Here is a 56569-nt window from a genome sequence, read left to right as displayed (position 1 = left end):
GGCGCTCCGGTTGTCGCGACGAAAGTCAGCGATGGTCTTGTAGTCTGGCCGAAGCCCACGCAGCAGCCAGATCAGCTCGAGGTTGCGTGCCGCCTCGGCTTCCAGCCGTCGGCTCGACCGCACCCGGTTGAGATAGCCGTACAGGTACAGCTTGAGCATGTCGCCCGGGTCATAGCCTGGCCGCCCCGTCGCCTTCGGCCGCGACCGATGAAAACCGGCCTCGCCCAGATCGAGGTCATCAACGAACGCGTCGATGAACCGAACCGGACTATCCGCTGCCACATAATCCTCTACCGATGCCGGCAGCAGCAGCGCCTGGTCGCGCGCATGACCCTGGATGTATGCCATGGCCACAGCATACGCCCGTCAGCAACCTTGTGGAATCACCCAGCGAGTTTTCGCACGGTCTGTTATTGTGCATTGCAGCGCAGTTTTCAGGAGAAAGGTCGTGCCGTCACAGAGGAACAGGCCGCAGGCCGCAGTCGCGCCCTGCCACTGACGCCGGCACGTTCAGGCCGGCATACATTCGTCGCTGCATGTCAGTGCAGAAGATTCACCCGTGATGAACAACCCACACATCCGCTATGGAGAGCAGTCTGCTTCGGTTCGGAAATGTCATTTCGCGCCTACATGTCCATGCCGAAGTCACGCGACCGCTCCCGCCCGCCCGAGGGTCCGTCGAGCGACAGATTCTTCTCCGGCACCTGCTTGGCCACGTCGAGCGCCGACGTCTTGGCGCCGGGATTGCGTACCACCGCACGCTCGAGGTTACGCCCGCTGTCGACGATCAGCGTCGCCTGATCGGCGATCCGCGTCATCGCGACTAGCAGCGTCTTGGCCGATGCCAGCTTTGGTTCGCCGGCGCTCATCATGACGATCCCGTGCGGGGTGGTGATGCCCTGCGCGATATGCGCGTTGAGCGCATAGGCAATGTCGAACCGCTCCAGCATCCGGTCGCCCCGCGGCAGTTCGTGGACACTGCCGTCGGCGAGCGACGACACCGTCACTACCCCGTCCCGGATCGCTTCCACCTTCGCCAGTCCGGCATTGAGCAGGTCACGCGCCGGATCGCGCGATGTCCAACGGATGCGATCGCCTTCGTGCAAGTCGATCGCCTTCACCGCGTGAACCGATACCGCATCACGGTCGAGGTTGCGCGGTAGCCGTCCCGGCTCGAACAATCGCTCGCTACCGTCGCGCATGGCGAGGCGGACGACGCCCTTCTCGCTCGATACGATCACGCCGATCTGCCCGCGGGTCAGCCGCTGGCTGGGCAGATTCGTCCGCACCTCGACGACACGGCCTTCGCGGTAGGCACGCAGATCGCGCGCCGCCTCGCGCGTTACGGTCACGCGGTCGAGCACCTCGAAGCGGTGAGCGTGCGCGCCGATCTCGCCCATCGCCTTCAGATGCCCTTGCGCTGCCTGGTTAGCCGCCGAACGCATCGCCCGTCCTGATGACAGCAGCAGAGTCGCGTCACGCTCGGCAGCCGGCAGCGCGGCCCACATCGCCGCAGCTTGCGCAGGCACGGTGTCGCGCGGCACCTCGTGTGTGACCGGCTGAAGCTTGGCGAAGACGCCTGCCATGTCGCCCTTGTTGAGCATGGCCGCGACCGCCTTCATAACCGGCGAGCGAGCGCGCAGGTTCTCCGGCATCTCGGTCACGGCATGCCCGTTCGCCTGAAGCTGTGCGAACGGCTTGCCGGCTTCCACGGCGCCCAGCTGGCGGGTGTCGCCGATCAGGGCAAGCCGTCCGACCTCCAGCCGGTTGGCAATCTCGATCAGCGCCGTCATCTGGTTGGTCCCGATCTGCGATGACTCATCGACCAGCAGGATCGCGCCAGCATTTTCCGCCCGGGCTTTGGCGAGGTGCGCCGGCGAGGCGGTGCCGTCGAGGATCTGCTGATAACGCCCGATAAAGCCTGCGATCGTCATGCTGTCGGTGCCGATATCGCGCTTGAGCTGGGCTGCGATCGTGCTGGCGATGGCAAGCCCGAGCACCGCCCTCCCCTCAACTTTGGCGACATGTGCGGCCGGCGCCAGGGCTGCCGACTTGCCTGCCCCCGCCACGCCCTGCACCACCACCACCCGGTCGGACGAGGACAGGATTAGCGTGGCCGCTTTCGCCTGTGCCGGGTTGAGCCGGCGCAGACCCAGTTCGCCTGCCGCTTGCTGGACACGGACGGCCGCGGACATCGCATCCAGTACAGGGGCCACCTGTCCCCTGCCCTGAGCTGCCATATCGAGCATGGCCTGTTCGGCACGGACCGTGGATTCCGGCGTCATCAGGCGGCCGCCGTCGCCGATCAGCACTCCCTTCTGCTCGAGCAGTTCGATCCGCGCCTCGACATCGCCGACAAGTACCGGTCCACCGCGCTCAAGCGCAGCACCGATGAGATCGAAACGTTGGAACGCCGCCTCACGCTCGGACAATTCCCGCGACGCCGACGCGACCGCCTGCGCGGCCGCGAACGCACGTGGATCAAGCCGGCCCAGCCGTTCGGGCACCAGCGGATCGCCGTCACGCGGGCTGAGCCCCATCGCCGCGGCCAGCGCCATGCCCCTGGCCCCGACCCCGCGCACGCCCTCGACGACGCGCGACCACATTGTCTCCTGCCGCTCCCCCCGCGCAATCGCCTGCTCGACCAGCGCCCGTGCGTCGAACCCGACCACCGCCGCCAGCGCCGCCCACTCGCTTCCGCGCTTGTCCGCAGCAAGGTCGGGCGTCTTTGCCGCCCGGGTACTCAACGCGGCGATGTGGCGCTCCCGCGCCGAGCCGCGGCCGGTCGTCTCAAGCGCGGCGCGGATCTCGGCCGAGCGGGTGGAGAATGCTTCGATCGTCGCGCGCGGCACACCGGCGATCTCGAATGATCCGGCGGTCGGGTTATTTGCCGCCTCAGTACGGTAGCCGAGCGCCTCGATCCGGGCGCGCAGATCGGCATTGTGGACGGTGCCGAGCACCGTCTGGCGATCGAAGAACGGATCGTTGCGCATCGCCCGCCATTGCCCGTCCGATCGCCGCGTCGCGTTGGCGACGATGGCATGGACATGCAGCTGCGGCTCGCCGTTACGATTGACGTCGTGAAGGAAGGTCGCGACGACCAGATTGTCGGTCTTCACGCCCACCTGCCTTCCACCTTCCATGCCGCGCGCCTCGGCAAGGTTCTTTTCCGCCCAGGCCAGCGTCGCAGTGACCGATGCCCTGATCGCCGCGACGATACGGTCGTCACCGCCAAGCAGCGCTACCAGTGATAGCGATTTGGATACCGAGAACGTCAGGTCGAAGCCTGCGCGGTGCTCGCCCTGCTTGGCATCGATGACGCTGCCGTCCGGCAAACGACCGGACAGAATTTCGCCGAAAGTTTGCGCGTCGACTTGGCCCGTAAGGCCGAGCGCGGCTGCGCCCTCGCCCTCCCATGCGCTCATCGCCTGCCCCTCGTCAGCGGTGTAGTAATTGTCCCTCGCGTAATAATCCGCTGCACCGCTAGGGGAGGCGATCGTCTTGGGGCGGATCATCGCTCCGTATCTCTATCCGCACTCACCTTGGTGACACCCTTCCTACCATCGATCTGGTAGCGACAGGTGTCGGTGCTCTCGCGGAAATTCACCAGCTGGCAGACTGCTTGCTGGCCACCGCCAAGCAGGTGATTGGCGGTTCTGACTGCAATCCAGTCCGCCGGCAGGAGCATGATGACGGCATAGAGCACCGCCACGGAGATGAGCCAGAAAATACCCCCAAGCACACCGAGGTGGAAATAGCTTCTGTCTCCCAGATCGATCGTGTTGATCGTGCGCGGCTCCGCCATTGCCTTCTCGATCAGGGCCCGTGTTTCCTTGGCTTCGGAAGCTGCCGTCTTGCGGTCCGCTTGGGCGGCTTTCATCATGCTCGCCAATGCGGCGACGACCTCCCCCTCGATCCGTGTCACGGCCGCCAGGATGTCGGCGATACCCGGCAGATCATCCATCTTGCCGGACAGTTCGATCAGCTTGTCATGGACCGGCTTCCGGCTCTTCATGATCCGCTCGGGATAGCCCTCGAGGAACTCCGCGCGGGCTCGGTGCATCGCATCCGCATCGCCGCGCTTCAGCACCTGCAAGTCGGACGACTGGCGCTGCAGGTCATCAGCCACCTGCTTGAAATCGACGAGGGTACGTTCGAGCCAGCGGATCGTCACCGCGGCGTTCTCGAAGCTGAGCTGGGGCGTGGGCTCCGGTTCACTGTCGGATGGCTCAGAGCTCTTGATCGTGCGGGTCATCGCGACACGCACTGCTTCCCGTACGAATGTCGCACGGTCCTCGCCAGTAATGGCCAGCGCCTGATCGAGCTGTACCTCGTATTCCCTGTCGATCTTGAACCCGATCGAGATATCCAGTTTCGCCATCGAGAAGCCCCCCGTGACAGAAGTTACCGATGTCGAAACCTTGGTCAATCCGGCGGATATCCGGTCGGTATCCGCACGGTGGATATCCCGGACCACGCCACGATCAGCTTTTTCTAGGTCGGCTAACCAGCCGGATATCCGGCTACCTGTCTGAAATACCTCGTATTTTGGCACGACACCCAAATGCTATGCATAGCGTAGTGTGTGCCCCTACCCTTTGCCGATCCTGATGAGGTCGTTCGTCCAATTGCTGACCTCGATACCGTTCTGGGCTTCCGGTGGGGCCTGCGGCCGGCGTGAGAGCCGGCCAGCAGATCACGCTCGTCAAACGCCCAGGTTTACACCCCTAGACCGGCTGCCTGCGCCGCCAGCAATGCCGCGAACGCTTCGTCGCCCAGCGTATCCGGTGTCAGGACCTTGCGGTCGTTCAGGACACGCCTGGTCAGGCGGATCAGATGCGCGAGTTCGGGCGTCTCGAAGGGGTCGTTGATCGCCAGTTCGCGGGATCGCTCACACGCCGTGATCGCGAGGTGAAAGATGCGATCGGACAGCCCCGCCGGTCTCGGCTCCGGTCGTTCGAAAAATCCGATTTCGTCAGCGTGTGCAAGTAGCGCCGACCAGTCCGCCGGCGCGATCTCCGCCATGGTCCGGATATCCTCATGGTATCGCACACCGTGGGGGGTGAACCAGCCCGAGACTCCGACTACGATCCCGTCCGTCATGGTCGTGGTTTCCTATTTCGAAATGGCCCTTAATTCTCAGTCGAATATGGCCATGTGCGGGTAACTGACTGGTCGGTCGAAACTAATCTCGATATTCCCTGCACAGGGCGTGTCCAGCGCGTCGAGAATGTTTGCGGAACCCGCCGCAGGCTTCCTCCCGACCATTCCGGCGCCGGCCCCGAACCGCGGTGTTTCATCGCCGACCATTCGCGTCTCGGAAAGGCAGCCGCGTGCAAGGCTCACCAACGTTGCGAGGCGAGGATCAGAAAACGGCTCCGGCAGGGCCAGGAGACGCGATCGGCCGTCGTGGCTCATCCGCAGTACCCAGATGCGCGCATCTGGCCGTACGGGGCCTTTACCGGCCTTCGGGCGCTTGAAGAAGGCTGCGGCATCCGCAGCTTCCAGTAGCGTGCACACACGCTCGGGTTCGAGCACACCGAGAGCCACGGTCCGTTCGGTGGCGAGGCCCGGGAAGTGCGCGTTTCCGCCCGTCACCGACAGGCCGACCAGATCGCCGTCGGGACTGGTCGGAGCATCAGTCATGACCGCGGTGCTGCATCGCCCAGCCGTACCCCGGTCGCGGCCCTGCGGATATCGAGACGGGCGCGGCGTTCGTCGAGGATAGCCTCGATCAGCTCGCCCCGGCGCAACACCCGGTCATGACCGCGCGGCGGGGTGTCACGCAACCGCTCCAATGCTGTATCGATGAGATCGTCACCCATGGTCGCCCTGGCTACCGCCAGCCAGCGTGGCGGCAGATAGGGATAACGCTCGCACCATGCCCGGCGGATCATCAGGGCGATCAGCCAGACGACCGTCACCAGCGAAAGGACGAACAATATTCCGGCGATCGTCAGGCTGCCGGTTACCTTGATGACCGGATACGCGACGATGCCGCTGCTGATGCCGAACCCGATTACCCAAGGTGACGGCATCCGCCAGTTGGCCATGTCGCTGCGCACCGCGATCCGGTCGAGCATGCCAGTGCGTGCCTGTGTGCCCGTGTCAGTCTCGCCAGGGGTCATGCCCGCCTCCCATGCCGACTGAAAATGGGTCGTGCGATCCCGTGCGATGATCGTCGAACGACGATCTTGAACACTGCAGATCGTGTTGCCAGTCATCATGATGGTGGCTGGACAGGTCGGTACCGAACGGGTTGCCGGCGACGTCGATCCCGCCGGTCATCGGCAACCCCGTCGCGGGATTGATGGCGGGATCGTCGATGGCCGATCCGCGCGATGAAGGATGCCACTCGTCGAAGAACGACACGATGCGGGTCAGTAGTCTCATGAGGTACACCAAGCTCCCGGTGACGACGATGTAAAGATATACGCTTTCCGCATTTATAGCAAGTCGGGTTAATGCGCGAGCATGCCCGTGTCCCCTGCCCTACCCGATCTTCACGCGCGCATCGTCGCCGCACTGACAGTCGCGCGCCAGGAGGCGAGGCTGCGGCAAGTCGATCTGGCAAAGCGGCTCGGCTGGCAGCAGGCCTATGTATCGCGGTACGAGACCGGCGAGCGCATGCTGGCGGTCGATGAGTTTGTCGCGGTGGCACAAGCGATCGGGGTCGATCCCGTCTCACTGCTCGCTCAGGTGTTGGATGATGGTAACGATGGGCCGGACTGATCCGGGCCGCAAGCAGGTGTGCGAACGCCTGCTCCATCCGGTCGGCGATCGCCAGTACGATCGGCTCGAGCACCTGCCGTCGCGCGCGCCGTGTCCGGACTCATGGCAAGTTCACATGAAACGTGCGTACGGAGGTCATCCGGCAGTTCAGTCCAGCGCGACGCGACCGCGTGGACCGAGCCGAACGTGACTGAAGTCGTACAATCCAGCATTCCGGCCCCGCAGCGCGCTTCGCAAAGAACACCTTTGTCGGCAGCGTGATCATCGATCTCGCCGTGTTTCGGACCGTGCGGCCATCTCGACCAGCCATGCGACCGCACCGTTGGTCCCGCGCCATGCGCAACAGGCCAATGCCAGCCGGGATAAGAAGCTTAAGGCTGCCGACGTAGTTTACGAACTGCGTGCTCGGGGGAGGATTTCGCGGCTCGTCACCGAGTATCTCGCGCCATTCGATGCCGCGTTGCGACTAGGTCCAGACGGCCGGCTTCCGCCGAGTCGGCAAGCGTCTCGCCGACTGACCTGCAGACGGCATCCACCTGCAGACATGGGTCGTAACGCGACGTCAACGGGTACAATCTAAGTCTATTCTTCAAAGATATAGAAACTCACTGGTTAGAGGGTTTATACCTGATGTTAATGAGTTAAGCGGCTACTTACCGCGTTTAAACGCCTTGTTTTCCGTGAGTTAGCTTGACAACGGTGTTCCGGATGTGTCGTCGTTTCGTTCCTGGAATGTCGACAAGTATGTTCCTGAAGGATCGACTTTGCGTTCCTGAAGAACCGAACGCTGTTCCCGGAATGTCGAAAGGCCGCCCGATTGGGTAGTTTTTCAATCGAAATTGAATCAGTTCGCTAAGGTTTGTTTGAAGGGACGTTCAATTGCGACATATACCCGAGCATCAAGCGTGAAGAACTTTTACACTCACGACACTTCGGGAACAGTGAGGCCGGTCTATCGGTTTTGACGTACGTACGGCTCCCCTACCCTCCCAAGGAAGAGGCGGTTCTTAAGACGACGAAGTGCTAACGCCCAAGTTCGTGGCGGTGCTTTTCATGATAGCGCCGGACAAAGCCGATGAACGCGGCCTGATAACTGACCGGCGTGCGCGCGCTGTCCGCCTCAACCCACGTGCGAAACTCATCATGCAACGTCTGGTAATCCCATCCGGGGCATTCTGCGCGCAGCGTGGCCATCGTCACGTCGGTAATTTCGCCAGCGGTCGCGCGTGTCGCTAGACTGGTGCGCGACCGTCGCAGTAGCGCTGTTACGTCAATCGTCTCATTCGCATTTCCGGTCGTGGCGGAATTGGTTGAAGTTGGCCTTGCTGCAGGCTTAACGCATCCTGCCCCGTGCGCCGCCACGGTCTTCACCGGGCGCTCGACATCGCTGCGGCGTTGCATTCGCAGCGATGGCTCACGCTTGCCAGCCGGCGTCTCTAAGGCGAGCGCATAACCCGGCAGCTCGTTGCGCTCGACTATCTTGGCGATCTCGAACTTGAAGCGGCGATATTGCCCTTCAGCGCCGGACTTCTCGAACAAAGTCGGCATGGTGATCGCGAAGCCGACCTCCCCTGCCCCGCCAGCATGCTTGCGCGCGACGCGGTACAGCCAGCGCTCGCGCCCGCCGGTCAGGGCGAAGTAGGCGCGGTCGATCGACAGCACCCCGCCCTGCATCATCACGCCTTCCCAGAACCAGTTCGACACCTCGATCGTTATCCCACGCGACCGCTCAGTTTTTTCGTCGACCATCTGGGTCCAGCCGTCGAGCCAACTGAACGTCGCCTCACGGCGGTTCTCGGCGCGGATGTTAGTCTTTACCGTAGTCGACACCAGCCGGTCGAGCGCTTGGCCGAGCAGCTCATACGCGCGTCCCGTCGTGGGCCGCCCGATCGCGCGGAGCAGGTCGTAGGGCGTAAGGTGGAGCTTGCGCGGAACGTCATTGACTCCGCGTCGGGCCATGTCTGCGAGCACGCTCGCGCAATAGATTAATATGTCCGCGTCCCAGATCGTCGCCATTCCGTAATCGGGGTTGCCCGAGACGTGTACCCACAGCTTGCCGTCGGGGCTGTGATAATCGATCGGTTTGACTCGCTTCGACTTGGCGAGGCTAAAGAACGGACGCTCCATCATCTCGCGCTGGTCGCGCAGCGGCAGATCGGCGAGATAGGGGAGGAGCAGGTCGAACTGCTCAGACACCCTCTGGCGATCGGGGCGGGTCATGCCGCCATGTCCTGAGTGTTTCCCCGGGGAAACATCGTCGCGCCGGCGGCGGCAACCGTCCGCGTTAATATGGAACGCAGCGTGCTTCCCCAGGAACCCACGCTCACCGCTGCAGTCCGCGGCCTTCGGCCTCCAGATGCACGAGCGCCTGCCGCAGCGCGTCGACCAACTCGTCGTTCCCAGCGCCCGACCCGGCATGGAGCCGAATCGTCACGCCCTGCCGGTTGATCGACTGAATGCTGAGACCGGGGCGACCATGCGGCGTGGTCCATGTGAACCGAGGCGGCATGTCGGCTGTATCATTTGACGCCTCAAGCAACCGCCGCAGCACGTCGGCAGCAAGGTAGGGGGCCGCACCCCGATCGCGTCGCGCGGCTTGTTCACGCGCAAGATCTCGTGCAGCACCTTGAATAGCCTTGGCGGCAACCCTGTCGTCGAGCGCCTGCGCCAATGCATAAGCAGGCTTGAGTTGGACGTCGGCGGGAGAGGCGAATGCGGCGATCACCACGTCGGGGATCTGAGCGACCTTGACCATCTTCGACAGCCAGCCCTTTGACACCTTGAGCCGTTCCGCCATCCGCGTCAGGTGGTTGCCGTAATGTGTCTTGAGCGCCTCGGCATAATTACGGGCACGCTCAAGATCTGACACATCTTTCCGTGCGCGGTTCTCGAGATCGGCGAGCCGGAACGCGGCTTCGTCGTCTAGGTTGGCAACCTGCGCCACGAACTGCATCTCGGGATAGGAGTGCGCGCGTAGCCAGCTGATCGACCAGTGGCGTCGCGTGCCCGCGATCACCTCGAAGTCATGGGTAGGATCGCCGTTGACACGGCGTACCACTGCAGGAACCTTCTGCCCGCCTTCGGCGATGATGGAATCGATCAGCTCGCGGCAGCCTTCTTCGGTCAGATGCTGGTAGCTGCGCGCATTACCCGGCCAGATCCGCACTCGCGCGGGGTCGAGTAGCAGCTGCGTTACCTGTCTCACTTCCCCACTAGTCACGCGCGCTAGCGCAGTTTCACGGTTGAGCAGCGTCGTCCCACGCGTCCGTTCGGGCGCGGGTGGGGCAGGGGGTGCGCCGGTGTCAGTCTCGGCTGGTTCATCCGCCAGCAACGCCGCGAGATAATCGGATTGTTTACGCGCCATGCGGCACCTCCCGCACTGCATATATATGGAACGTTGCTGTGCAGAACTGCACCAATCCTAGCTCACGCGACATGTAGTAGATCCTCCTCGCGTGCGGGCTCGACCCGGCCCCAGCCTTGGCGGACGAGCTGCTCGATCTGCCCCATAGCCTCGTCAAGATTCGCACGGCAGCGCCTGTGCGTCTTGGGCGTGCCGATCGGGCGTTCAAGTTCGTAGATCGTCATCATCCGCATCGCGGCGTGGCTGATCTCGGCAGATTCAAGGATTGGCACCGGGAGTAAGGCTGGGCCGAAGCTCTGTTCCATGATTGTGCGAACCATCGCGTGGCTGGGATCGTTGCTGTCAAACTTCGAACATATAAGCCGGAGGAAGCTGTATTCGACCTCGATTCCGGCATGTGCAAGTTGCTGCAGCACCTGGTTCATCATCGAAAGGAACTGGACGGTCGAGCAAAAATCGGGCGTCGTCGCTGCGAGCGGAACGAGCAGCGCATTTGCCGCCTGCATCACCGCGAGGCTGATCGTCCCGAGCGCAGGCGGAGGATCGAGCAGCACGACGTCGTAATTGCGAGCGAGATCGGCTAGCCCCTGTTTAAGCTTGCGGAAGCGCGCGGCGAGCACCGACTGCCCATCTGATCCCGCCGCGGCGAGTTCATATTCGACGTCGAACAATTCGAGGTTCGATGGGATAAGGTCGACGTTGGGCCACGGTGTCGACTTGACTGCATAGAGCAGGTCCGCCTGGGTCGGATCGATCGACAGATAGGGGTAGAGCGTTTCTTCTCGTGTAATATTGAAATGGGGGTTAAACCCGAACAGCGTCGTCGTTGTCGCCTGGCTATCGCAATCGACCACCAGCACACGGTACCCGTGCACCGCGAAATAATGTGCGAGGTGGCAGGTGACCGTCGACTTGCCCACCCCGCCCTTGAAATTCTGCACCGCGATAATTGCGGGGATATCAAGCGGCGCGCGGGCAGGAGAGGCGCCAAGGACCTCGCGCATCTGCAGCAGTTCCTCGACCGAATAGCCAAGTCTCCGCCCATTTTCACCCGCCGGAGCAGGGGGGAGGCGACCGTCGTCCTCGGCCATGCGGATTCGGTTGGTCGAACAGCTGAGCAATTGCGCCGCCTCGGCAATCCCGAAGCGGACGTTGAGGCCCTTGCGGCTTTCGGGCAGGAATGCCTTGCGCCGTAAGCGTTCAATCATCCGCTCGCCCGCGTCGGCGAGTTCGCCGATGTGATTAACGATGGCATTCATGAACCGGTCCGATCGCTCATTTGAAGCTTTAGATGGGATTTATAAGCACATGGAATTCAAAACGTAAGAGCGCAGCGCAAAAAGGTTAGGATGAAGCTATATTACGCTTTAGCGCGCCAACTCTACGATCTTGTAGCTGCCATCTGCCAATGCCTATTTCCAGCGTCTTACATACGCGGCATCCGCATCAATGTAGGCTGCGTGGTTGACGATTGATCAACCGATCGACCGCGCCGCGTGGGCCACTCCGAACAAGCGTCGGTTGGACGCTTGCGGAGGACGGCTGCCGGTCATGCAGCGGGCGCTATAGCATTCCTACGATTATAAAATGACATAACTGCGTATACCAGTAAGCAGATGTTAGCGTTGATCAGCGTAGGATCACGCCTTGCCCTTTACTTGGCTGATGCGCTGGACCGACATCGCCAGCGCCAGCGCCAGCGTCGAGCCGATACGCACGCCAGGCGCCAGCGACGGTTGCCAGGCCGACAACCCCGCGGATTTCCGGGGACGCAAAGCGCGCTGCGCCAGCCAGTCGACCGAACGCGTAGCCAAGCGCTGTGAGGTCGAATGACGGTAAAGAAATAGCAGTACGCTAGTAATCTGCAGATCACTAGGCAGCGCCTTTTTGCAATCAACTCCACTTACCATAATCGGACATTATGGTAACTACAGCGATGTGCTACGAAGGTGAAATGTAGGGTAAAACGGACCAGCGGGCAGGTGCGGTATGAGCGAGATCGTCGTCCATCGTGCCGACGGGGAAGAGCTGCCAGTCCGCGCGCGGCGTGGGATCGTTGAGCCGATCGATGCGCGTGTGACCCGGTTGCTGGCGCTAGCGCTCCCGGTCGACGCCGGCCCTGTCAGCGAGATCGGTTTCGCGGCGCAGCTTGGCGCTATGGCAACGGCGAGCAAGGCGGCGCTGGCGTCGGACCTGGCCTGCTATCTGCGTTGGTGTGAGGACACCCGTGCCGCCCCGCTGCCTGCCGAGCCCGAAAACCTGGTCCGCTACATTGCCATGCTCGAGGCGCGCGGCGCCAAGCCGGCTACGGTCGCCCGGCGGGTTGCCAGTCTTGCCACCGCACACGGCCTTTCAGGCCTGCAGGAGAGGGGGCATGCCCCCACGAGCCACGTGATGGTCCGTGCGGCGCTCAAAGGCCTGCGCCGACGCCGTGGCGCGGCCCAGCGCCAGGCGGCCCCGTTGCGTCTCGGCGCCTCGCTAGATCCGCACACAAAGGGGTTTACGCTGACCGCGCTGCTCGGTGCCTGTGGCGGCGATCTGCAGGGGCTGCGTGATGCCGCGCTGCTATCACTGGGCTATGACGCTGGACTGCGCGTCAGCGAGCTCGTCGCCGTCACCGTCGCGCATATCGATCCGCACAGCGACGGTTCGGCACTCCTGTTCATTCCGTCGTCCAAGACAGATCAGGAAGGGCAGGGGGCGTGGGGCTGGCTGTCCGCGGACACGATGCGCCGGGTCGGCGCCTGGCTGGTAGCGAGTGCGATTACCGAGGGGCCCGTCTTCCGCCGCGTCGGGGTCGATCGGCGCCGTCTGCGCGCTGCGGTTCCGCCGATGGCGTACGAGGCAATCCCGGGGCACACGCGGCACTGGCAGGAGAAGCTCAAGGGCAAGAAGGCCGAACCGGCGAGGACGGTCTACACCGTCGGGACGGCCTCACTGAGTCGGCAGGGTGTCAACGGGATCTATCGGCGCGTAGCGTTGAGTGCATTCGATCAGGGGCTGGTCGAGATGCCGATCGCCAAGGTCGAGGAGGCGGCGCGTGCCCTGTCGAGCCATTCGCTGCGCGTCGGGCTTACGCAGGACCTGTTTGCGGCCGGCGAGGACGGCGTCGGCATTGCACAGGCGCTGCGCTGGTCTTCGCCGTCTACCGCGCTGCGCTATGGCCGCAAGCTCGCTGCGCGCAGTAATGTCGCCGCTCGCGTTCTGTCGCGTATCAGAAGCTGAGGGGCGAATGCGGGGGCCCGGCGATCACAATCGAGGTGTTGACAGAAAGTCGTCCTGACCTAGTGAACGGCACATTTTCACAGCTAGTGGAGGGCTTCTGCTGTGCATCGGCACCGAAAATGAGACTCCGGCACAGTCGCGCTAGCTATTGAACTTGCCTCAAAGCTTTGCATGCCAGGGGGCCCGATCGGCGTCGATCGGGGCTCCTCATAACCCAAGTCTTCTATAGGATAACAGGAAGTTGCTTAGATTAGGGCGTGGTTCCGCTTTCGGTGCCGATCCACACGTGTTGCTTACGCGGCAACGGCGGCCAAGTTGCCGCGGGCAATTCCACCACCACTTTGTTTCGAGCGATAGAGAGCGGCATCGGCAATGACTATAAGATCGTCAAGGTCGCGCGTCTCCGGTGGGGACGTAGTGACCTGCTCCCCGTTTTCAGGCCGCTGATAACTTAGCTTCGGTGTCCATATGCCCCTGTCGGGGGCGGTTCGTAAACTCGGCGGGTGCCATCCCGCCAAGACTGCTGTGCGGACGCACGGTGTTGTAGTCCGTCCGCCATGCCTCGATGATCCGTCTCGCCGCAGCCAGCGAGGGGAACAGGTGTTCGTTCAGACACTCGTCGCGCAAGCGACCATTGAACGATTCCACAAAGCCATTCTGCTGCGGCTTCCCTGGGGCGATGTAATGACACTCGACCCCGGTGTCCTGACACCAGGCGAGGACGGCATGACTGGTCAGCTCGGTGCCCCCTTCGGCTTCGCTCAGGACAGGATTGTCGCTGACCACCATGCACGGCAGCCCGCGACGCTCGGCGATGGCGCTCAGTTCGCGAACAACCCGCCGACCCGACAGCGAGGTGTCGACGATGCATCCCAGGCATTCCCGGCTGTAGTCGTCGATGACGTTGAGCATGCGGAACCGCCGGCCGCAGGCAACGAGTCCGATACGAAGTCGAGCGACCAGCGCTGGTTGGGTTCTTGCGGGATAGCCATCGGCGCCCGCGTGCCCAGCGCGCGCTTGCGACCGCCACGCTTGCGCACCGTCAGTCGCTCCTCGCGATACAGCCGATACACCTTCTTCAGGTTCATGCCCTTGCCCTCCCGCTTGAGCAGGATCGCCAGCCGTCGATAGCCGAAGCGACGACGTTCATTCGCGATCTCGCGCATCCGCTCGCGGACAGCATCGTCCTTCCCGCGAAGCGGCTCATATTGCCACACCGACCGGTTAACTCCGATCAGCCTGCAGGCGCGACGCTCGGAGAAGCTGTGGTCGGCCATCAGCTTCTCCACCGCAGCGTAGCGATCTCCATACTGGGTCAGTTTCTTCCCAGCAGATCCTTCAGCGCTGACACGTCGAGCATCGACTCCGCCAGCAGCTTCTTCAGCCGGCGGCTCTCGTCCTCGAGTGCCCGCAACCGCGCCGCCTCCGACACGGTCATCCCGCCGTATTTCGCCTTCCAGCTGTAGAACGTCGCGTCACTGATCCCATGCTTCCGGCACAGCTCGGCGGTCTTCACGCCGGCCTCATGCTCGCGCAGCACGCCAATGATCTGATCCTCGGTAAATCGGCCTCGCCGCATCACTCGTCTCATCTGACGAGCTAACTTACCAATGGCATGAATTCTGGGGAGCAGGTCACTGAGGCGGAGGGAGGTAGGTGATCTGGCTTAACCGGTGAGGGATTACGTCAGTTTCAAGTAGAACGTCCATGGTATCCCGGTGTCCTTCTGGGTCGATATGAATGAAGAGTTCGACGTCCGGATACGGAGTGGCAAGGGCGGCTTCAACGGCTTCGACGATCTGATGCGCACCGACGACGGTGAGGGCCGGGTCGACTTCCAGATGGAATTGAGCGAAGTCGCGCGATCCCGAGCGGCGTGTCCGGAAATCGTGGATGCCTTTGATCCCAGAATGCCCTGCCGCAATGGCCAGGAAGCGAGAGCGTTTGTCCTCGCTCCATTCCTTGTCCATCAGCTCGTCAAGCGCAATAGTGGCCTCACGAAATGCACGAAAGGCTAACCAGCAGGCGATCAGGACGCCGCCTACGGCATCCACACCGTGCAGGCCAAAATATTGATCAAGAACCAGCGCCGCGATAACGAGCAGATTGAGGATTGTCGCCAGACCAAAGCGTTCGTCCGTCAAGGGCAACGAGAACCCCAGATGGTCGACAGCGCTGTGGCCGCGCCGACCGTGCAAGGCTTGGCGCCAAGCGATGGCGATAAGCGAGACAGCAATGCCGAAGTTCACATCGCGTAGGTAGTCATTCGTCGCAAAGGCGCGCGTAGTGGACCATAATATGGCCACTGCCGCACCCGTTACTAATCCGACTCGCGCCAGAGCCGCAAGCGCTTCAAGCTTGCCGTGCCCGAACCGATGGTCGTGATCGGCGGGCAGCTTCGCCATCAGCCGGACGCGGACGGCAAGGATCGCGCCGAATACCTCGATCGCGGCATGCACCAGCGATCCCAACATAACGATCGACCCGGTCCAATAGGTCGCCACCACCTTCAGCAGCAGCACGCACAACACGCTGAACACCGTGATGACGGCAGAAAGGCCTAGGGCCGGCGGTGGTCGACGCTGCTCGGTCCTTCGCACGGCAGGTATGGTCGTCGTCATAGCAAGATAGGGATGCGTGCGACCTTACCAGTGATCTTTGCGTGAGGCCCGGCCTTCTGCACCGCCCAAGCTGTGGCGATCTCCGGCAGGTCATATTCCAACTGGTCGACCTCGATGGCGTGCTCGCGCGTCATATCGAGCAGGCGCCGCCAGATGAACTCGCGATCGGCCGGCGGGCGTTGCCCGGTGCCGACCACGGTCAGCGTCCGGAACAGCAGGTCGCCGGCGGTCAGGTTGATTGAGGTGCCCGCGCCGGTGCCGACCGTTACGACTCGCGCGCCCCAACGCGTCGCCTTCAGTGCAGCAACCATGGGTGCGCCGCACACCAGATCGAGCACGACGTCATAGCCATCGCCGGCTTCCGACTTGAGCGCAGCGAGATCGTCGTTGCCGCCTATGATAACAGTCGCGTCGGCGATGCCGCGTTCACGCAGTCGATCCAGCGCCTGTGCGTTGCGGGACGCGCCGACAACGCGGCCCGCACCCAAGATGCGCGCGAACTGCAGCGCGAGTTGGCCAAGCGTACCGGTGGCACCAAGCACTAGCACCGTCTCGCCCGGCTTGATCGCCGCCTGCTCCAGCGGCACGAACGCGCCGGTTCCCGCAATCGCCATCGTGATTGCGGTTTTGTCGTCGATGTCGTCCGGCACGTCCCAGACCTCGGCTGCGGGTACGATGGTCCGCTCCGCCCAGCCGCCCCAGGGGGCGATCGACCGCTCGCCGAAATAGACGCGACGACCATCTTCGGCGCGACCAACGCCCTCGCCGCGCAACACGCACGGATACTGGACTGCGAGGCGATAGGCGCCCAGCACGTCCCAACCGCCGAGACCGGCGGTATCGACGTCGATCATAACGCATCCCTTGCGTGGCTGCGGCTCTTCGAACGCCTCGAATGCCGGCGCCGCGCCGTGCGAGCCGATTACTGCCGCTTTCATATCCGCTCCTCGAACGCCGGTGTCGTGCCCGACCATGGCGTGATTATTGGCAATACCGGAATGATTATGCAACCTGCATTTGGAATTGCATTCCGGTATCGGAACATACACAGGCGAGTGAAAGATCGTTTTCAAGAGGATCGCGTCGCCTATGTCCGACGACATTTCATTGACTCTTCACATTCCGCAGCCTGCCGCACGTCCCGGCGAAACCGCCAGTTTCGACCATTTGAGCTTTGCGGTGGGCGCGGCGGCGACCCGTCCCGACCCTCACGTGCCCGAACCGGACCTGCGTGAGTTGCCCTACGGCCTGATCCGGGTGTTGGGCGAGACGGACAGCGGCTGGGATCCGAAGCTCGACCCAGAGACGATGCGTGTTGGGCTCCGAGCGATGCTCCAGACGCGACTGTTCGAGGACCGGATGTTCCGCGCGCACCGCCAGGGCAAGACAAGCTTCTTTATGAAGTCGACTGGAGAAGAGGCGATCGGCGTCGCGCAGTCGTTGGCGCTGGAGGCAGGGGACATGTGCTTTCCAACCTACCGCGTACAGGGTTGGCTGATCGCACGCGGCTATCCGCTCGAGGCAATGATCAACCAGATCTATTCGAACGCGAAGGATCCGCTGAAGGGACGTCAGCTGCCGATCCTCTATTCGGCGCGCGAATATGGTTTCTATTCTTTGTCGGGCAATGTCGGCAGCCGGTTCGGCCATGCGGTCGGCTGGGCGATGGCGTCGGCGTACAAGGGCGGGCGACACATCGCGCTCGGCTATATCGGTGAGGGAACGACCGCGGAGGGCGATTTTCACGAGGCGCTGACCTTTGCGAGCGTCTACCGTGCGCCGGCGATCCTGGCGATCACTAACAACCAATGGGCGATATCCAGCTTCGCAGGCATCGCGGGCGCCGAGCAGACGACGTTCGCTGCCAAGGCGATCGCCTATGGACTGCCGGGGCTGCGCGTCGACGGCAACGATTTCCTAGCGGTGTGGGCTGCAACGAAATGGGCGGCCGAGCGTGCGCGCGACAATCTTGGCACGACGCTGATCGAATTCGTCACGTATCGCGTCGCCGGGCATTCGACGAGCGACGATCCGACCAAATACCGGCCCGCTGATGAGGCCGATCACTGGCCACTCGGCGATCCAATCGAACGGCTAAAGACGCATCTTATTGGCATCGGTGAATGGTCCAACGAGAGGCATGCGCAGTTGGAGGCCGAGCTGACCGAAACTCTGCGCGACGCGCAACGCGCGGCAGATGCGGTGGGAACGCTCGGTCAGTCCAAGCCGAGCGTCGCGGAGATGTTCGAGGGCGTCTTCAAGGAACCCGACTGGCGCGTGATCGAGCAGCGCCGCGAGATGGGGATCTGACATGGCAACCATGACCATGATCCAGGCCCTCAACTCCGCACTCGACGTGAAGCTCGGCGACGATCCCGACACGCTGATCTTCGGGCAGGATGTGGGGTATTTCGGCGGCGTGTTCCGCGTTACCGACGGACTCCAAAAGAAGCACGGGATGCAGCGCTGCTTCGACGCGCCGATCAGCGAAGGCGGCATCATCGCCACTGCGATCGGGATGGGCGCGTACGGCCTCAGGCCGATACCCGAAATTCAGTTCGCGGATTATATTTTACCGGCGTTCGACCAGTTGGTCAGCGAGGCGGCCCGGCTGCGCTATCGCTCAAACGGTGAATTCTGGGCGCCGATCACGGTGCGCTCGCCGTATGGCGGTGGCATCTTCGGCGGCCAGACGCACAGCCAGAGTCCCGAGGCGATCTTCGCGCACATCACCGGGCTGAAAACTGTGATTCCATCCAATCCGTACGACGCGAAGGGGCTGTTGATCGCGGCCATCGAGGACGACGATCCCGTCATCTTTCTCGAACCCAAGCGGCTCTACAACGGGCCGTTCGACGGGCGCCACGATCAGGCGCTGAAGACCTGGGCGGGTGATCCGACCGCCGAGGTTCCAGAGGGGCATTATACGGTGCCGCTCGGTAAGGCGGTGGTAGTGCGCGAGGGGGCGGAGGCAACGGTACTTGCCTATGGCACGATGGTTCATGTCGCGAAGGCCGGGATCGCGGACAGCGGCGTCGATGCCGAATTGATCGACCTGCGTTCGATCGTGCCGCTCGACGTGGACACAATCGTCGCGTCGGTCGCCAAGACCGGCCGGTGTGTCATTCTGCACGAGGCGTCGAAGTTCGGCGGGTTCGGCGGCGAGCTTGCGGCCTTGGTGCAGGAACGATGCTTCTGGGCGCTGAAGAGCCCGATCGAGCGTGTCGCGGGGTGGGACACGCCGTATCCGCACGCGTTCGAATGGGATTATTTTCCCGGGCCCGCGCGGCTCGCTAAGGCGCTCGTGCGTACGATGGAGAATCGCTGATGGGCCGCTATTTGTTCCGGCTGCCCGACGTGGGCGAGGGCGTCGCCGAGGCCGAGATCGTCGTCTGGCACGTAAAGCCGGGTGACGCGGTAAAGGAGGACCAAAGCCTGGTTGACGTGATGACCGACAAGGCGACGGTCGACATGACCTCGCCAGTCGATGGTGTCGTCACCGCCATCCACGGCGAGATAGGCGCGATGCTCCCGGTCGGATCGATATTGGTAGAACTGGCAGTGGCCGATGACGGGAATGCGGCGGCGATCATCGAAGATGCGGTTTCCGCCGCAGCCGCACCGTTCCCCAATGCCGGGTTGCCGGCGAGCGATCCGCTTCCGCCACCCGCGCCGGTTTCGCCTGCGTCGCCTGCGTCGCCTGCCAGGGCACCGACGCGTGCGGCTGTCGCGGCGTTCGCGTCGCGCTCGGAGCGCGACGCGCCGCTGGCCTCGCCGGCGACACGCGCAAGGGCGTTCGCGCGCGGGGTCGCGCTGCAGTTCGTGCCGGGCACGGGGCCCGGCGGGCGGATCACCTCGGACGATCTGGACGCCTATCTGGCGAGCGATGGCGCCATCGCTGCGGCTGACCGGCGGTACGCCGCGCGCGACGGCGTACAGGATACGAAGATCATCGGGCTCCGGCGAAAGATCGCCGAGAAGATGCAGGAGGCCAAGCGCCGCATCCCGCACATTGCTTATGTCGAGGAAACCGACGTCACCGAGCTGGAGAAGCTTCGACAGGATCTGAACGTGCATCGCGATGCCGAGCAGCCGAAGCTGACGTTACTGCCTTTTTTCATGCAGGCGCTGATCAAGGCACTGCCTAATTTCCCGCAGATCAACGCGCGTTACGACGACGATGCGGGGGTGCTCCACGCCTATGACGGCATTCACATTGGCATCGCGACCCAGACACCGGGCGGTCTGATGGTGCCCGTCGTCCGCCATGCCGAAAGTCGTGACCTCTGGGGCCTTGCCGCAGAGGTCACGCGCGTTACCGCGGCGGCGCGTGACGGCACCGCATCGCGCGAAGATTTGAGCGGCTCGACGATCACGATCACCAGCCTGGGCACACTGGGCGGGATCACGACGACGCCCGTCATCAACCACCCCGAGGTCGCGATCATCGGTCCCAACAAGATCGTCGAGCGGCCGGTCGTCGACGGCAGCTTCGTGACGGTCCGCAAGATAATGAACCTGTCGTCGTCGTTCGATCACCGGATCGTTGACGGTTACGACGCCGCGGTGTTCGTGCAGCGGCTGAAGCGGCTCATCGAACACCCCGCGCTCCTGTTCATGGACTAATCCGATGGTCGGCAATCTCGCTCCTAAAGTGCTCGTCGTCGGTGGCGGTCCCGGCGGCTACGTCGCGGCGATCCGCGCCGGCCAGCTCGGGCTCGATACGATATTGGTCGATGCCGATCGGCTAGGCGGCACCTGCCTGATCCGGGGCTGTATTCCGTCCAAGGCGCTGATCCATGCCGCCTCGCTCCACGCCGAGATGGCGGAAACGGCGCGTGTGCCCCGCTTCGGCATCGGCCTGTCCGCTGCACCGACGCTCGATTTCGGCGCGACGATCGCGTGGAAGGACGGCGTCGTCGACCGCCTCAGCGGCGGCGTCGCCGGATTGCTGCGCAAGGCGAAGGTCAGGGTCGTCGCAGGCCACGCGGTGTTTTCGGACGCCAAGACGTGCAGCGTCGCAACCGGAGACGGAACGGTCGCGATCAAGGCCGACCACGTGATCCTCGCTACCGGCTCGCTGCCCGTCGAGCTGCCGTTCCTGCCGTTCGGCGGCAAGGTCGTCTCGTCCACCCAAGCGTTGGCGCTGTCCGAGGTGCCCAACGCGCTCGTCGTCGTTGGCGCCGGTTACATCGGGCTCGAACTCGGAATCGCGTACCGCAAGCTCGGCGCGGAGGTGACGATCGTCGAAATGGCCGATCGCATCCTGCCGCTCTACGATGCGAAACTGACCGATCCGGTCCGCCGCTGGCTGAAGGCGCACGACGTCGCGGTACATCTCGGCGCGCGCGCGGTCAGCGAAGAGGGGGAGGGCCTCGCGATCGAGACGGCGGACGGCACGCACAGCGTGCTGCCCGCCGATCGCATCCTCGTAACGGTGGGGCGCACGCCCAATATCGAAGGTTGGGGGCTCGAGGCGATGAACCTGACGATGGACGGACGCTTCGTCCGCGTCGATGATCGCTGTGCGACCTCGACCACCAATGTCTGGGCGATCGGCGACCTGGTCGGCGAACCGATGCTGGCGCACAAGGCGTCCGCGCAAGGCGAATGCGTCGCGGAGATCATCGCGGGCAAGACGCGCCGGTTCGCCCCGCTGGCGATCCCGGCGGTGTGCTTCACCGAGCCGGAGATCGTGAGCGTCGGCCTGTCCCCGCACGAGGTACCGGCGGGCACCGCGACGGTGGTCGGCCAGTTCCCCTTTCTCGCCAACGGCCGCGCCCTGTCGATGGACGTGGGTAACGATGGCGGCTTCGTCCGGGTCACGGCGCGCGCATCGGACCACCGCATCCTCGGCATCCAAGCGGTCGGCACGCACATATCCGAATTCGCCGGCGAGTTCGGTACGTTGATTGAGATGGGTGCGGTGCTGGAGGACGTCGCCGGCATCATCCACGCCCATCCGACGCTCGGCGAAGCGATACACGAAAGCGCGCTTGCCGCGCTCGGGCACGCGATCCATGTCTGAGTCCGAGGCGAATGGCGCTGCCTTCCTGTGCGGCAGCTGCCGCGCACATGGTCGCTGTCGATTGGGGGTGGGGCCGATCGCGCTGACGGACGACACCGCGCTGGCGCCGGTCGTGTGCGCCACGACCTTTCACGCGGGCCCGCGCGTCGCGCATGGCGGCTGGACCGCGGCGGTCTTCGACGACGTGATGGGGCGTTCGCTGGCTCAGCGCGGCGTTCCCGCCGTGACGGCGTCGCTGACGACCGACTTTCTGAAGCCCGTACCGGTCGAGGAGCCGCTCGCCATCGCAGTGTCGATCGACGCGCATGAGGGGCGGCGTTGGATGCTCTCGGCCACGTTGAGCCTGGTCGGCGATGCGGCTCCGCTGGCGCGCGCGCGCGGCGTATGGGTGGAGCGCCGCAGCGACCATTTCGAGCGTCACGAGGCCGGGCTGAAGGCGCACCGCGCGGTACGAGACGCAGCCGCCGACTGACGAGCCGGGGCGGCACCTCACGCTTGGTGGATCAGGCCTTGCGCCGACAACGCCTCGCGCGCCGCCGCATCGATGCCGACCATGGCCAGCGCCTCCGCGGTATGTTCGCCAAGCGCCGGCGACGCCAGGCCGAGATGAAGGGGCAGGTCGCCAAAGTCCCAGAAGGCGCCGATCTGCCGGACACGCCCGTAATCCCGGTGAGGATAGTCGGCGTGAAGCCCGGCTGCCTCATGAACCGCCGAATCGAGAAACGCGTCGTGCTGCGCGCGCGCGACGCGTTCCGCGGGGACGCCGGCCTCCGCCAGCCGCAAAAGCGCCTTATCGGCGTCGAGCGCGGCGAGCCAGGCCTCCGGATGCTCGCCCACGACTGCGTCGAACGCGCCGCGCTCTCGACGATCGAGCGCGGCCACCGCGATCAGGTCGGTGCCGGTCCGGTAAAGCCGGTGGTGCCGCGACACCCCCATCTGCGAGCGGTCGAGATGCGCGATTGGCGTCAGGCCGCCGTCGGGCAGCACGATCGCCTCCGCCATCGTCAGCATTGCGCCGCCCAGCAGCGATGCCGCGACCGCCTGTCCCGTGCCGCTGCGGCCATGCTCGACGCGCGCCAGCAAGGTCGCGAACACGGACGCGAGCCCGCCGTAGAAGTCGACGATGCCGAAGCGTAGCCACAGGGGGGGATTGCCCTCGCCGCCATTTTCGACCTCCCAGCCGCACGCCGCCTGGAACAGCTGGTCAAAGCCCGGCCAGTCGGCGCGCTCGCCGAGAGGACCATAGGAACTGACGTGGCAATAGACGATGTCCGCGCGCTCCGCCTTCAGCGTGTCGTAGTCGACGCCCAGCTTGCGCGCCGCCGGGCGGCGGATATTGTGGTGCACGACGTCGGCCCAGCGCGCGAGCGCCGCCGTCGCCGCCTGGGTCTCGGGACGGCCGAGCATCATCGCGAGGCCGCGCTTGCCGCGCTGGATACCCGCGAACTGGCGCTCAAGCCGGCGCATGGCGTCGCCGGCAGGCGGCTCCACCTTGATCACCTCCGCACCGAGATCGGCCAGCAACATGGTCGCGAACGGACCCGCCAGATACGCGCCGAGGTCGAGGACCTTCAGTCCGTGGAGCGGCGCAAGGGGCTCGGTTGTCGTCGACGTGGCGACCGCCGCTCGCGGCGTCCAATGCTGAAGGGTCGCGTCGGGGTCAGTCTCGAGCCCATCGCTGGAATGCCGGATGCGCGACGCCGGCGTGACCGTGATGGGGACGCCCGGCTGGAGCGTCGCGCCGAGTACCGGGTCTTTGACGGTGGCAACGAAGCCGTTGGCCACCGCCTGGGGGTCTGCGTAGATCTCGCCGAACGGCGCGACGATCTGCGCGGCGACGTCGTGCGCCCAGAAATGCGCGACCCAGTCTGCGGCGCTTCGCCCGGCGATGACCGCCTTGTTGGCTCCGTAATTGGGCGCGACGTGCGATGGCGCGAAGCGCGCGTTCTCCCGGCGGACCGCGTCGGGCCCCATCGCAGCCAGCGCGTCCGCCATCCACGGTGCCCTGTCGGGGGAATAATGGACATGGATCCACCGGCCGTCGGACGCCTGGTGGAGCGGGATCGGGATATCCTTGGCCAGCCCCTTGGCGAACGTGGGCGATGGGGTCTCGGCACGCGACCAGTGCATCGTCATCGGCACGAGCGCCGCCTGCGCCAGGCTGGTGTGCGCCGCACCGCCATGCCCGTCGCGGGTCCGCGCGATCAACCGCGCCAGGATCGCGATCGCCGCAAGCCAGCCGGCGGTCCAACTGGCGAACGGCATCCGGACGAAGACCGGACCCGGACGATGACCCGGCTGTTCGTCCAGAATGCCGAGCGCGGCCAGGACGAGCGTTTCGCGCGCCGGCGCCTCGGCTTTCTCATGCGTTGTGGGCCAGCCCGTGACCGCCGACACGATGAGGCGTGGAAACCGCGCGAACAGCCGGGCGTCGTCCAGGCCGCGTCGCCGGGCGGCTGCGGGCGTCAGGTCGTGTATCAGCACGTCCGCCTGGGCAAGGAGACGGTCGAGTTCGCCATCAATGCCGCCCGGCGGAAGATCCAGAACGATCCGCCGCTTGAAACGATCGAGAACCGCCGCGAGGATGTCGGGCGAGTCGTCTTCGAGCGTACCGCTCGACACCGCCACCTTCACGACGTCGGCGCCCGCCTCCGACAGCTGGAGCGCAGCCATTGGTCCGGATATGCCGCGCGACAGGTCCAGCACGCGAAGGCCGGTGAGGATCTGGGCCGGCATCTCGGTCGCCGGAGGCAGGCTCATCGCGTCATAACCGTGCCGCCATCCACCGGCAGCGTCTGCCCGGTGATGAATCTTGCGCCCTCGCCGACGAGGAACGCCAGCACCGGCGTCATGTCGGTATCGGGATCGCCTAGTTTGCCGCCCAGCGGGATCGCTCGCGCCATCATCGCATCATGGGCGAGCAGTTCGGCAGCCGTGAGTTGGCCGCGTGTCGCATCGTACATCGCCGTCCACATCGCCGGCGCAACGGCGTTCACCGTGATCCCGTGCTCCGCCCAAGCCTGCGCCACCGCGCGCGTCCAACCGAGCACGGCACCCTTGGATGCCGAATAATGTGGCGCGCCGGGCAGCCCAACCAGCCCCGCCGCCGAGGCGAAATTGACAATGCTGCCGCCGCCATTGGCCTTCAGATGGGCAAAGACGTTTTGGTTGGCGATCATCGTGCCGCGCGCGTTGATCCCCACGACTCGGTCCCAATCGTCGTCGTTCAGGTCTTCGGCCGGCTTGTATTGCTGCACGCCCGCCGCATGAATCAGCCCGTCGAGGCCGCCCATTACCTGCACGGCCTGCTCGACGGCCGCCAGAAACCCGGCGCGATCAACCACGCTTGCCGTGTGGAACGTGGCGGAACCGGGCCCCGCAGCGTTCGCCGTGGCGACGATCCGCTCGCCCGCTTCGGTCGACACGTCGATGCTGGCGATCCGGGCGCCGCGTGCGACCAGGCCGCGAACCGCCGACGCGGCGATGCCGCTAGCCCCGCCGGTAATGATGATGCGTTTGCCCGTCAGTTCCATTTCATGTTCCTATCCCGCGGCGATCCGCGCAGCCTTACCGAGCAGCCGGACCGCGCTTGCGTGGAGCCGGTCGCCGATCTCCCGGGGCGCCTTGCCGGCACAGGCGCGCGCGAAGCTGCCCTCGAGCAGGATCGCCAGCTTGAAACAGGCGAGCACCGCATACCAGTCGGCGCGCGAGACGTCGCGGCCGCTCTCGGCGCCGTAGCGCGCGATCAGTTCCTCCGGCGACGGGAAACCGTCCCAGGGCTCGACCACGATCTGAGCCTCCGACGCCGGTGCGCCTTGGTCGCGCCAGGTGGCGAGCAGCCAGCCGAGATCCAGCATCGGGTCGCCGATCGTTGCCAGTTCCCAGTCGATCACCGCCGCGATCGCGGGACCGTCGAACCGGAACAGGACGTTCTTCATATGGAAGTCACCGTGCACGATTCCGGGATCGAACCGCGTCGGACGTTCCCGCTCCAACCAGTGTGCCAGTTCGCCTACGCCCGGTAGCGCTTCGGCACCAGGCCAGCCATCATAGCGGTCATACCCCTCCAGCTGACGCTTCCAGCGCCCGACTTGGCGGGTTAGGAAACCCTCGGGATTGCCAAAATCGTCCAACCCAAGTGCACGATGATCGAGCGCACCGAGCGCCGCGATGGCGTCCACCATTGCAAGGCCCATCGCATGGCGGACGGCGGGCGCGCGCGCATGCAGCGGCGGCAGACCGACGCCGGGATTGAAGCCGTCGACCGGCTGCATCAGGTAGAAGGCGGCGCCCAGAACCGATTCGTTCGCACAGGCGCCGATGAGGCGGGGGTGCGGCACGTCGGTCCCGGCAAGCGCCCGAAGGATCCGCGCTTCGCGCCGCATGGTCGCGTTGCCGTCCGCGCCGGGATGGGCAGGCGGACGGCGCAGCACATAGTCGGTGCCCCCGCGTGCGAAGCGCACGATCACGTTTTGCGATCCGCCCGTCAGCGGCACGATGTCGGATATCGCCCCCCCGCCCAGTCTCTCGCCGTCCATCCACGCCGCGAGCGCCGCGAAATCGACCAGTTCCAGTCCAACGGGGCGGTCGATCGCCATCAGAAGGCGGTCTCGAACGCTTCCAGGTCGGCGCCGTATCGCGCGACGGCGGCGGCACGGACCTGGGGCAGGTGATAGTCTGGGAAGAGCGTCGTGCTCGCCCGGTAGCCGCGCAGGACCTGCTTCGCGACGGTCACCTTGTGCACCTCGGTCGGGCCGTCCGCCAGCGCCAGGAAATAGGATTCGTTGACCCAGTGCATGAACGGCATCTCGTCGGACAGGCCGAGCGATCCGTGCAGATGCAGCGCACGGCTGGCGATGTCGTGCAGCAACTTGGGCATGGCCGCCTTGACGGCGGCGATGTCCTTGCGGACCAGCTTGTAGTCGCCATGCTTGTCGATCAGCCATGCGGTGCGCAGCACCAGCAGGCGAAACTGCTCAAGTTCGATCCAGCTGTCCGCGATCTTCTCCTGCACCATCTGCTTGTCGGCCAGCAGCCCGCCCTTGGTGCTGCGGGACAGGACGCGCTCGCACATCCGGTCGAACGCCTCGCGCGCCTTGGCGATCGTGCGCATGGCGTGGTGAACACGACCGCCACCGAGCCGGGTCTGCGCGACGACGAATCCTTGGCCCGGTTTGCCGAGCATATGATCCAGGGGGACGCGTACACCGCTCAGCCGGAGGTAGGCATGGGTGGGCGTATCACCGCCATAGCCTACGTTGCGCACCACCTCGATCCCAGGCGTGTCGCCGGGCACGATGAACATCGACGCGCGCAGAAGCGGGGCCGCACCCTCGTCGGTGACTGCCATGACGATGAAGAAGGCGGCGTAGCGCGCGTTGCTGGCGAACCATTTCTCGCCGTCGATGACCCATGAATCGCCGTCGCGGACTGCGCGTGTCCGGATCATCAGCGGGTCTGCGCCGCCATGCGGTTCGGTCAGCGAGAAGCAGGAGACGATCACGTTGTCGAGCAGTGGACGCAGATACCGAGTCTTCTGGTCGGCGGTTCCGTAGTGCGCGAGGATCTCGGCGTTGCCGGAATCTGGTGCCTGCGCGCCGAACACGATCGGGCCGAACCGCGTGCGCCCGATGATCTCGTTCATCAGCGCGAGTTTGATCTGTCCATAGCCCTGTCCGCCGAGTTCGGGGCCGAGATGGCAGGCCCACAGGCCTCGTTCGCGCACCCGCGCCTGCAGCGGACGAACGAGCTTCACGAAGCCCGGCGCGTTCACGTCGTAATGGTTACCAAGCACGTGATCGAGCGGCTCGATCTCGGTGCGCGTGAACGCCTCGATCCAGTCTAGCTCGGGTTGGAATGTCGGATCGGTCTCGAAGTCCCACGCCATGATCGTTCCTCAGGATAAACTTTTGCCGCCATCGACCACGACGGTGTGGCCGACGACGTAGGACGCCAGCGGGGAGGCCAGGAACAGCGCCGCGCCGGCGATCTCGGCCGGCGTGCCGAGCCGCCCAATCGGAATGCGCCGCAGCGTGGTGGCCAGCCGTTTCGAGTCTCCGGTGGTGATCGTTGTGAGCTTGGACGGGACCAGCCCCGGCGCTATGCCATTCACCCGGATCCCGTCCGCCGCCCAGGCCTCCGCCAGCGTCTTGACGAGTGCCACGGCGGCTGCCTTCGAGGCTGCGTACGCGGGGTTGCCAATGCGCGCGCCGAACGCGGCGATCGAACTGATGACGATCACCGATCCAGCGCTCTTGGCGAGCAGAGGGTGGAACCGCGTCGCGCAGGCCATAACGCTGTTCAGATTGATCTCGACAACCTCGCGAAAGGCGTCGAGCGCGAATTCGGCACGACCATAGCGGGCCGCGCCCTGACACAGCACCAGGACGTCCAGCGTGTCGAACGGCGACGACCAGTCAGCGATCGCCAGCGGGTCGGTGAGGTCAAGCGTGCGATATGCCAAGCCTTCGAGATCAGACCCGTCGGCCAAGTCGTAATCTGCGGGCGAACCCCGCGTCCCGGTGATGAAAACGGTAGCGCCGTGCATACGAAACGATTGCGCGATGCCGTTGCCGATGCCGCTGGAGCCACCGACGATCAGCACCGTCTTTCTGCTAAAATCGAGATCCGACATCGTAAAAGCCCGACTAGGTTGATTCGCTAAAGCGATTGACCTAATCAGGCGAGATGCAGTGCAAGTCAAGTCTCCGGGGTGACGAGACCCGCGATCAAATTAAGTTGGCGGCGCGTCGGCTGTTTGCCATGAAGGGAATTCATGGCGTGTCGACCCGCGAGATCGTGACGGCGACGGGGCAGAAGAACAGCGGGTCGCTGCACTATTATTTTCGTACCAAGGAGGCGCTCGTTCGCGAGCTGATCGTCGACGGTGCGCAGGTGATCGATGAGAGGCGTCAATCGCGACTCGATGCGGCCGAGGCGTCGGGCGGGCCCCATAGCGTCCGCCAGGCGGTGGAAGTGCTCGTGTGGCCATCGACCGATCTGGGAGATGGTCCCGGCGAAGAGGACACTTATATCCGCTTCATAAGCAATCTGGGGCTGCAGGAGCGCGCCATGCTGAGCGACACGCTGGCGGGCCGCTGGAACGGGGGATATCAACGCGCCTTGATCCATATCCGCCGGCTGGCCAGCGATGTGCCCGCCCCGTTGCTGGAACAGCGGCTGGTGTTCCTCAGCCTCTCGTTGCGCGCCATCATGGCGGCGCGCGAGGCGTCGCTGGACCACCAACGCGAGCATCTACGATTCTGGACGAGTCCGAACACGATGGAGAACCTGCTCGACTCGCTCGTCGCCATGCTAACCGGCCCGGTATCGGCAGCGACGCGCGCAGCGTCTAGGTGAGCCTTGGATAGGCCCAGGACCGGAGGTTCGGAGCCTTCGTTTCGCTGTAAGGGTGCTTGGCTCGGCGTAAAAACATCTGACACCAATCCAATGTTCTGATTATAGAATTCCCAGCGACGAAAATAGGCGCTAGAGATTATTAAGCCCGAACCGGAAGAGCTCGGCAAATCACTTTGGGAGGATGTCGCCATGAGGCATGTATCTACGGCCAAAATCCGCGTGCTGCTGGGAACCGTTTCGATTCTGTCATCCGCCGCCGCGCTGGCGCAGAAAGCCAGTCCGCCGGCCGATCCGACGCCGCCGGCGCCGGTATCCGTCGACTCGGCAGCCTCCAGCCCGAACGGTGCTGCGACGGCGCCTGCGGCGCTGCAGGGCGGCATCCAAGATATCGTGGTCACGGCCCGGCGCCGCGAAGAGAGCCTGCAGTCCACGCCGGTCGCCGTGACCGCGCTCGGTTCCCAGCAGCTGGAAGCCGCGCAGATTCAGGACGCGACCGACCTTCAGCGCGTTACGCCCAGCTTCTCCATCCAGACCGGGGGGCCGTCGGTTTCTGGTCTCGTTTTTGTTTCGCTGCGCGGTCAGAACAATCAGAACCCGGGGACCGCCAACGACCCGACCGTCGCGACCTATGTCGACGGCGTCTATATCCCGCGTCCGTCGCAGGGCCAAACCGACCTCGACGATCTTGAGCGGGTGGAAATCCTGCGAGGGCCGCAAGGCACGTTGTTCGGCCGCAACACGACGGGCGGCGCGGTAAACATCATCACTGCCCAGCCCAAGGATTATCTTGAGGTCATCGCCAAGGCGGAAGTCGGCAACTATGATTATCGCAGCCTCGGGCTGACGGTCAACGCGCCCCTCGCCGAAGGCTTGTCGGCCCGGATCAGCGGCAATTATCACGAACGCAACGGCTATGTGAAGAACGTCGCGCTGAACGGCTATGCCGACGATCCCGAAAGCTATTTCGTCCGCGGTAAATTGCGGTACCAGGGATCGGGTTGGGACGTCACGCTGTCGGGCGACTACAACAAGATCAATGACAATGGCCAGAAGATCGGCCTCGTCGCCTTCAACCCGGCGGTGTTCTCGGCGCTGCCGGGCGGTGCGGCGATCGTCCCTGTCCTGAATCAATATCTCCAGACGAAATCGACCTGGTACGAAACCAACGGAACTGCGTTCGTCCTCCCAACGGTCAACGCGGCCGGTACCGCGATCTACAACGGCCTGCCGGCTGATGTCCGCAACCTGTATCTGGAGAAACCGCAGAACCAGGTAGTCGCTTACGGCTTTGGCGCGACAATCAACGTGGATGTCGGCGACATTTCGTTGAAGTCGATCACCGGGTATCGATACAGCAATTCCACCGGCCTGATCGATACCGACGGTACGCCGGTTCCGTTGCTGACGACGCGCTCGGGATATGGATCCGAGCAGGTTTCGCAGGAATTCCAGCTCGCGGGGAAGGCCGGGACGCGCCTGAATTATATCCTGGGTGCCTATTACAGCCACGAGAGCGGCTATGAATCGAGCGTTTCGCAGACGTTCGGTTTCATCCCCGCTCCGCGTTTCATCACCGAGAACGCCGCCGACGTTACCAATATCACCAAGGGGTTGTTTGCGCAGGGCAACTACAACATTACAGAACAGTTGCGCTTCACCGGCGGAATCCGCTGGACCTGGGACAATCGCGACGTCGTGCTGCACAACAAGTCGCGTCTTGGCGACCCCAGCACCTGCACCGTGGCCCTGAAGGATGCCGGATCGGTCTGCGACCAGACTCAAAAAACCACTTTCGACTATCCGGCGTGGACGGTCGGTTTCGACTATCGGCCGAACAGCGACGTTTTCCTGTATGCCCAGACCCGGGGCGCGTCCAAGTCGGGCGGCTGGAACGTCCGCGCGGGCTCGATCCCCGCGTTCGATCCCGAAAAGGTCAAGGACGTCGAGGTCGGCGCCAAGCTGGACTGGTTCAATCGCCGTCTGCGGACCAATGTGGCGCTGTTCAACAGCTGGACCAACGGTCTGCAAAAGCAAATCGGCGCGCTGGTGCCGGGCACGCAGCAGCCCACCCAATATCTCGTGAACGCTGGCAATGCCCGGATCTGGGGTGCCGAGTTCGAGGTGACCGCCGTTCCCTGGACCGGGATGGAGCTGAACGGTTCGCTGAGCCTGCTTGACGGCAAGTATGAGAAGGGCAGCTTCAACGAAGTTCAGTCGGTCAACGGCGTGAACGTCACGGTCGACCGGAGTGGCGAGCCGCTGCCGCAGCTTGCGAAGAAGCAATTTTCGATCGGCGGTACGCAGACGGTCCCGGTTTCGCTGGGTGACCTGCGTCTGCACATGGACTATGCCTATATCGGGTCGATGGTGATCAGTCCGGTAACCGCGCCACCCGGCGTGTCCGCTGCCGTCCTCGCGACTTATGCGACTCAGAACCAACTCACCCGGTTGCCCGGCTATGGGCTGTTGAACGCGCGTATCAGTCTGCAGCTGCAATCGCCCAACGCGGAGGTCTTCTTGTTCGCCCGCAACCTGACCGCCAAGAAATATACCAGCCGTGTTTTCGCCGATCTTTATACCCAAGGGCTCGGCTTCGTTCAGCGTACGGTCGGTGATCCCTTCACGTTCGGCGGCGGCGTGACCTTTCGTTTCGGAGGCAAATGACCTCTGCGGGCAGGCCGATTACGATGGTCGGCCCGCGGCCAGGCGGTCGGCGCTCCAACGACACATCAACTGCGGCGACATCATGATGAAATCCCACGCTATTCTGGTCGAGCGCGACGGCGCGATTGGCCGTATCATCCTTAATCGGCCGGATCGGATCAATGCTATCGACGATTCGATTCGGCAAGGCTTGCCGGAGGCGCTGCGGACGCTCGACGCGGATAGTGCGGTCCGCGCGATCATCATCCGCGGAAGCGGCGCGCGCGGCTTTTGCGCAGGTGCGGACATTCGCGAGCAGCGGGGTGTCGAAACGCCCGTAGAGGCGCATCGCCGCATGTCCCAGGACCCCTGGATCGCGGCATTCGAGACGATGTCGACGCCGACGATCGCAGCCATCCATGGTGCCTGCATGGGGGGCGGGTTCGAGATCGCACTGGCGTGCGACATTCGCGTGGCATGTACGGACGCGTCGTTTTCACTTCCCGAGACGGGCCTCGGTCTGATTCCCGGCGCGGGCGGCACACAGCGCCTGCCGCGGCTGATCGGCGTCGGCGCCGCTCTGGACCTGATGCTCAGCAACGACCGTATCGATGGGGCGGAGGCCAAGCGCCTGAATATCGTGACCCGGCTCTACGAGAACCGGGACGCGCTGTTCGAGGCGGCAGATGCGCTGGCGTACCGGATTGCAGCTAAACCGCCGACGGCAACTGCCTTCGTGCGCACGGCGGCCTATGCGAGCGGGGAACTGGAGCTTCGCCAAGGAATGGCGCTGGAGCGCCATCTGTTCGCGCTGCTGCTGACGACGGAAGACCGCGTCGAAGCGGCGACGGCATTTCGCGAAAAGCGGGCACCCCAGTTCAACGCCCGTTGAGGCGGCGACGATGAAAAAATAGGCTGCGGACGCATCAGCGTCCGCAGCCTATTCGTCGGTCCGCGTGCTTAACGGCGGCCAGAGACGGTCGATTCTGCGCCCGCGCTTTCGAACATGCGGTTGATGTCGCCCGACGTCACCGCCTTACCTGGTTCGCGGTTCGGCTTGGCGCCACCCATACCCAGGATCGGATCGGTCTCGACCGGGACGGCTGCAGCGGTGCGCTTCAAGGCACCGACCGTGCAATTCTCACGACCGAGCTTGCTGATCGGGTCATAGGAGAACTCGCGCATCGCGTTGAGATGGGTGATCTTATCGATCGTCGCCGGCGCGAGGCCCTTCACGTCCTCCCACAGCTTTTCCGCCGAGTGCGGCCACACCGAGTCCGAATGGGGATAGTCGCACTCGTACATCACCATGTCTTCACCGATGTAATCAAGGTTGGCCAAACCGAACCGGTCCTCGATGAAGCAGCTGATAATATGCTTCTTGTAGATGTCGCTGGGCATCTTTCCGCCGAAATTGGAATTCGTCCAGGCATTATGATGTCCATGGGTAAAATCCGCGCGCTCGAGCAGATAGGGAATCCAGCCGATACCGCCCTCGGATAGCGCCATCTTCAGCGTCGGGTATTTCTTCCACATCGGAGCCCAGATCCAGTCCGCCGCGGAATTGGCGATCGAGATCGGCATCGACGTGATCCAGGCGTCGATCGGTGAAAGGTCCGACGCGTGCATCGCCGCAGCGCCGGTGCCGATGTGGCAGCAGATGACGACGTCGTTGTCCGCACAGGCCTTCCAGAGCGGCTCCCAATAGGGGTCGTGGATCGACGGCCAGCCCGACAGCGCGGGATTGTCCGAGAAGGACAGCGCGTGCACGCCGAGCTTGGCGAGCCGGTTCACCTCGGCGACGGCTGCGGGCATATCCCAGAACGGCGTCAGCATCAACGGTATGAAGCGCCCCGGCGCCGCTTCCGACCAGTCGTAATAATGCCAGTCATTATAAGCGCGGATCGCGGCCAACGCGACTTCGGGATCATTGTGCGACGCCGCCTGGAAGCGCTGTCCGGCGAAACCGGGGAATGTCGGGAAACAGATCGAACCAAGAATACCGTTCGCGTCCATATCCTCAACGCGGGACTTCAGGTCCCACGTGCCGCGGCGCATCTGTTCGTAGTTCAGCGGCTCCATCCCGTATTCTTCCTTGGGACGGCCGACCACCGAATTCAGGCCCATATAGCCCGCTGCCTTTTCCTCGAACATCCAGACGTCGCGACCGTCGCGCTTTTCGATATGGGGTTCGCGGCCTTTCAGATGGGCTGGCCAGTGCGGCGTGAAGGCGTTTGGCGGCTCGATCACGTGATCATCCACGCTGATGAGAATCATGTCTTCGGAATTCATTTCCAGTCTCCAATGACGAACGGTCTGTGCCGGCTGTCGCGCAGTGACAGCTTTAGCGCAGTTGCGACAGATTACCAAGGGCAGAACAACCTTCTCGTGTCGGAATTGCGCATGCGGCGGCTTTGGCGGGATGGCGCGCGCTTGACACCAGGCGCCATCGGCCTTTGTGTCCAATTAGAAAAAATCTTTGAGAGGATATGGATCGATGGGGCTCATGGAAGACAACGTAGCGCTGGTCACCGGTGCGGGCGCCGGTATCGGGCGCGGCATCGCGAGGCTGTTTACTCGCGAAGGCGCACGGGTCGTGGTTGCGGAATTTGACGAGGACCGCGGACGCGCGGTGGCGGCCGAATGCGAGGAGCTCGGCGGCTCGGCGCTGTTCGTCCATACCGACGTCGGCAACAAGGCAAGCGTCGAGCGCGCGATCCAGGCAGCCGTCGACACTTTCGGCGGGCTCGACACGCTGGTCAACAACGCCTTCGCGCCCAGCCCGGAAGTACTGCTGGAACAGAAGACCGACGCCATCCTTGCCCGCACGCTGGACACCACGATGTGGGCGACATGGTGGGCGATGCAGGCGGCGTACCCGCATTTCCGGGCGCGCGGCGGTGGCAGCGTGATCAACTTCTATTCGATCGACGCCGATTCTGGCGCCTGGCGCCACGCCGATTACAATATGGGCAAATCGGCGATCCGTGGGCTTACGCATAGCGCGGCGTCAGAATGGGGCCGGTTCAACATCCGTGTAAACGCCATCGCACCGGCCGCCGCGGGGCTGAGCTTCGAACGTCTGTGTCGCGAACATCCGGGTTTCGAAAAGGTGTCCGCATCCGCCAAGCCGCTAAACCGCGTCGGCTATCCGGAGGAAGACATCGCGCCGGTCGCGGTTTTCCTCGCGTCCCGCATGGCCGGGTTCGTCACTGGCCAGACAATCAACGTCGATGGCGGCCTTCATCTCTGGGGCTTCAACTCGAAGCCCGGCAATCTCGAGGCGCTCGACGCGCTCACCTGATCGCGGGGCGCCGTCGGCGATACCGACGGCGCCCTCGCTCAGCGCTTGGCGACCTGGATGTCGGTATCCTCCAGGTCCCAGGTCTTGGCGGTTTTGCCCTCCTCGCGCAGTTCGTACTTCAGCACCCGGCCCTGCGGGTTCTTCGGCAGCGTATCGCGGAACTCTATATAGCGGGGCAGCGCATAATAGGGGACCTTGTCGGTCGACCAGTGGAACAGCGCCTCTTCGGTCAGCGTCGCGCCCGCCGCCAGCACGGCGGTCACCTTCACGTCGTCCTCGCCGCGCGGCGAGAAGACGGCATGGACGGCGGCCTCCTCGATCGCGGGATGCTGGTTGAACGCCGCTTCCATCTCGAAGCTCGAGATGTTCTCGCCACGCCGGCGCAGATAGTCCTTCTTGCGATCAACGAAATAGAAGAAGCCGGTCTCGTCAAACTTGCCCATATCGCCTGAATGGAGCCAGAGGTCCGCCATGACCTTCAGCGTTTCGTCGGGGCGCCGCCAATAGCCCTTGAACATGATGTCTGGCTGGTTGGGGCGGATCAGGATTTCGCCCGCGGTGCCGGGCGGAACCTCGCGGCCGGAATCGTCGACGATCCGCACATCGAAATCGGGGATGCGGATGCCCGACGATCCCGGCGCAGCATAGTCGCCGCCGGCCAGCGACGTGACCACCGAAGCCTCCGTCAGCCCATACCCGTTGCCGCCGACCTGGCGGGCGCCGAACCGCTCGCGCCAGATCGCCTTGGTTTCTTCGGTGAACGGGTTGCCCCGCACCGTATGGATCTGGCCGCGGCAGCGCGTCGCTACGTCGCTGTCCACGGCCTGCGCGAGCAACGCGCCCATGCCGCCCAGTATCGACGCGATGGTCGCGCCCGAACGCTCGACCTCGGGCCAGAATGCCGACACGGAAAATCGTGGCGCTACCACCAGTCTCGAGCCCGTCAGGATCGTCGCGACGACGCCGACGCAGATCGCGTTCAGATGGAACAGCGGCAAAGGCGTATAGGTGACGTCGTCTGCGGTCGCCGGCCCAGCCCGCAGCTGCAGTCGGGCAAGATTGCACATGTAGTTATACGGGATCATGCACCCCTTGGACGGCCCTGTCGTCCCCGACGTATAGACCAGCATCGCCAGATCCGACGGCTCGGGCTTGTCCGGGAAGATATCCGTGACGTTGCCGCGATGCGCGTCCAGCGCCGCCACGGTCGCGACGATTTCCGGAATGACGGCCAAGTCGCCACGGTGCAATAGCGTGTGCATTTCGGGAAGCCCGCCGGCGACCGCACCGATCCGCGCGATATAGTCCGCCTCCGCGATAACGACCTTGGCGCCCGAATCGCCGATCTGATGCCGCAGAAACTCGCCGCGCAATGCCGTGTTGATCGGCACGCTGACCGCGCGCAGCTTGTTAGCCGCGAGCCAGCAGATCACCGCATCGACATTATTGTTCAGCATCGACAGGACGGTGTCGCCCGCGACGATCCCCAGCGCGGCGAGCTCATGTGCGAACGCCGTCGAAATCCGGTCGATATCCCCGTAGCTGTACGTCTCCCCGCCAAAATCGAGCATGATGCGACCAGGATGGGCTACGATGGCCCTGTCGAGCGCGGCGATGACGGTGTCGCGTTCACCGCTACCCCAAGGATTGATGGACATGTTTACTCCTGAAAAGGGCTAGGGTTAAGGATTTGCACCGAACATGGGCCGAGCGCAGCGCCGGTTGTGGACGACCGCCGCCGTAGAGGGTAGCGAGACGGGTCTGAATGGCCGACTATAAGGAGCCGCATGAACGTTGTGACAGTGATTGCGAACGGCGACGCGGCCATGCGGTCGGGCATGCCCGGCAACGCGTTCCGCCCTACGAAGCGACAGCGTAAGCCCGACTCCCGCGCGATCGCTACCAAGAAGCGAATCTTCGAGGCAACGACGCGCGTGATGCTGCGCGCCGGGGTCCACGGCATGTCCATCCAGGCCATCGTCGCCGAGGCAGGCGTGGCGCGTGGCACGCTGTACCGGTATTTTTCCTCCAAGGAGGAACTGCTCGACGCATATACCGGCTATATGCGCGAGCGCTTCGACGCCGCGCTGCAGGCTGCCATCCTGCCCCATACGGCGCCGGCCGCCCGGCTGGACGCCTTTCTCGGCTTCTTCGACGAATATCTCAATTCCGACCAGGCGCGCCGCTTTCTCGAGGCCGAACCCCAGTTCGCGCTGGGCTATTTTCGCCGCAGTTTCGAAGACGGCGTCTCGAAGGTGCGAGATGCGCTGGATCCGGTCTTCGATCACTGGAGCAACCAGCTCGGTCGGCAGTTGGACCGCCGCCTGTTGGCTGAATTCATCATGCGCGTGCTGATCAGCAACGTGCTTGTGCCCGTAACGCAAGGACACAAGGGGCTGGCCGGCAAGCTGATGGAGCTTGCGATGCACGTCGGCTAACATCACGGGCACCCGCGCCGAATCGCCTCGACCGTTCGGGCATAGGGGCGCTGACCCGAGATCGAGAGCCATAGGCCGAACAGCGTCATCGGCGCCGCGACCGCGACCAGCGAATAGCCTAGCTTGGCCGGGTCACCGAAGACGTGGTCGGTGACCAGTGCGACCAGCATGGGGCCAAGGCCGATGCCGACCAACCCTGCCAGCAACAGATAGACCGCGATGGCCTGGCCGCGCATGGTGTTGGGGAAGACGTCCTGCACGCTCGCAGGCGCCGCGGACTGCGCGATCGCAGTGCCGGTGACCAGCACGGCCAGTAGCGCAAAGGACGGCACCGCGCTCGGCATCAGCGGCCAGAACGAAGCTGATGGAACGATAAGCATCCAGCCCACCAGCGTCACCCTGAACCGCGCGGCGGGTTTGCCCTGAGCGAGCCAGCGATCGCTCAGCGCGCCGCTGGCCAACGTGCCGATCAGGCCCGCCGCAGCGACGATGATCCCTAGCGTGACGCCGACCTGCGCGATCGGTAGGCCGAAGCGACGTTCAAAATAGGCCGGTGCCCATGCGAGCATGCCATAGCCGATCGCCGCGATCAGCGCCGGATAGGTCAGCAGACGCCAGAACGTGGCTTGATGCTGCCGAAGATACGCAAGGAAATCGCCGATCGAGGCGCGGGCAATGCCGTGTGTCTCATGGCGTTCCGGTTCGCGAATGAACAGCAGGAGCAGCAACAGCGGGAGTCCCGGCAGACCGGCAAGGATGAACGTCATCCGCCACGGCGTAAGGACAAGGTCGCCAACCTGGAGCCCCGCGGCAGGAAGCATGTGGAGGATCATGCCGCCGAGCAGCAGCGAAGCTCCCGATCCGATTGCGAGGGAGACGTAATAGATGCTCAACGCGCGGCCCCGACGCGCCGGCGCGACATAGTCGGCGATGATTGAATAGGCGGCTGGTGCCAAGACCGCTTCGCCGACGCCCACCCCGACGCGGGCGATCAGCAATTCGCTGAAGCTGGTCGCGAAGCCGGCAAACACCGTCATAGCGCTCCACACGACGATCCCAAACATAATCAGATTGCGCCGATTCGTGCGATCAACGAGGCGCCCGAACGGAAGTCCCATCACGGTATAAACCAATGCGAACGCGTACCCCTGCAAAAGGCTGAACTGCGTATCCGTAATCCCGAATTCGCTTTTCAACGGCGTTACGAGCAGCGCCGGAAGCTGACGGTCGAGTTGCGAGAACAACGTGACAAACCACAGGATGGCGATGACCGCCCATGCTTTTCGCATCAACGGAAAGCCTTGAATACCGCCCAGACTGGGATCCGTCGGACGACATGTGGCGTCGTTCCCCCCTTTGAACGGCATTCGGCTTCCTCTCACACAAGTTTTTTCAACGGTAACGCGTTATTCCCGGATATTCTAGGCTCGGAATGCCATTCTTGTGGAAGATGCCGACTCAGAATATCGGCGCTCGAACGACGTTGCAGCATCGGTCAAAACCGGGCGGCATCCTATTGGGGAGGATTTGTGCATAAATCGATTCGTTGCCTGCTGTGCGCTGCGGCCAGTGCCGTTTATCCGGCAGCGCTAGAAGCTCAGGGTGGGCCGGGTACTGCCCCGGCAGCGCGCGTTTCGCCGGATTCTGCTTCGGCAGCCCAAGTTTCGCCTGAACCCGCGGTGGCGGCCCAGGAAGCCGGCAGCGAAGGTCTGGCTGACATCTTCGTCACCGCTCAACGCCGCGAAGAGCGCCTTCAGGATGTGCCGGTTGCGGTGACAGCGTTCGGCGCGCAAGCGCTGGAAACGCGCCAGATCGGCGATGTTGCTACCTTGGCTGCGAACGTACCCGCAGTCACGTTTACTGCGACGCCGTACGGCAGCAACAATCTGATCCTCGCGATCCGCGGCGTATCGCCCGGCGGCGTGCTTCCTAACGTCGATCCGGCCGTCGGAGTATATGTGGACGGGGTCAAATATGCGCGCTCGCAGGGCAGCAACTTTGCCTTGGTTGATCTTGCGTCGGTCGAGGTGTTACGGGGGCCCCAGGGAACGCTGTTTGGTCGCAATACGATCGCGGGCGCACTCAACATCACGACCGCCCGGCCTAAATTCACGACCGAAGGGTCTGTCAAGCTGGCCTATGGCAATTACGACGCTCTGGGCGTCACGGCCGTCACCAACGTGCCGATAGTGGACGACAGGCTCGCCGCGCGCGTCGTCTATGTCCATGCCGAGCACGACGGCTACGGCTATAACCGGACGACCCGCAACAGGGTCGCAGATCAGAACGACGACTATTTCCGCGGTAGCCTACGTGCCGATATTACAAATGACCTGCGCATCGATCTTAGCGCCGATTACTATGACGGCCGGAACCGCCAGCCGTTATGGGTGCTCAACTATTTCGATGCCGGTCTGTCGCCTTCAAGTCTCGCACCCTATGTCGTCCCAGACGGATCGAGAATAACCTACGGCGGCATAAACCCGGTGAACCATTCGAAGATCTACGATCTTTCTGGGACGATTACGGGGAAGATCGGGGACGTCGTCTTCAAATCGATCACCGCCTATCGCCATCTCGCGTTCGAGGGGGCCTCGGATCTCGACGCCACGCCCATCGCCAATGCCGATGTCGGCATTTTCACGCTGGACGGACATCAGGTGTCGCAGGAGCTTCAACTGCTCGGCAACGCGTTCGGTGACAAGCTTGCCTGGGTGACCGGTGCCTATTATTTTCGCGAACAGATGCTGAATTCGCCGATCACCCATGTCGGAGCCGCAATTCAAGACAACACGATCAATCCCGACAATGAATCGATGAGCGTTTTCGCACAGCTCACCTATGAGCTGCTGCCGCGGTTTCGCCTGACCGGCGGCCTTCGCTACGTGCATGACGCGCGGGAAATGATCTACACGCCGGCGCGATATGCGGTGAGTGCGCCTTATACGCTGGTCGCGTCGCCGCCGGTATCCGCGATAACCCCGGCGGCATGCCCGTTCACGGCCCTCGGTCTGAATCAGGCCCGCGGAAGTTGCGCGTACCGGCCTGCGCCCATTACTTTCAACTATGTCCCCTTTACTGTGGGCGTCGATTACCGCTTGCCGAAGGACGGATTGCTCTACGCCAAATGTGCCAAGGGTTTCCGTTCAGGCGGCTATTAGCAGGCCAGCGGTACCACCGCAGCCTTCTACACCCCGTTCGACGCTGAGGAGGTATCCAGTTGGGAGGCGGGGGCCAAGATCAGCCTGTTCTCGAAACGACTCCGGTTGGGCGTTGCGGGATATTACACGACCTATTCGGACATCCAACAGAACGCAGTCCTGCAGGCGCAGCCGATCATAATCACGACGATCAATGCCGGTAAGGCAGAAATCTATGGCGGCGAATTCAAGGCGGAGGCGTTGCTTGGCAAGCTGCGTCTGAATGGATCGCTGGGCCTGATCCATCCCAAGTTCACAGGCGGCCCATTCGTCGGATCCCAGGTGCCCACGGTTGCGAAAACATCGTTCAGCCTGGGCGGGGACCTTCCCGTCGTGGTGGGGGATTTCGGCACTATGAAGTTGCATCTCGACTACACCCATCAGTCAAAGGTGTATTTCCTGAACACGGCCCGCGTGACCGCGACGGGGGCGGTGCCATACAGCGAGTTCCAGATCGCGTCGGTTACCCAGCGTGGATACGGTCTGCTGAACGCGCAAATCGCCTTCGACGTGCAATCGCTACCCGTCACGATTGCGATCTACGGCAAGAATCTGACTGACGAGTATTATGCCGGTCGTTCGGGATCGTTCTACGGGGCGAACTACAATTCGAGCGTGATTGGCGCTCCGCGGACGTTCGGGGTCAGCGGGACGTACCAGCTCTAAGTGTTGTGAACAGATAAGGCGTTATTGACTCGGAGTTGTGAAGCGCGCAATTCTCGAGGCTGGAATGGCGGAGCCGCTTGCCGGGACAGGCAAGAGGTTGCTGCCGGGGATATCAGAAAGGAACTTTTCGATGCTCATCGATCTGCACGCCCATGCTCCGTTGCCCGGCTATTATAATCAGCACGATCACTGGGGGCCGTTCTTCGAAAAATGCGACGATGGCGACATCCGCCTGCGCGTGGGCGACTGGGTCCTGACGCTCGGCTCGCCTGAGCGCAAGGCGGCGGTCAAGGCCGGCAAAGCACCCTCGCTCGAGGAGTATTTCGCCAGCTGGTCCGACCCCAAGCGGCGGCTCGCCAACATGGACGCGGCCGGTCAGGACGCGCAGTGTTTGTCGGTACCGTCGCACTGCTACATGTACTGGACCGAGCCGGAGTTTTCGGTTCCCTATGCCCGCACCGTCAACGACGCGCTCGCCGAATATTGCGCCGGCGGCGACAACCGCCTGTTTGCTTGGGCGCACGCGCCGTTGAACGTCCCGGAAGAAGCCGCCAAGGAGCTGCGCCGGTCGGTTAAGGAGCATGGCTTCCTGGGTCTGAATGCCGGCGGGGCGAATTTCGGTGGCCTCGAATTCGACGATCCTGCGTTCGATCCCGTTTGGGCCGCGTTGTGCGACCTCGACCTGCCGATGTTCGTGCACGGCTACAATCAGTCTGTTTCGTGGGGCGCCAAGGCGAACGATGACAAGTACGAGACGACAGCAATCGTCGGTATGCAATATGACGAGACGCGGTGCTTCTGGTACATGGTCAATGGCGGCGTGTTCGATCGCTTTCCCGATCTGAAGGTCTACATCACCCATGGCGGTGGTTACGTGCCGTACCAGCTCGGCCGTCTGAACGAGACCAACAAAAATCTCGACACGAAATACAACAAGAAAGAGCTGATCGAGTATCTGCCTAACTTCTATTTTGATCTGGAACTGCATGAGGTCATTATGCGCCAGGCCGTGCTCGATCTGATTGGTGCCGATCGGTTGGTATACGGCACGAACTTCGGCGGTAGCGATGCGGTCCGCCACGATCTTACGCAGGGCCTGCGCATCTCCGACGACGATCTGCAGAAAATCCGCTATAAGAACGCGGTCGATCTGTGCAATCTCGATTTTGCTAAGATCGGGCGCGCACGCTCGGCCGTCGCCGCCTGATGCGTATCGCACGGGCCACGAACGGTGGCGCGGCGTTCTGGGGATTGGTTGATGCCGCGGCATCCGCCATCCGCCCCATTGTCGGCGGGTTCGCGGACTGGGCACCGGCAATCACGCGTGGTGAAGGGGAGGCGGCGCTGTCGTTTACGGGCCAGACGATTCCGCTGGACATGGTCACCTTACTGGCACCGATTGAGCGCACAGCGCGGGTGATGATTGCCGGGGTGAACTATACCAAGCATATCGCCGAATTCGGCGTCCCGCCGCCATCGCAACCCTTTGCGTTTCTGAAGGCGTATCGCGCGCTGACGGGGCCTTTCGATGCGATCCGGTGGCCCGCGCTGACGAACGAACTGGATCACGAGGTCGAACTCGTCGCCGTGATCGGCTCGGAAATGGTGGACCGGGACGACCCCTTGTCCAGCGTGCTCGGCTATACCATTGGCAACGATGTCAGCTCGCGGGACCTGCAGCGCAGCGGTCCCAAGGGGGTTGGCATGGATCTACTCGCCGCCAAGAGTCAGGATGCCACGACGCCTGTCGGCCCTTGGATTGTCACGCGCGACGAATTTCCCGCCGGGTCGCCGTCGCTCAAGATGTCGTTGACTGTCAACGGCGACCTCCGCCAGTCGGCATCCAGCGGTGACATGACATGGGGCGTCGACGCGCTGATCCGGTTCATCGACGCGCGCACCAGCTTCGACTGTGGCGACATCCTGTTCACCGGATCGCCGGAGGGTGTCGGCCAAGGTACCGGACGCTATCTCAACCCCGGCGAAATCATGGAAACGACGATCGAGGGCATCGGCACGTTGCGTAACGTGATCGGCCAGCGACCCTGAACCACAAACGCGACGGCGGCTGTGGCCGCTGTCGCATTTGATCCGTCAGTCCTTAACGAGCAGCAAGGCTCCGCCGAGCGGACCGCCGCCGGCTGCGCAGGCGGCGACGTTGTGTTTCGCGATCTGCCGGTCGCCCCCACGTCCCCACAATTGCATGCAAGCCTCGTGAACATAGCCCAGACCATGCGTCCGACCACCGGATAACTGGCCGCCATTGGTGTTGAGCGGCAACTCCCCGGTCAAGCTGATGCGCGTACCGCCCTCCACGAATCGTCCGCCCTCTCCGCGGGGGCACAGGCCCAAACCCTCCAGCCACATCAATGTCAGGATCGAGAAGCCGTCGTAGAGCTGCGCCGTGTCGACGTCGGACGGCGTATAGTCGGTTCGCGACCAGAGCATGTCGCCGACGTTGCGGGTCGCCATTTCGGTCAGCGAAATCTGATCCCAGGACCAGGGTTGCGACAGCGCCGAGCCGATCGCCTCGATACGGATGGGCGGATTCGGGCCGTCGCGCGCCGCATCCGCGCGCGACACGATGATCGCGGTAGAGGCGTCACAATGTACGTCGCAGTCGAGCAGCCGCAGCGGCGTCGAGATCATTCGGGAAGCCATGTAATCGTCAATCGTGATCGGTTTCCGATAGATCGCCTTCGGGTTCAGCGCCGCATGCGACCGAAGCGTCACCGGAATCCAGCCAAGTTGTTCCGGAGTCGTGCCAAATTCATGGAAATGCCGCTGCGCGTACATGGCGATCAGGTTGATCGCAGATCGCACGTCGAACGGCGTATACCATTGCCAGAAATAACTGCTGTCGCGGCCTTGGGTCTTGTTGGCCAGCGACGAGACGGATCGATCGACCTGGCGCGCGGTCGATTCGGTAATCGTCCGGAATACGAGCACGTGGCGGCAGATGCCCGACGCTACCGCCATCGCCGCATGGATGATCGCTGCAAGCGGGCCGGGCGCCTCATAGCCGCCGCCGAACCAGGTCGTGTCGATGCCTAGCACCGTCTTCAGCGCCAGCGGACCGACCGGTGAGAACGGGTTGCCGTTGTCGTTGTCGCCAGGCCAGCACGCGATCCCGTCGATGTCGGCGCTGGTCAGGCCCGCGTCGTGCATCGCGCCCAACGCTGCGTCTACGGTAAGTTGCATCGCCGAGCGCGAGGATGGCCGGGCAACTTCGGACTGGCCGATCCCGGTGATGGCAGCGCCAATGGGAGGCATCACGCGTCCTTTTTAAATAATGGCAGCCAGACATCGTCGCATGGCACGAAGGTGACGCGGACGGGCATGTCGATCGTCACTTGGTCGGGGTCGCAGCCGACGATGTTGGTTACGAATCGGAGACCGGACTGTTCGATCAGTTCGACGATGGCCACGACATAGGGGGCGGCCAGCTCGGGTGTCCAGGCCTGTACGTTGATTGTGAAACTGGCGACGGTGCCGCGCCCCGATACCGGTTCGGGGCCGACCTCCACCGCGTTGCACCGTGGACATATGGGCGCTGGCGGATGAAACCACGTCTCGCACGATCGGCAGCGATAGACGAGCAGTTCGCCTCGCTCGCCGCCCTGCCAGAACGCGCGGTTCTCGGCGGTCAACAATGGAAGCTTGCGTGGCATCGTGGAACGTTCCCTGCCTTTTCAGTGAGGGCATGACCCGCGGCGATAGGTTGATGTCATTTCCATATCAGAATGATGCACTGTGACAAGATTGCAATGCCCGATCGGTCGCGCTAGGTCGATGCAGGGGGCGAGCATACGGCGCCGGGGGATGACCAGAGTGGGCAGGACTGATCGAACGGGAATGACTTCAGGTCCGTGCGTCCATTCCGAATCACGGCATGACGAACGCCTGATCGGGCGTAGCGCATGGTATGCTCTGGCGATCCTGACGCTGATCTACACGCTGCATTCTGTCGACCGATCGGTGATGTCGATTGTCATTGAACCGATCAAAAGCGAGTTCCGCCTGAACGATTCGCAAATGGGCGTGCTGACCGGGCTCGCGTTCGGCCTGACGTACGCGATCGCGGGTCTGCCTTTGGGCTATCTCATCGACCGGATCAACCGCCGCAAGCTGTTGTCTGTCCTCGTGGCAGTATGGAGTGGATGCACAGCCTTGTGCGGGCTCGCCCAGAGCTATGGAGCGCTCGTGACCGCACGCCTTGCAGTGGGGCTCACCGAAGCAGGCGGCGCGCCCACCGCCTTGTCCATGATCGGCGACCTGTTTCCGCCGCGCCGGCATTCCACCGCTATCGCCATCTTCTGGGCGAGTACGGCTCTCGGCACCGCTACGAGTTTCATCCTCGGTAGCATCATCGTCGTGCATCATGGCTGGCGCGCGGCGTTCCTGATCGCGGGCATTCCCGGACTGGCCATCGCCGCGCTGCTGTTCTTCACCGTGCCCGAGCCGAAACGCGAGTGTACGCAAGGCGAGGGGACTGCCGCACCGGCACTGCGCGAAACGCTGCGTTATGTGCTGCGTCAGCCGTTGTTCGTTCATGTCTTCGTCGCGATGACGCTCAATTCGATGATGCTGTCCGGCGTGCTGGTTTGGCAGGCATCGTTTCTCATCCGCATCCATCATCTGTCGCTCACCCAGGCGGGGCTGCTGGCGGGCGTCGCCGCGGGGATATTCGGTGGGCTCGGGTCGCTGATCGGCGGGCCGATCGGCGACCACGTGTTCAAGCGCGCAGGGATCGGCGGGCTACCGCTGGCAGCGGCGGGCACGACCCTGCTGTCCGTGGTTACGGGCATGGTGTTTCTTCTGACGGACAGTCTGGTGGCATCACTATGCGGCCTCGTGGTGTTCGAACTGATCGCACGAGCCTACACCGCGCCCGGATACAGCGCGATCCTGGGTAGCGTCCAGCCGCAGATGCGCGGCGTCAGCGTATCCGCACTGCAGACTGCGACAAATCTAATCGGCTATGGTCTTGGGCCGTTTATCGCCGGGGCGGTAAGCGACCAAGTCGGTGGCGGTGATGGCATTCGCTGGGGACTTGCGGCGCTCATGCTTACCGGAGCGTGGGGTTGCCTTCATTTCATCTTGGCATGGCGGGCGGGCGTGCGCTCGCCGGTCGACATGGAGGATTAATTGTGAGATTCGTTACCTGGTCGAACGCGAGCGGGCCTGCGCGGGCGGGGGTACTGATCGACGGCGATACGCGCATCGTCGATCTCGCCGCGGCCTACGAGGCCAGGCATGGCGGCGCGGCGCCCGCGTCGTTGACGACGATCCTGGGCCTCATTGAAGGGGGAGAGGACGCGTTGGCACAGGCGCGCGAAATGCTCGCCAATCCCGCCGGCTCGGCCTTGGTCGCGCGCGCCGGCGCGCACCTGCACGCGCCGTTGCAGCCTCCGCCGCAGTTGCGTGACTTCTCCTGTTTCGAACAACATCTGCGCAATAGCTTCGCCGCCGCCCGGCGGTTAAAGGTTCGTAAGGCTGTCGATCCCGAAGCCGCCTATCGCGCGCTCGGCACCGCCGAGGAAGACGCGGTACTCGACACTTTCAAGCGGCAGCCGATCTACTACAAGGCGAACCGCTTCTCGGTTGTCGGGACGGACGACGACGTCGTCTGGCCGTCCTATTCGCGCGCGATGGATTTCGAACTCGAATGGGCCTGCTATATCGCCCGCACTGTCAAGGACGTGCAGGTCGAGGACGCGCGGTCCGCGATCTTTGGCTATACAATCTATAACGACTTCTCGGCTCGCGACGCGCAGGCCTGGGAGATGAGCGGCCAACTCGGGCCGGCCAAGGGCAAGGATTTCGACACCGGCAACGTGATGGGCCCGTGCCTCGTCACCGCGGACGAGATCCCCGATCCCTATGACCTTACCATGATCGCGCGTGTCAATGGCGAGGAATGGGGACGCGGCACGACGCGCGACATGGGTTGGACCTTCGAACAGGTCATCGCGCATGTTTCGCGGTCGGAGACGCTGCATCCCGGCGAGGCGCTGGGATCGGGCACGGTCGGCACCGGGTGCGGACTGGAACAGATGCGTTACCTCAAGCCCGACGACGTGATCGAACTTGAAGTTGAACGGATTGGGATCTTGCGCAGCCGCCTCATCAAGCCCTGATGGCGGCCGGGCACCCTGTGTGAGCGCAGGGCGCCCGGCCGGCGGTTACGCCTCCAGTCCCTCGATCTCGAAGATCTGACCGTCCAGTTCGCGCGGGTCGATGCGGATCAGCGGCCTGCCGCCCACCGCGTCGCTTTCGGGTACCCACTCGAACGCGATGCCCTGTTCCCTGAGCTGATCGGCCTTTGCGACGAGGTCGAATGCGCCAAGGCGGATAAAATAGGGTCCGGGTCCCCAACTGTTGAGGTAAAGCCCAGCCGAGCTGTCCCACCGCGTTGGTTCAACGATGTCGAGTGTCGCGCTGTGGCCGATCGTGAATCCCATGCGCGCCCGGCGATACCCTTCGCCCGGAAGCTCGTTGACCAGGTCGGGCTCCCAGTCGAGATTGTCGCGCAGCTTGCCGATCGTGAAGTCCAGGTCCCGTACCAGGAAGCCGCGTGCGGTTACGCGGAGAAGCTCGCCCGGTGCCGGATTGGCGACTCTGGGTGGCGGGACGTCGAACACCTCCGCCGGCATCTGCGTCGGCTCCAACGGAATGAACTCGATGCACAGGCCGCCGTCAACCGATGGGTCATATTGCAGATCCTCGGGCGTTACGCCGAGCCAGAGCCTGTCGAAGGGCATTTCGGGTGTCCGCTGCGCCAGCCGGAAGCGCAGCTTGCGTTCGTGCAGCCGCTGGATCAGTGCCTCCATTTTCTCACGCCATGCCACCAGCACGACCGAATGCGTTAGCATCGGGCGGTGGCAGCCCTGGAAGCGTTCCAGGCCTTTCAGATGATCGTGGAACAGCGGGTCGCCGGGGTTCGGACGGTCGAGATGCACCTGCGGCTCGATCCGCGTGGGGGCGATGGCAAGCGATTTCTGCACGCGCAGAAAATGCGCGATGTACGGGTGATTGTCGAACGCCTGACGCCATTTGGGATGGCTGTGGATGCCGAGCTTGGACACTAGTAGGTCGGTCATCCCGTCGGGATCCGGCACCATCATGTCTGCACTCAGCAGCATCTCGAACTTGGACATCTCGCTCTCCTGCAAATCGATCGTTGTCGCACGCATTTTTGATTTGGCGGCTGCTAGCAGGTATCTAATATCAGATCAAAGTCCTATATACAGACGAAATCAAATGAGATCGGGGACGACCCCGCCATCCACGGGGGAAGGTGCCTGATGATCCGGACAATGGACCATTTCACGATCTTGACCGATCGTCTGGAAGAAACACGGAGCTTCTACGCAGCTCTCGGGCTTGTCGATGGGCCACGGCCCGATTTCGGTATCGTCGGCGCTTGGCTTTATGCAGGCGACCGTCCGCTGCTGCATGTAGTCGCCGTAGACCATCTGCCCGAACCCAGACGCGGCGTGCTGGATCATATGGCGTTCGCCGCCGAGGGGCTGTCCGGCATCATTGCAACGCTGCGCGACGGCGAGACCCTGTACCGTCTCCTGCGCGCGCCGCGCCCGTTCTCGCGCTGGCAGCTGTTCGTGGAGGATCCGAACGGGGCAGAGGTCGAGCTCGATTTCGACATCGGCGAGACGCCTCCCGACGATTGGAAGGCCAATACCATGGCCCCGTCGCGCTGATATGCCCATTCGGTCGAAGATGAGCGGATCCAGGCCGTTGCGCGCAGGGTTCGACGACCTGCCTGCGGACACCCGCGGCGCCCTTTGGCTGTTGGTATCGGCGGTGATCTTCACTGCGATGACGCTGATGATCAAGCTGCTGCGCGACTATCCGCCATCCGTCCAGGCGCTCTACAGCCAGACGGCGGGGCTGATATTGTTCCTGCCGTTGATCCTTCGGAGTCGCGGCGCCGTGCCCCGGCTATCCGGCATCTGGATGCAACTCGGGCGCTCGCTGTTTGCCGCGCTCGGCGTGACGCTGTCCTATTACGCAATTCAACGGCTTCCGCTGGCGGAAGCCAATGCGATATCCTTTACGCGCGGGCTGTGGATCGGCCCGCTGGCGGCGCTGGTGCTTCGCGACCGCGTGTCGTGCGGGACCTGGCTGGCGTTGGCGATCGGCTTCGGGGGCGTCCTGCTGATCGCACGGCCTTCGACCGCGACGTCGATCGGGTGGGCCCATATCGCTGCCATCGCGTCAGCGTTCCTGCTCGCGCTCAGCGTCACCGGCATCAAGCTGCTGACGCGCCGCAACAGCGTCGCGACGATCATGGTCTGGTCGTCAATCCTCGGCGTGATTCTCCTGCTCCCGTTCGCGTTCGACCGGTGGCGCTGGCCCACTGGGATGGATTTCGCGCTGTTGGCGCTGCTGGGCACGCTCAGCGTCGGGACCACGGCGACCTATATCCACGGCATGTCGCTGGGCGATGCCGCGAAGCTGGCGTCGGTCGACTACGTCCGCCTGCCGATGGCGATCGCGACCGGCTATGTCGCGTTTGGCGACGTGCCCGGTCCGTGGACCATCGTCGGGTCCGCAGTCATCGTCACCACGGCGATCTGGGCGGCGATCGGCGCCTATCGCACGCCGCCCCTCGAACCTGTTGCCGCCTGAAGGAAACCCCATGCCCAGAATCGATCCGGTGCCGTTGAATGCCGTGCCCGCCGATCTCGCCGCCGCCATCGCACGCGGTACCGAAACCCGTATGCTCGGCTCCACGCTGCCGGTGCAGATCTGGGCGCATCGGCCGAAGGTGGCACTCGCCTGGCTGGCGACGATCGAGGAGATGCACAGCCACGGCGTGCTCGAAGCCCGGCTTCGCGAACTCGTTCGCCTGAAGATCGCGAGCATCACCCGGTGCACTGCGTGTCAGGTGGCGCGCAAGTCGGACGCCGTCAGCGAAGCCGATATCGCGTGTCTCGACTGGGCCGATCCGCGCTTTTCGCCCGCCGAACAGGCCGCGCTGCATTATGCCGACCTGTTCGCGGCGGATTATTTCGCGATCGATGACGCGGTGTACGAGGCGCTCGCCCGACATTTCACCACTGCGCAGATCGTCGAACTCAACCTGTTCGCCGCGCTGATGCTGGCGGGAGGACGGATGACCTATGTCCAACGCGGCTATATCGACGACGCGCAGGACGAGGTGGACGTCACCGCCTAGAGCGTGCGCGCGATGATTTCCTTCATGATTTCCGACGTGCCACCATAGATCCGTGCGACGCGCGCATCGACCCAGGCGCGCGCGATCTTGTATTCGCTCATGAAGCCATAGCCGCCGTGCAGCTGGAGGAACTGATCGAGCAGCCGCCCCTGCATCTCCGACCCGACGAGCTTCGCCATCGCGGCCTTTTCGCCGGTCAGCGTACCTTCCATCACTTCGCGCAGACATTCGTCGACGAAGGCACGCAGCATCATCGCTTCCGCCTTCGACGCGGCCAAGCTGAAACGAGTGTTCTGAAAATCGAATACGGTCTGTGAAAACACCTTCCGGCCGCGAGTATATTCTATCGTCTCCTCCAATAACGCCTCGATCGAGGCGGCGGCGCGAACCGCGATGATCAGCCGCTCCCAGGCTAGCTGGTGGGTCAGGTAGGTAAAGCCCTTGTCCTCCTCGCCCAGCCGGTTGGCGACCGGGACACGTACTTCGTCGAAAAACAGCTCCGACGTATCCTGTCCCTTCAGGCCAATTTTCTCGAGCCGCTTCCCCTTGGTGAAACCGGGCGTGCCTTCTTCCACGCAGACGAGCGTGAGATTCCGCTCGGCCGGGTCGGTCTTACACGCGACCACCGCCATTCCGGAATTGAAGCCGTTGGTGATGAACGTCTTCGATCCATTGATGATATAGTCGTCGCCGTCGCGTCGCACCGTCGTCCGCATCGACCGCAGATCGCTGCCGATCCCGGGTTCGCTCATCGCGATGACACTGATCCGGTCACCGCTGATCATGCCGGGTAGCCAGCGTTGCTTCTGGTCCTCGGTGCCGTAAGCCACCACGTAGTTAGCGACGATCTCGCTATGCGTCGTAAAGCCAATGGCGGTCGCGTTGGCGCGCGCAAGTTCCTCGATCAAAACCGCTGCATGGCCATAGTCTCCGCCTGCACCGCCGTACGCCTCGGGGGCCATGACGCACAGCAGACCTTCCCGTCCGGCAGTGCGCCACACCGATTGTGGGACGAAGCCTTGATGCTCCCATTCGTTATGGAACGGCACGATCTCCCGGTCGACGAAACGGCGGACCTGATCTCGGAACATCTCGTGGTCGTCGCGGAATACGGTGCGCATCGCGCTACCCCCTTTTGAATCTGGTTTATCTGTTCTGGAAATCGGCGGGCCGCTTCTCGAGGAACGCGTTCACCGCCTCCGCATGGTCGGTCGTGTGGTGGGCGATCGCCTGGTACGCCGCCGAGAGTTCGAGCAGGGGGCCGAGCTTCATGTCCTGCCCTTCGCGCAACAGGCGCTTGGCCAGCCGCAGCGCATGGCCCGGATTACTCGCGATCCGCTGCGCGACTGCCTTGGCGCGCGACAACAACTGGTCGCCAGGCACGACGTCGCTGACCAAGCCGTATTCGAGCGCCTGAGGCGCACCGATTGCGTCACCGGTGAGCGTCATCAGGGCCGCGCGGGCGTTGCCGACGATCCGCGGCAACAGCCACGCGCCACCATCGCCAGGGACAATCCCGAGTTTCACGAAGCTCTCGGCGAAGATCGCCCCCTCGGCCGCAATCCGGACGTCGCACATGCAGGCCAGGTCCAGGCCCGCGCCGATCGCGGGCCCATTGATCGCCGCGATCGTCGGGACTTCGAGTTCGTACAAGGCGAGCGGGATCTGCTGGATGCCATCGCGGTACCGGTTGCGCAGCATATACGGCGAGCCTGCGAATATGCCCGCCCTGTCGCGCATGTCCTTGACGTTGCCGCCGGCGCAGAACGCCGATCCTGCGCCGGTGACGATCACGACCTTCAGATCCTGATCCCGCGTCGCATCGGCGCAGAAGTCGCGGATGTCCTGAATATATTCAGGCCGCGAGATCGCATTGCGTTCGTCGGGACGGTTCAGCGTGACCGTCGCGATCGCACCGTCGCGCTCGATCGTCAGAAATGGTGGCATGTCGTCGCGTTCCCAATCACGCCGGCGCCATTGCCGACGTCAGTTTCGGCCAGTAGCCGTCCGCACCTTGCGAGCACATTTCGCGACCCAGCCGCTGCGCCCAATAGGTCTGCGATCCGAACTCGCTGCGCCACGACCAGAGCCGGCGCGTGGTGAAATGCAACGAATGCTCGTACGTAAAACCGATCGCGCCCAGCACGGCATGCGCGATCGCCGCACCTTGCCCAGCCGCGTCACTCGCGATCGTCTTGGCCGCCGCGATCGCCGGAACGGACGGCGTGCGTTCGCTCGACGCGAACGCCAGTTCGGCGGCAGCCGAGGCAAGCGCGGTCTGTTCCGCCAGCACTGCCAGCTGATGCTGGATGGCCTGGAACTTGCCGATCGGCCTGCCGAACTGTACGCGCTGGTTGGCATAGTCGATCGCGGTATCCAACAGGTGCGACAGCCCCCCTGCGATCTGAGCCGACCGAATCATCGCGCCGCCAAGCAGCAGCGTGTCCGTCGGCATCGCCTCCGGCAGCGTCGCGACGGTCGTGGCGCGCGCGCCGGTGAAGACTAAGGAATCGCGCGGCTCTCGCGCGGTGTTGAACGCAGGCAAGATCCGTGCGTCGGCGCAGGGCAGCAATACCAGCGTGCGCCCATCGCCGATCGCAGTAAGCACATGGCTCGCCTGCCGCCCCCAAGCGGCGGCGTCGAGCGTGCCGGTGAAGCAATCGTCGTCGAGCGTTCCAGCGCTGATGGCGAGCGTCGCTGCGCCGGGTGCGACGTCCGCTCCCGCCAACCCCAACAGCCAGTTCGCGAGGATCGTCTCGGCAAGCGGTAGCGGTGCCGCGAATCGGCCGGCCGCGCGGATCAGCACAAAGGCATCGTGCCAGCTTCCACCCACGCCGCCCCTGTCTTCGGGCGCCGCGGCGATCGCCAGTCCGTTCTCCACGATCGCCGCCCATAGCTCGGCAGGCCACCGCCCCCGCTCGGCGGCGGTCAGGCTTTCGGGTGTCACGTAATGGGCGAGCACGCGGCCGACCGTTTCCTCGAACATCGCCTGCATCACCGCACTCCCAATCCGCGTGCAAGGATCCCGCGCAGGATTTCACGGGTCCCGCCGCGGAGTGAAAACGACGGCGCGAGCTGTGTCAGGTACGCCAGCACCTGCGCGTGATCGCTACCGCTGTCGACGCGCGGTTCGGTCGCGTCGAGCAGTTGCGCGACCTCGGGCAGCTCCTGTTCCAGCGCGGTGCCGATATCCTTGACGCAAGATGCAGCCCAGGCGGGATCCTCGCCGGCATCGAGTTGCGCGGTCACCGAAAGCGACATGGCCCGGAGCGCCATCAGCCGAGCGGTGATCCGGCCGATCTGGAAGGCCTGCAACGCGTCGGGTTCGGGACCCACCTCGTCGAGCAGCGTGTGCATCAATGCCATAGAGCTCAGGAAACGTTCCGGCCCGCTCCGCTCGAAGGCCAGTTCCGCCATCACTTGCTGCCAGCCCTGACCTTCGACGCCGACCAGCGCCGCGCGGTCGAGTGCCACATCGTCGAAAAAGACTTCGTTGAAATGCTCCCCCCCGCTGAGATCGCGGATCGGGCGGACGGTGACGCCCGGTGCGTGCAGATCGATCAGGAATTGCGACATGCCGCCATGCCGGTCGTCGTTGCCGCCGCCTTCGGTGCGGATCAGGGCAATCATGAAATGCGAACGATGCGCGTTGGTCGTCCAGACCTTACGACCGTTCAGCCGCCACCCGGTGCCGTCGGGTATCGCGCGGCTGCCGATCGACGCCAGGTCCGAACCGGAATTAGGCTCGCTCATCCCAATACAGAAATAGCTTTCGCCGCGGACGATGGCCGGAATGTAGCGGTCCTGCTGCTCCTGCGTCCCGTAGCGCAGCAACAGGGGTGCACTCTGCCGATCGGCGATCCAATGTGCCGACACCGGAGCGCCCGCCGCTAGCAGTTCCTCGCTGACCACGTAGCGGGCAAAGGCGCTGCCCGCTCGTCCGCCGAAATGTTCCGGCATCGTGAGGCCGACTAGCCCTGCTTCGCCCAGCTTACAGCTGAACGCCTCGTCGTACCCCATCCAGCTGTCGGCACGAACGACGGGTGCTATGCCCTCCATTTCACGAGCCAGGAACGCCCGCACCTCGTGGCGAAGGATTTCTGCGTCCGGCGGGATCGCGGCATATGCGAAGTCGGTCAACCGCATGGGATCGAACTCCGGACCCGCAGTGCGAACGCAGGCTTGATACGACGCGACGCCGGTCGTGCCACTCGGACAGCATGGATCGTTTTCAAGCCCTCGCCCGCCTACATCTTATATCAGAATAGCATTCTCAATATGGGCAATTGGTGGCGTCCGTCCACTCTTTTATTTTAGCCACTCCATCGGCGCGGGGCCTCGGCCGATGCGGGATAGGACCGTCTAGACGAGAATGACGGCGAGGCGTGGTGCCAGGTCGCGCATCGTGGTCCCTAGTTCCTCAAGCGTCGACTCGTCGAGCTGGTTGCGGAACATGATCGCGACGAGTGTGAAGCTCAGATTTCCGCCGGGGTCGTCGATCGGGACGGCAAGGCTCATTACCCCGCGAGAGAAATATCCCTCGTCGATCGCCCAGCCGATTTCTTCGGCCCGTTCGACCTGCTCCCAATATTCCTCGAAGCTCAGCGGACGCTGCCATCGGAGCGTCTTGAACATCGATCGCAGCTTGGCGCTGGTCAGGTCCAGGCGGGGGGCGAACAACCGCCCGGTCGCGCCCATCATCATCGGCAGCCGCTGGCCTTCTGCCATTTCGATGCGCACGTCCGTCGGGCTCGGGATGCTCTTGATGAGCACAATCCGGTCCGGGGCGACACGCTTCCACAGCGCCATCGTGACGCTGTACCGCGACGCCAGGTCAGCAATGTGCGGCGCGGCCGCAGCGACGCGCTGTCCGACCGTCAGGAAATTCTCCACCAGACGGGTCAGGCCGATCCCGGTCGAATACGTCTTCGACAGCGGGTCGAATTCGACGATGTCTTCCAGGACCAAGGTGCGCAGAATGTTGAAGCAGGTACTCGCATTGATCGACAGCGAGCGCGCGATCGTAATAGCACGCGAAGGATTGCCCACCTCACTAAGATACCGCATGATCCGGATGGCGTTGACGACCGGCTTGACCACCACCGTCTTGCTAGAGTCGCCGTCGATCCGCGTCGCGTCGGACACGTCTTCCGGATCACCGTCTATATCCAGATCGAGCGTCGTATTCTGATCGTCGCTATGGCTCACGATACTGGTACTCGGATCCACATGGCGCTCACAGTTCAACGAAAACCAACGGCCTAACCCAAGCCTTCGCGACGCACAATGGCCCGGATGGGCGTTGACACCTGCGGTTCGATTTTCAAGGGATGCGTTCGATCAACGTGGCGGTGCCCAAGCCGCCGTTGCAGCATATGGCCTGAAGAGCGTAGCGGCCTTCCCGCCGTTCCAGTTCGTTTAGCATGGTCGCCATGATCCGGGTTCCCGTTGCTCCCAACGGGTGACCCAGTGCGATCGCGCCGCCATTGACGTTCAACCGGTCGTGGCCGACGCCGATTTCTTTCATCCAGGCGATCGGCACTGTTGCGAAAGCCTCGTTCACCTCGAACAAGTCGATGTCGTCGGCGCGGAGCCCCGTGCGGGCCAGCAGCTTGCGGGTGGCGTCGATTGGTCCGGTCAAGGTCAGCTCCGGATCGGATCCGACGGTGACCGTCGCGACAATCCGTGCCCGCGGCTTGACTCTCAGCCGCCGCGCGGCCTCTCCGGACATCAGCAACAACGCCGACGCGCCGTCGCATATCTGCGATGCGTTGCCCGCGGTAACGC

49 protein-coding genes and 2 pseudogenes (2 of these 51 cut by a window edge) are annotated in these 56569 nt (G+C 63.7%); 20 read left to right on the top strand and 31 right to left on the bottom strand.

What is annotated here, in order from left to right; translation table 11 throughout:
* The 7 genes from AC1MLZ_RS24580 to AC1MLZ_RS24550 all read right to left on the bottom strand — a co-directional run.
* Positions 1-348, bottom strand: partial view of an IS1182 family transposase gene (locus AC1MLZ_RS24580; protein WP_480958275.1) — the 5' end (the start) only. The gene continues 1083 nt to the left of window position 1, outside the view; 348 of the gene's 1431 nt are visible here — the first part of the coding sequence; the start codon lies at positions 346-348; its stop codon lies beyond the left edge, outside the window.
* 278 nt (positions 349-626) lie between these two features.
* Complete coding sequence (gene mobF / locus AC1MLZ_RS24575) at positions 627-3515, bottom strand: MobF family relaxase (RefSeq protein ID WP_480962444.1); 2889 nt, start codon at positions 3513-3515, stop codon at positions 627-629.
* Positions 3512-4381 carry a hypothetical protein gene (locus AC1MLZ_RS24570; RefSeq protein ID WP_480962443.1) on the bottom strand — a complete coding sequence of 290 codons (870 nt, stop codon included), beginning with the start codon at positions 4379-4381 and terminating at the stop codon, positions 3512-3514. Before AC1MLZ_RS24570 ends, mobF begins: the two co-directional genes overlap by 4 nt.
* A gap of 338 nt (positions 4382-4719) precedes the next feature.
* Positions 4720-5103 (bottom strand): hypothetical protein, encoded by a 384-nt coding sequence (locus tag AC1MLZ_RS24565; protein ID WP_480962442.1) that lies wholly within the window; start codon positions 5101-5103, stop codon positions 4720-4722.
* A 36-nt stretch (positions 5104-5139) separates the two neighbouring features.
* Complete coding sequence (locus tag AC1MLZ_RS24560; RefSeq protein ID WP_480962441.1) at positions 5140-5646, bottom strand: protealysin inhibitor emfourin; 507 nt, start codon at positions 5644-5646, stop codon at positions 5140-5142.
* Positions 5643-6128: a hypothetical protein gene (locus tag AC1MLZ_RS24555; RefSeq protein WP_480962440.1), complete on the bottom strand. Its 486-nt coding sequence runs from the start codon at positions 6126-6128 to the stop codon at positions 5643-5645. Before AC1MLZ_RS24555 ends, AC1MLZ_RS24560 begins: the two co-directional genes overlap by 4 nt.
* Entirely contained in the window at positions 6109-6393 is a 285-nt protein-coding gene (locus AC1MLZ_RS24550; RefSeq protein WP_480962439.1) for a hypothetical protein, read from the bottom strand. Before AC1MLZ_RS24550 ends, AC1MLZ_RS24555 begins: the two co-directional genes overlap by 20 nt.
* An 81-nt stretch (positions 6394-6474) precedes the next feature.
* On the opposite strand from AC1MLZ_RS24550, the gene AC1MLZ_RS24545 reads away from it, so the two are divergent.
* Complete coding sequence (locus AC1MLZ_RS24545) at positions 6475-6732, top strand: helix-turn-helix domain-containing protein (protein ID WP_480962438.1); 258 nt, start codon at positions 6475-6477, stop codon at positions 6730-6732.
* A gap of 1023 nt (positions 6733-7755) precedes the next feature.
* On the opposite strand, the gene AC1MLZ_RS24540 is transcribed toward AC1MLZ_RS24545, so the two are convergent.
* The 4 genes from AC1MLZ_RS24540 to AC1MLZ_RS24525 form a co-directional block, all read right to left on the bottom strand.
* On the bottom strand, positions 7756-8952 hold the full coding sequence (locus tag AC1MLZ_RS24540) for a replication initiator protein A (protein WP_480962437.1): 1197 nt from the start codon (positions 8950-8952) through the stop codon (positions 7756-7758).
* 103 nt (positions 8953-9055) lie between these two features.
* On the bottom strand, positions 9056-10096 hold the full coding sequence (locus tag AC1MLZ_RS24535) for a ParB/RepB/Spo0J family partition protein (protein ID WP_480962436.1): 1041 nt from the start codon (positions 10094-10096) through the stop codon (positions 9056-9058).
* A gap of 62 nt (positions 10097-10158) precedes the next feature.
* Positions 10159-11355, bottom strand: a complete 1197-nt coding sequence (locus tag AC1MLZ_RS24530) for an AAA family ATPase (RefSeq protein WP_480962435.1) — start codon at positions 11353-11355, stop codon at positions 10159-10161.
* A gap of 381 nt (positions 11356-11736) precedes the next feature.
* On the bottom strand, positions 11737-11910 hold the full coding sequence (locus AC1MLZ_RS24525) for a hypothetical protein (RefSeq protein ID WP_480962434.1): 174 nt from the start codon (positions 11908-11910) through the stop codon (positions 11737-11739).
* Between the two features lie 175 nt (positions 11911-12085).
* On the opposite strand from AC1MLZ_RS24525, the gene AC1MLZ_RS24520 reads away from it, so the two are divergent.
* A complete protein-coding gene (locus AC1MLZ_RS24520; RefSeq protein WP_480962433.1) occupies positions 12086-13321 on the top strand; it encodes an integrase in 1236 nt (411 codons plus the stop codon).
* Between the two features lie 435 nt (positions 13322-13756).
* Here the strand turns inward: AC1MLZ_RS24520 and AC1MLZ_RS24515 are convergent.
* The 3 genes and pseudogenes from AC1MLZ_RS24515 to AC1MLZ_RS24505 form a co-directional block, all read right to left on the bottom strand.
* Positions 13757-14900: pseudogene (locus AC1MLZ_RS24515) on the bottom strand (IS3 family transposase).
* A 55-nt stretch (positions 14901-14955) separates the two neighbouring features.
* A complete protein-coding gene (locus tag AC1MLZ_RS24510; RefSeq protein ID WP_480962432.1) occupies positions 14956-15942 on the bottom strand; it encodes a cation diffusion facilitator family transporter in 987 nt (328 codons plus the stop codon).
* Entirely contained in the window at positions 15939-16880 is a 942-nt protein-coding gene (locus tag AC1MLZ_RS24505) for a quinone oxidoreductase family protein (RefSeq protein ID WP_480962431.1), read from the bottom strand. The genes AC1MLZ_RS24510 and AC1MLZ_RS24505 overlap by 4 nt, the downstream gene beginning before the upstream one ends.
* A gap of 151 nt (positions 16881-17031) precedes the next feature.
* Here AC1MLZ_RS24505 and AC1MLZ_RS24500 point away from each other — a divergent pair, with 151 nt between their 5' ends.
* The 5 genes from AC1MLZ_RS24500 to AC1MLZ_RS24480 are packed head-to-tail and all read left to right on the top strand — an operon-like array spanning position 17032 to position 22442.
* Positions 17032-18252, top strand: a complete 1221-nt coding sequence (locus AC1MLZ_RS24500) for a thiamine pyrophosphate-dependent enzyme (RefSeq protein ID WP_480962430.1) — start codon at positions 17032-17034, stop codon at positions 18250-18252.
* Between the two features lies 1 nt (position 18253).
* Positions 18254-19270 (top strand): alpha-ketoacid dehydrogenase subunit beta, encoded by a 1017-nt coding sequence (locus AC1MLZ_RS24495; protein ID WP_480962429.1) that lies wholly within the window; start codon positions 18254-18256, stop codon positions 19268-19270.
* Positions 19270-20568 (top strand): dihydrolipoamide acetyltransferase family protein, encoded by a 1299-nt coding sequence (locus AC1MLZ_RS24490; protein WP_480962428.1) that lies wholly within the window; start codon positions 19270-19272, stop codon positions 20566-20568. Before AC1MLZ_RS24495 ends, AC1MLZ_RS24490 begins: the two co-directional genes overlap by 1 nt.
* A 4-nt stretch (positions 20569-20572) precedes the next feature.
* A complete protein-coding gene (lpdA, locus tag AC1MLZ_RS24485; RefSeq protein ID WP_480962427.1) occupies positions 20573-21970 on the top strand; it encodes a dihydrolipoyl dehydrogenase in 1398 nt (465 codons plus the stop codon).
* Positions 21963-22442 carry a PaaI family thioesterase gene (locus AC1MLZ_RS24480; RefSeq protein WP_480962426.1) on the top strand — a complete coding sequence of 160 codons (480 nt, stop codon included), beginning with the start codon at positions 21963-21965 and terminating at the stop codon, positions 22440-22442. Before lpdA ends, AC1MLZ_RS24480 begins: the two co-directional genes overlap by 8 nt.
* 17 nt (positions 22443-22459) lie before the next feature.
* On the opposite strand, the gene AC1MLZ_RS24475 is transcribed toward AC1MLZ_RS24480, so the two are convergent.
* The 5 genes from AC1MLZ_RS24475 to AC1MLZ_RS24455 are packed head-to-tail and all read right to left on the bottom strand — an operon-like array spanning position 22460 to position 28604.
* Positions 22460-24730, bottom strand: coding sequence for a CoA transferase (locus AC1MLZ_RS24475; RefSeq protein WP_480962425.1), 2271 nt, complete (start codon positions 24728-24730; stop codon positions 22460-22462).
* Positions 24727-25503 carry an SDR family NAD(P)-dependent oxidoreductase gene (locus AC1MLZ_RS24470; protein ID WP_480962424.1) on the bottom strand — a complete coding sequence of 259 codons (777 nt, stop codon included), beginning with the start codon at positions 25501-25503 and terminating at the stop codon, positions 24727-24729. Before AC1MLZ_RS24470 ends, AC1MLZ_RS24475 begins: the two co-directional genes overlap by 4 nt.
* A 9-nt stretch (positions 25504-25512) precedes the next feature.
* Positions 25513-26568: a phosphotransferase family protein gene (locus AC1MLZ_RS24465; RefSeq protein ID WP_480962423.1), complete on the bottom strand. Its 1056-nt coding sequence runs from the start codon at positions 26566-26568 to the stop codon at positions 25513-25515.
* Positions 26568-27857, bottom strand: coding sequence for an acyl-CoA dehydrogenase family protein (locus tag AC1MLZ_RS24460; protein WP_480962422.1), 1290 nt, complete (start codon positions 27855-27857; stop codon positions 26568-26570). The genes AC1MLZ_RS24465 and AC1MLZ_RS24460 overlap by 1 nt, the downstream gene beginning before the upstream one ends.
* A 9-nt stretch (positions 27858-27866) precedes the next feature.
* The gene (locus AC1MLZ_RS24455) at positions 27867-28604 is read right to left on the bottom strand and encodes an SDR family NAD(P)-dependent oxidoreductase (RefSeq protein WP_480962421.1); all 738 of its coding nucleotides are present in this window, start codon (positions 28602-28604) and stop codon (positions 27867-27869) included.
* Positions 28605-28657: 53 nt separating this feature from the next.
* Between AC1MLZ_RS24455 and AC1MLZ_RS24450 the strand changes: the two genes are divergently transcribed.
* The 3 genes from AC1MLZ_RS24450 (at position 28658) to AC1MLZ_RS24440 (ending at position 32864) form a co-directional block, all read left to right on the top strand.
* Positions 28658-29329 (top strand): TetR family transcriptional regulator, encoded by a 672-nt coding sequence (locus tag AC1MLZ_RS24450; protein ID WP_480962420.1) that lies wholly within the window; start codon positions 28658-28660, stop codon positions 29327-29329.
* A 189-nt stretch (positions 29330-29518) separates the two neighbouring features.
* Positions 29519-31993, top strand: a complete 2475-nt coding sequence (locus tag AC1MLZ_RS24445) for a TonB-dependent receptor (RefSeq protein ID WP_480962419.1) — start codon at positions 29519-29521, stop codon at positions 31991-31993.
* Between the two features lie 82 nt (positions 31994-32075).
* Positions 32076-32864, top strand: coding sequence for an enoyl-CoA hydratase/isomerase family protein (locus AC1MLZ_RS24440; protein WP_480962418.1), 789 nt, complete (start codon positions 32076-32078; stop codon positions 32862-32864).
* A 68-nt stretch (positions 32865-32932) separates the two neighbouring features.
* On the opposite strand, the gene AC1MLZ_RS24435 is transcribed toward AC1MLZ_RS24440, so the two are convergent.
* Positions 32933-34264 carry an amidohydrolase family protein gene (locus AC1MLZ_RS24435; protein ID WP_480962417.1) on the bottom strand — a complete coding sequence of 444 codons (1332 nt, stop codon included), beginning with the start codon at positions 34262-34264 and terminating at the stop codon, positions 32933-32935.
* Between the two features lie 205 nt (positions 34265-34469).
* Here AC1MLZ_RS24435 and AC1MLZ_RS24430 point away from each other — a divergent pair, with 205 nt between their 5' ends.
* Positions 34470-35276, top strand: a complete 807-nt coding sequence (locus AC1MLZ_RS24430) for an SDR family NAD(P)-dependent oxidoreductase (RefSeq protein WP_480962416.1) — start codon at positions 34470-34472, stop codon at positions 35274-35276.
* Positions 35277-35314: 38 nt separating this feature from the next.
* On the opposite strand, the gene AC1MLZ_RS24425 is transcribed toward AC1MLZ_RS24430, so the two are convergent.
* On the bottom strand, positions 35315-36934 hold the full coding sequence (locus AC1MLZ_RS24425; protein ID WP_480962415.1) for an ATP-dependent acyl-CoA ligase: 1620 nt from the start codon (positions 36932-36934) through the stop codon (positions 35315-35317).
* Positions 36935-37072: 138 nt separating this feature from the next.
* On the opposite strand from AC1MLZ_RS24425, the gene AC1MLZ_RS24420 reads away from it, so the two are divergent.
* On the top strand, positions 37073-37714 hold the full coding sequence (locus tag AC1MLZ_RS24420) for a TetR/AcrR family transcriptional regulator (RefSeq protein ID WP_480962414.1): 642 nt from the start codon (positions 37073-37075) through the stop codon (positions 37712-37714).
* Positions 37715-37716: 2 nt separating this feature from the next.
* On the opposite strand, the gene AC1MLZ_RS24415 is transcribed toward AC1MLZ_RS24420, so the two are convergent.
* Positions 37717-39003, bottom strand: a complete 1287-nt coding sequence (locus AC1MLZ_RS24415; protein ID WP_480962413.1) for an MFS transporter — start codon at positions 39001-39003, stop codon at positions 37717-37719.
* Between the two features lie 240 nt (positions 39004-39243).
* On the opposite strand from AC1MLZ_RS24415, the pseudogene AC1MLZ_RS24410 reads away from it, so the two are divergent.
* From AC1MLZ_RS24410 to AC1MLZ_RS24400, 3 genes and pseudogenes are all read left to right on the top strand, one after another.
* Positions 39244-41580, top strand: a pseudogene (locus tag AC1MLZ_RS24410) (TonB-dependent receptor).
* Positions 41581-41710: 130 nt separating this feature from the next.
* Positions 41711-42787 (top strand): amidohydrolase family protein, encoded by a 1077-nt coding sequence (locus tag AC1MLZ_RS24405; protein ID WP_480962412.1) that lies wholly within the window; start codon positions 41711-41713, stop codon positions 42785-42787.
* The gene (locus tag AC1MLZ_RS24400) at positions 42787-43629 is read left to right on the top strand and encodes a fumarylacetoacetate hydrolase family protein (protein ID WP_480962411.1); all 843 of its coding nucleotides are present in this window, start codon (positions 42787-42789) and stop codon (positions 43627-43629) included. The genes AC1MLZ_RS24405 and AC1MLZ_RS24400 overlap by 1 nt, the downstream gene beginning before the upstream one ends.
* 45 nt (positions 43630-43674) lie before the next feature.
* On the opposite strand, the gene AC1MLZ_RS24395 is transcribed toward AC1MLZ_RS24400, so the two are convergent.
* A complete protein-coding gene (locus AC1MLZ_RS24395) occupies positions 43675-44853 on the bottom strand; it encodes a thiolase family protein (protein WP_480962410.1) in 1179 nt (392 codons plus the stop codon).
* A complete protein-coding gene (locus AC1MLZ_RS24390) occupies positions 44853-45251 on the bottom strand; it encodes a Zn-ribbon domain-containing OB-fold protein (protein ID WP_480962409.1) in 399 nt (132 codons plus the stop codon). Before AC1MLZ_RS24390 ends, AC1MLZ_RS24395 begins: the two co-directional genes overlap by 1 nt.
* Before the next feature lie 184 nt (positions 45252-45435).
* Here AC1MLZ_RS24390 and AC1MLZ_RS24385 point away from each other — a divergent pair, with 184 nt between their 5' ends.
* On the top strand, positions 45436-46728 hold the full coding sequence (locus AC1MLZ_RS24385; RefSeq protein ID WP_480962408.1) for a spinster family MFS transporter: 1293 nt from the start codon (positions 45436-45438) through the stop codon (positions 46726-46728).
* A 2-nt stretch (positions 46729-46730) separates the two neighbouring features.
* On the top strand, positions 46731-47720 hold the full coding sequence (locus AC1MLZ_RS24380; protein WP_480962407.1) for a fumarylacetoacetate hydrolase family protein: 990 nt from the start codon (positions 46731-46733) through the stop codon (positions 47718-47720).
* A 45-nt stretch (positions 47721-47765) separates the two neighbouring features.
* Here the strand turns inward: AC1MLZ_RS24380 and AC1MLZ_RS24375 are convergent, their stop codons facing one another.
* A complete protein-coding gene (locus AC1MLZ_RS24375; RefSeq protein ID WP_480962406.1) occupies positions 47766-48740 on the bottom strand; it encodes a VOC family protein in 975 nt (324 codons plus the stop codon).
* 147 nt (positions 48741-48887) lie between these two features.
* Here AC1MLZ_RS24375 and AC1MLZ_RS24370 point away from each other — a divergent pair, with 147 nt between their 5' ends.
* Genes AC1MLZ_RS24370 through AC1MLZ_RS24360 form a run of 3 tightly spaced genes read left to right on the top strand, consistent with a single transcriptional unit; the run spans position 48888 to position 50782 of the window.
* The gene (locus AC1MLZ_RS24370) at positions 48888-49301 is read left to right on the top strand and encodes a VOC family protein (RefSeq protein ID WP_480962405.1); all 414 of its coding nucleotides are present in this window, start codon (positions 48888-48890) and stop codon (positions 49299-49301) included.
* Positions 49302-49320: 19 nt separating this feature from the next.
* A complete protein-coding gene (locus AC1MLZ_RS24365; RefSeq protein ID WP_480962404.1) occupies positions 49321-50232 on the top strand; it encodes a DMT family transporter in 912 nt (303 codons plus the stop codon).
* 10 nt (positions 50233-50242) lie between these two features.
* Positions 50243-50782, top strand: coding sequence for a carboxymuconolactone decarboxylase family protein (locus tag AC1MLZ_RS24360; RefSeq protein WP_480962403.1), 540 nt, complete (start codon positions 50243-50245; stop codon positions 50780-50782).
* Here the strand turns inward: AC1MLZ_RS24360 and AC1MLZ_RS24355 are convergent.
* From AC1MLZ_RS24355 to AC1MLZ_RS24330, 6 genes are all read right to left on the bottom strand, one after another.
* Positions 50779-51903 carry an acyl-CoA dehydrogenase family protein gene (locus AC1MLZ_RS24355; RefSeq protein WP_480962402.1) on the bottom strand — a complete coding sequence of 375 codons (1125 nt, stop codon included), beginning with the start codon at positions 51901-51903 and terminating at the stop codon, positions 50779-50781. The two genes, AC1MLZ_RS24360 and AC1MLZ_RS24355, sit on opposite strands and share 4 nt — an antisense overlap.
* Positions 51904-51928: 25 nt before the next feature.
* Positions 51929-52729, bottom strand: coding sequence for a crotonase/enoyl-CoA hydratase family protein (locus AC1MLZ_RS24350; protein WP_480962401.1), 801 nt, complete (start codon positions 52727-52729; stop codon positions 51929-51931).
* Positions 52730-52745: 16 nt separating this feature from the next.
* Positions 52746-53777, bottom strand: a complete 1032-nt coding sequence (locus AC1MLZ_RS24345) for an acyl-CoA dehydrogenase family protein (protein ID WP_480962400.1) — start codon at positions 53775-53777, stop codon at positions 52746-52748.
* Positions 53777-54928 carry an acyl-CoA dehydrogenase family protein gene (locus AC1MLZ_RS24340; protein WP_480962399.1) on the bottom strand — a complete coding sequence of 384 codons (1152 nt, stop codon included), beginning with the start codon at positions 54926-54928 and terminating at the stop codon, positions 53777-53779. The genes AC1MLZ_RS24345 and AC1MLZ_RS24340 overlap by 1 nt, the downstream gene beginning before the upstream one ends.
* Before the next feature lie 216 nt (positions 54929-55144).
* Positions 55145-55990 carry an IclR family transcriptional regulator gene (locus tag AC1MLZ_RS24335; RefSeq protein WP_480962398.1) on the bottom strand — a complete coding sequence of 282 codons (846 nt, stop codon included), beginning with the start codon at positions 55988-55990 and terminating at the stop codon, positions 55145-55147.
* Positions 55991-56105: 115 nt separating this feature from the next.
* On the bottom strand, positions 56106-56569 hold the 3' portion of the coding sequence (locus AC1MLZ_RS24330; protein WP_480962397.1) for a thiolase family protein. It continues 709 nt past the right edge of the window; the window shows 464 of its 1173 coding nt (coding positions 710-1173); its start codon lies beyond the right edge, outside the window — the gene reads right to left on this strand; its stop codon occupies positions 56106-56108.

It is taken from the genome of Sphingomonas sp. PEI4, assembly GCF_056679955.1.
This window is presented reverse-complemented; position numbering and strand designations above follow the sequence as displayed.

Bases quoted from the DNA above. Each gene is read 5' to 3' on its own strand.
- AC1MLZ_RS24365 (WP_480962404.1), top strand. From the start codon at position 49,321: ATGAGCGGATCCAGGCCGTTGCGCGCAGGGTTCGACGACCTGCCTGCG.
- AC1MLZ_RS24450 (WP_480962420.1), top strand. From the start codon at position 28,658: ATGCAGTGCAAGTCAAGTCTCCGGGGTGACGAGACCCGCGATCAAATT.
- AC1MLZ_RS24385 (WP_480962408.1), top strand. From the start codon at position 45,436: ATGACTTCAGGTCCGTGCGTCCATTCCGAATCACGGCATGACGAACGC.
- AC1MLZ_RS24430 (WP_480962416.1), top strand. From the start codon at position 34,470: ATGGGGCTCATGGAAGACAACGTAGCGCTGGTCACCGGTGCGGGCGCC.
- mobF (WP_480962444.1), bottom strand. From the start codon at position 3,515: ATGATCCGCCCCAAGACGATCGCCTCCCCTAGCGGTGCAGCGGATTAT.
- AC1MLZ_RS24440 (WP_480962418.1), top strand. From the start codon at position 32,076: ATGATGAAATCCCACGCTATTCTGGTCGAGCGCGACGGCGCGATTGGC.
- lpdA (WP_480962427.1), top strand. From the start codon at position 20,573: ATGGTCGGCAATCTCGCTCCTAAAGTGCTCGTCGTCGGTGGCGGTCCC.
- AC1MLZ_RS24570 (WP_480962443.1), bottom strand. From the start codon at position 4,381: ATGGCGAAACTGGATATCTCGATCGGGTTCAAGATCGACAGGGAATAC.
- AC1MLZ_RS24425 (WP_480962415.1), bottom strand. From the start codon at position 36,934: ATGTCCATCAATCCTTGGGGTAGCGGTGAACGCGACACCGTCATCGCC.
- AC1MLZ_RS24505 (WP_480962431.1), bottom strand. From the start codon at position 16,880: ATGAAAGCGGCAGTAATCGGCTCGCACGGCGCGGCGCCGGCATTCGAG.
- AC1MLZ_RS24490 (WP_480962428.1), top strand. From the start codon at position 19,270: ATGGGCCGCTATTTGTTCCGGCTGCCCGACGTGGGCGAGGGCGTCGCC.
- AC1MLZ_RS24530 (WP_480962435.1), bottom strand. From the start codon at position 11,355: ATGAATGCCATCGTTAATCACATCGGCGAACTCGCCGACGCGGGCGAG.
- AC1MLZ_RS24435 (WP_480962417.1), bottom strand. From the start codon at position 34,264: ATGAATTCCGAAGACATGATTCTCATCAGCGTGGATGATCACGTGATC.
- AC1MLZ_RS24545 (WP_480962438.1), top strand. From the start codon at position 6,475: ATGCCCGTGTCCCCTGCCCTACCCGATCTTCACGCGCGCATCGTCGCC.
- AC1MLZ_RS24540 (WP_480962437.1), bottom strand. From the start codon at position 8,952: ATGACCCGCCCCGATCGCCAGAGGGTGTCTGAGCAGTTCGACCTGCTC.
- AC1MLZ_RS24520 (WP_480962433.1), top strand. From the start codon at position 12,086: ATGAGCGAGATCGTCGTCCATCGTGCCGACGGGGAAGAGCTGCCAGTC.
- AC1MLZ_RS24535 (WP_480962436.1), bottom strand. From the start codon at position 10,096: ATGGCGCGTAAACAATCCGATTATCTCGCGGCGTTGCTGGCGGATGAA.
- AC1MLZ_RS24470 (WP_480962424.1), bottom strand. From the start codon at position 25,503: ATGGAACTGACGGGCAAACGCATCATCATTACCGGCGGGGCTAGCGGC.
- AC1MLZ_RS24565 (WP_480962442.1), bottom strand. From the start codon at position 5,103: ATGACGGACGGGATCGTAGTCGGAGTCTCGGGCTGGTTCACCCCCCAC.
- AC1MLZ_RS24560 (WP_480962441.1), bottom strand. From the start codon at position 5,646: ATGACTGATGCTCCGACCAGTCCCGACGGCGATCTGGTCGGCCTGTCG.
- AC1MLZ_RS24495 (WP_480962429.1), top strand. From the start codon at position 18,254: ATGGCAACCATGACCATGATCCAGGCCCTCAACTCCGCACTCGACGTG.
- AC1MLZ_RS24360 (WP_480962403.1), top strand. From the start codon at position 50,243: ATGCCCAGAATCGATCCGGTGCCGTTGAATGCCGTGCCCGCCGATCTC.
- AC1MLZ_RS24395 (WP_480962410.1), bottom strand. From the start codon at position 44,853: ATGCCTCCCATTGGCGCTGCCATCACCGGGATCGGCCAGTCCGAAGTT.
- AC1MLZ_RS24550 (WP_480962439.1), bottom strand. From the start codon at position 6,393: ATGAGACTACTGACCCGCATCGTGTCGTTCTTCGACGAGTGGCATCCT.
- AC1MLZ_RS24455 (WP_480962421.1), bottom strand. From the start codon at position 28,604: ATGTCGGATCTCGATTTTAGCAGAAAGACGGTGCTGATCGTCGGTGGC.
- AC1MLZ_RS24465 (WP_480962423.1), bottom strand. From the start codon at position 26,568: ATGGCGATCGACCGCCCCGTTGGACTGGAACTGGTCGATTTCGCGGCG.
- AC1MLZ_RS24405 (WP_480962412.1), top strand. From the start codon at position 41,711: ATGCTCATCGATCTGCACGCCCATGCTCCGTTGCCCGGCTATTATAAT.
- AC1MLZ_RS24480 (WP_480962426.1), top strand. From the start codon at position 21,963: ATGTCTGAGTCCGAGGCGAATGGCGCTGCCTTCCTGTGCGGCAGCTGC.
- AC1MLZ_RS24475 (WP_480962425.1), bottom strand. From the start codon at position 24,730: ATGAGCCTGCCTCCGGCGACCGAGATGCCGGCCCAGATCCTCACCGGC.
- AC1MLZ_RS24390 (WP_480962409.1), bottom strand. From the start codon at position 45,251: ATGCCACGCAAGCTTCCATTGTTGACCGCCGAGAACCGCGCGTTCTGG.
- AC1MLZ_RS24500 (WP_480962430.1), top strand. From the start codon at position 17,032: ATGTCCGACGACATTTCATTGACTCTTCACATTCCGCAGCCTGCCGCA.
- AC1MLZ_RS24400 (WP_480962411.1), top strand. From the start codon at position 42,787: ATGCGTATCGCACGGGCCACGAACGGTGGCGCGGCGTTCTGGGGATTG.
- AC1MLZ_RS24510 (WP_480962432.1), bottom strand. From the start codon at position 15,942: ATGACGACGACCATACCTGCCGTGCGAAGGACCGAGCAGCGTCGACCA.
- AC1MLZ_RS24345 (WP_480962400.1), bottom strand. From the start codon at position 53,777: ATGCAGGCGATGTTCGAGGAAACGGTCGGCCGCGTGCTCGCCCATTAC.
- AC1MLZ_RS24350 (WP_480962401.1), bottom strand. From the start codon at position 52,729: ATGCCACCATTTCTGACGATCGAGCGCGACGGTGCGATCGCGACGGTC.
- AC1MLZ_RS24355 (WP_480962402.1), bottom strand. From the start codon at position 51,903: ATGCGCACCGTATTCCGCGACGACCACGAGATGTTCCGAGATCAGGTC.
- AC1MLZ_RS24460 (WP_480962422.1), bottom strand. From the start codon at position 27,857: ATGGCGTGGGACTTCGAGACCGATCCGACATTCCAACCCGAGCTAGAC.
- AC1MLZ_RS24340 (WP_480962399.1), bottom strand. From the start codon at position 54,928: ATGCGGTTGACCGACTTCGCATATGCCGCGATCCCGCCGGACGCAGAA.
- AC1MLZ_RS24375 (WP_480962406.1), bottom strand. From the start codon at position 48,740: ATGTCCAAGTTCGAGATGCTGCTGAGTGCAGACATGATGGTGCCGGAT.
- AC1MLZ_RS24415 (WP_480962413.1), bottom strand. From the start codon at position 39,003: ATGCGAAAAGCATGGGCGGTCATCGCCATCCTGTGGTTTGTCACGTTG.
- AC1MLZ_RS24370 (WP_480962405.1), top strand. From the start codon at position 48,888: ATGATCCGGACAATGGACCATTTCACGATCTTGACCGATCGTCTGGAA.
- AC1MLZ_RS24555 (WP_480962440.1), bottom strand. From the start codon at position 6,128: ATGACCCCTGGCGAGACTGACACGGGCACACAGGCACGCACTGGCATG.
- AC1MLZ_RS24445 (WP_480962419.1), top strand. From the start codon at position 29,519: ATGAGGCATGTATCTACGGCCAAAATCCGCGTGCTGCTGGGAACCGTT.